Source organism: Rhodoferax sp. U11-2br, from assembly GCF_018619435.1.
GTDB lineage: Bacteria > Pseudomonadota > Gammaproteobacteria > Burkholderiales > Burkholderiaceae_C > Rhodoferax.
Map to the genome: position 1 here is coordinate 1 of NZ_JAHFZF010000004.1, position 54,296 is coordinate 54,296.

The following is a 54,296-nucleotide window of genomic DNA, read 5'->3' on the forward strand; positions in this document are numbered from 1 at the left end:
GGACAAACTTCTGATTCGTGGTGGCCGCCCCCTGTTGGGTGAGGTCACCATCTCCGGCGCCAAAAACGCCGCCTTGCCCGAACTGTGCGCCGCGCTGCTCACCAGCGAGCCGGTCATCCTGCACAACGTGCCGCGCCTCAAAGACGTGGCCACCATGCGCACCCTGCTGGAGCACATGGGTGTCAAGACCGAGACCTTCGGTGAGCGCGGTGGCATGGGTTTCCATGCGGCTGACCCGATCCGCCCCGAAGCCCCTTACGAGTTGGTGAAAACCATGCGCGCCTCGGTGCTGGCCCTGGGGCCGCTGCTGGCGCGGTTTGGCCACGCCAAGGTGTCCTTGCCCGGTGGCTGCGCGATTGGTTCGCGTCCGGTGGACCAGCACATCAAGGGCCTGACCGCCATGGGTGCCGAGATTGTGGTCGAGCACGGCTACATGGTCGCCAAGCTGCCCGAGGGCCGCACCCGCCTCAAAGGCGCGCGCATCACCACCGACATGGTGACGGTGACCGGCACCGAAAACTTCCTGATGGCCGCCTGCCTAGCCGAAGGTGAAACCATCCTGGAAAACGCCGCGCAAGAGCCCGAGATCCCTGATCTGGCCGAGATGCTGATCAAGATGGGCGCCAAGATCGAAGGCCACGGCACCAGCCGCATCCGCATCCAGGGCGTGGACAAGTTGCACGGCTGCACCCACCAGGTGGTGTCAGACCGCATCGAGGCCGGCACCTTTTTGTGCGCGGTGGCTGCTGCCGGTGGCGATGTGCTGGCGCGCCACGCCCGCATCGACCACCTGGAGGCCGTGGTCGAAAAACTGCGCGAAGCGGGTGTGACGATCACCGCTGTGGAAGACGGCATCCGTGTCCAGTCCAGCGGCGCGGCCCAGCTCAAGGCGCAGAGTTTCCGCACCACCGAGTACCCGGGTTTCCCGACCGACATGCAGGCGCAATTCATGGCGCTCAACAGCGTGGCGCAAGGCACGGCCAAGGTCACCGAGACGATTTTTGAGAACCGCTACATGCACGTCAACGAACTCGTGCGCCTGGGCGCCAAGATCCAGATCGACGGCAAGATTGCCCTGGTCGAAGGTGTGCCCCAGCTGTCGGGCGCCACCGTGATGGCGACCGACCTGCGTGCCTCGGCCAGTCTGGTGATTGCCGGCCTGGTGGCCAAGGGCGAAACCTGCGTGGACCGCATCTACCATCTGGACCGGGGTTACGACCAGATGGAAAACAAGCTGCGTGCGCTGGGTGCCGACATCGAGCGTGTCAAATAAGCGTTTGAGTATTCCTGTTTTTATAGCTACCCACCCTTGTTGAATAAGGGCTAGAGGCCAAAATGATCACTATTGCACTGTCCAAGGGACGCATCTTTGAAGAAACCATCCCTCTCCTCAAAGCTGCTGGCATTGAGGTGCTGGAAGACCCGGACACCTCGCGCAAACTCATCTTGACCACCAACCAGCCCGACGTGCGGGTGCTGGTGGTGCGCGCCACCGACGTGCCCACCTACGTGCAGTACGGCGGTGCCGACATGGGCATCACCGGCAAAGACACGCTGCTGGAGCACGGCAGCCAGGGCCTGTACCAGCCGCTCGATTTGCAAATTGCCAAATGCCGCATCAGCGTGGCGGTGCGCTCCGACTTTGACTACAAAAGCGCCGTCAAAAAAGGCTCACGCCTTACGGTGGCCACCAAATACGTGGCGATTGCGCGCGACTTCTTCGCCAGCAAGGGTGTGCACGTCGACCTGATCAAGCTCTACGGCAGCATGGAACTCGCCCCGCTGGTGGGCATGGCCGACGCGATTGTGGACCTGGTGTCCACCGGCAACACGCTCAAGGCCAACCACCTGGTTGAGGTCGAACACATCATGGACATCAGCTCGCGCCTGGTGGTCAACCAGGCTGCACTCAAGCTCAAACAGGCGCCCATGCGCCACATCATCGACGCGTTTGAGTCGGCTATCGCTTGATCGGTTGTTGAGCGTCTTGGGCGCGGGTTGATCGTGCCATCGGCAGCAGGCGCGGTGGGTGCGTGATGGATGCATTCTCTATGCAAAAGACCTGAAGCCCTTATGTCATAAGGGCTTGTAGCTATTGTTTTCTGCGTTATGCCTGTGGATGCATTCATCTCGCGTCGCGTGGCCAAACACGATGGCAATACTTCGCGCTGGGCTTGCCATGTTGCGGGGATGCGTCAAGCCATGACCTCGGCTGAAGTTGTTGACCCAGCACAAACCAGCCTCTGGATCCCCGGGGCTATAGTGCCTTTGCGAATCTGCTCACGTCACTGATCCAGCAGCCGGTTTGATCGGCAGACCGCTGTGCTGGTTTTTCTGGGGGTGTTATGACGGTTCCTACCTGCGGCGTGTTGGCTACAGGCCTGATTTCAAGCGGCTTTGCGTGGAAGTCGCTCGGCGATGTTAAGGTGACGATCACCATATTCGGGAGACAGGTTTCTGTCTCCCTGTTGAGTCAGGCCCCGCAATGACACAGCTGCCGTCCCCCTCTCTTGAGGTACGCAGAGCCTTGCTTTCGGTCTACGAGGAAGTCATGTGGCTTGCAGGTCGCCCAAACGTCACTCCCGGTCGCGCACGAGCCTGGTACACACACGTTATGGCTGAGAGCGTCAAACGTCAGGTTCGCCACTTCACTGGTCAAGTTTCACAGAAAGCGGTAGCTGCTGGCGGGACCGGACTCCGACTGGAACACTACAAGAGAATCCAGACCACGCTCACAAAGCTTGTTGATCGTCACCAAAGGGAGAATCGGGTAGACCCTGAAGAGTTCGTCCGAACACTACTGGAATACGAGCAGGTTCATATTGTGACTGTTGAAGAGAACTACGATGCCATGCGCGCAAAAGGCGACTACGAGCAAGCAAGAATAGTGCTTGTACCTTGGAATGCGATACCTGCAGCACGGCAAGAAGAGTTGTGGAGAAAGATGCTTCGCGGCAAAGTTTCAAACGCCAAAGAGTACGCGCCCATGGCGCCTCGCGGGGCCTAACCCTTCGTATATGGACTCCCCCACAAAAGCAAGAAACTGACCGATAGCTTGGCAGTTTGGGGATGCGCCTGCAGTCGTACATCCGGCATCTGTGGTGGTCCGTGCCGCCTTGGAATCCGCGTCACCGATGCGCCAAATGTAAAGAAAGTGGCAGGTGTGCTGACACAAGAGTTCTCGACGCCTTTGAATGTGGGGTGATCCAACTTGGTTACCTGTCTTAGCGCGGCCAGACTTGATCTGCTAGCATTGCTGTCAATGATGGCATTTTGCATCTGAGGAGCCTACCCATGAGTACCCTGACGGTGAGAAACATTGAGCCCGCGATCAAAGACAAGTTGCGTTTGATGGCGGCTGCGCATGGTCGCTCCATGGAGGAAGAGGTGCGGTCGATTTTGCGTCAGGCCATGACGCAGGACGCCAAGCCCAGTGGGCTGGGTAGCCGCATTCATGCGCGCTTTGCTGCTATGGGTGGCGTAGCGTTGCCGCTGCCTGATCGATCTGACTTGCCGCGTTTCGCCAGCTTTGAGGAAGGCCACAGCGCGTGATTGTTCTGGACACCAATGTGCTGTCAGAGATCATGCGCGCCAAGCCTGATCCGACGGTGTTGACCTGGCTGGATGCACAAGCCCCCGAAGACCTGTGGCTGAACTCGGTGGTGGCGGCTGAGTTGCTGTTTGGTGTGGCCAGACTGCCAGAAGGTGCGCGCAAGCAGCGGCTGGCACAAGCGGTGTCGGCCATGTTGGAGCAGGACTTTGCCGGGCAGATCCTGAGCTTTGATCTGGGTGCAGCCTCCGTTTATGCGGTGATGCTGGCCGAGCGAGGGCGCATCGGCCAAAGTATGGCGATGGCCGACGCACAAATTGCAGCCATCTGTCTGAGTCGTGATGCCATCTTGGCGACGCGAAACACCAAGCACTTTGAGGGTTTGGGCCTGGCCCTGATCAACCCGTGGGACAGCCGATAGCCCCCGCAATACGCGCCGACTTAACCCCACCCCACCCTACCATGCGCCTAGCCCTTCTCTCCGATATCCACGGCAACCTGGCCGCTCTGGAAGCCGTCACCGCTGACCTGCGCCGCCGGGGTGTGGACCAGGTGGTGAACCTGGGCGACAGCCTGTCCGGCCCGCTGTTGCCGCGCGAAACCGCCCAGTTTCTGATGGCCCAGGGTTGGCTGCACCTGGCGGGCAACCACGAGCGCCAGTTGCTCACACAAAGCGCCGAGCAGATGGGTCTTTCGGACGCCTATGCCCATGCACAACTCACCACCCCGGAGTTCGACTGGATCCGGTCCTTGCCGTCCAGCGTTCGTCTCAACGCCGATGTGTTTTTGTGCCACGGCTCACCGCGCAGTGATGTCGAGTACTTTCTGGAAACCCTGGATGCGGGTGTGGTCCGCCAAGCCACCGCGGCTGAGGTCGAAACCCGCCTGAGCGGTGAACTTGCGCCCCTGGTGGCCTGCGGCCACACCCATGTGGCGCGGGTGGTGCACACCCGGCGCGGGCAGCGCGTGGTGAATCCGGGCAGCGTCGGTCAGCCAGCGTATGACGACACCCACCCGGTGCCCCATGTGGTGGAGACCGGCTCGCCTGACGCGCGTTACGCCATCGCTGAGCAGCACAAGGACGGCTGGTGTGTGTCCCTGTTGTCGGTGCCCTATGACCACCAGTCCATGGCCCAACTGGCCAGGTTACGTGGCCGCCCCGAGTGGGAACACGCTTTGCTGACTGGCTACATGCCCTGAGGACGTTGTGGATCACCCAAGTTATGCGCTGGCCCGCAGCCAGCATTTTTTAACGGGCCAGTTGGATGGCCGCTGACTTCTGACTTCAAACATGCCGATGAACATTGACACAGCCACGATGGCAGATGCCGCTGCGCTCGTGGCCATGGCGCTCACCTTCCGTAACCACCTCGAAAGAACCACCCCCACACAGGCCCAGTTTGAGCAAAGCATCGCGGTGCTGCTCAACTCGCCCGATGCGCGGTTTTTGATCGCGTCCGACGGCGACGGCCCCATCGGTTATGTGCTGCTTCGCTTCAGGTATTCCATGTGGGTGGGCGGTGCCGAGGCCACCATCGAAGACCTGTTTGTGGATCCCAGCCGTCGCAAAAACGGTGTGGGCCGTGCGCTGATAGAGGCTGCTCTGCAGGCCGCCACAGCGCAGGGGTGTTTGTCGATGTGCCTGGATACCAACGAGTTCAACGTCGCCTCCAACGCCATCTACACCCAGTTGGGCTTCAACGCGGTGTCCAAACGCTGGAACGGGCGCCAAATCTTCTATCGCAAACCCCTCACCACCACCGCTGTGGCCAGTTGACCCGCTGTGGTGGCATCACCGGCCAGGTGGCAGGTTCGGAGATTTTGGTGTTTTGAGGCGCTAGCCCTGGTTGAATAAGGGAAATATGCTCTATTTTTGGTAGCGTTTTGATGGCTGTTGCCCCGTGGATGACTCTGGCCGCTGCTGACCGGAGCGAGCACCCCGCTAAACTTGGGCCAACCCAAAGCCTGCCACCATGAACTCAACAGCCACCCCCGCCCGTTTATCCACCGCTGACAGCTCTTTTGAGGCTGATTTCAAGGCCCGCCTGCATTGGTCCGCCGAAACCGACGCGGGCATCGAGCAGCGTGTGGCCGACATCCTGGCCGACGTTCACACACGTGGTGATGCCGCTGTGCTGGATTACACGACCCGTTTTGACAGTCTGCAAGCCGCCACCATGGCCGAACTGGAACTGACCCAGGCTGAACTCAAGGCCGCCTTTGAGTCCTTGCCAGTGGTTCAGCGCACTGCGCTGGAAGCCGCCGCCAAACGTGTGCGCAGCTACCACGAGGCGCAGAAAAAGGCCAGTGGCCAGAGCTGGAGCTACCGCGACGAAGACGGCACCCTGCTCGGTCAAAAGGTCACCCCGGTGGACCGTGTGGGCATCTATGTGCCCGGCGGCAAGGCAGCCTACCCGAGCAGTGTGCTGATGAACGCCATCCCCGCGCATGTGGCTGGTGTTGGCGAAATCATCATGGTGGTGCCCACCCCGCGCGGCGAAAAGAACCAGCTGGTACTGGCTGCCGCTTATGTGGCCGGTGTCACACGCGCCTTCACCATCGGCGGCGCACAAGCCGTGGCCGCGCTGGCGTATGGCACGGCCACTGTCCCGAAGGTGGACAAGATCACCGGCCCGGGCAACGCCTATGTGGCCAGCGCCAAAAAACGCGTGTTTGGGGTGGTCGGCATCGACATGATCGCCGGTCCGAGTGAAATCCTGGTGCTGGCCGATGGCACAACGCCGCCGGACTGGGTGGCGATGGACCTGTTCAGCCAGGCCGAACACGACGAACTGGCGCAAAGCATTTTGTTGTGCCCCGACGCGGCTTACATCGCGCAGGTGCAGGCCAGCATCACCAAGCTGCTGCCCGAGATGCCCCGCCGCGAGATCATTGCCAAGTCGCTCAACGACCGTGGCGCGTTGATCCTCACGCGCAGCATGGAAGAAGCCTGCGCCATCAGCAACCGCATCGCGCCCGAACACCTGGAAGTCTCCAGCCGCGACCCGCACCGCTGGGAGCCGTTACTCAAACACGCGGGCGCCATCTTTTTGGGCGCATTCACGTCTGAGAGCCTGGGTGACTACTGCGCCGGTCCCAACCACGTGTTGCCAACCAGCGGCACCGCACGTTTCTCGTCACCGCTGGGGGTCTACGACTTCCAGAAACGCAGCAGCCTGATTGAGGTGAGCGAAGCTGGTGCCCAGATGCTCGGCCCGATTGCCGCCACCCTGGCCTACGGCGAAGGCCTGCAAGCCCATGCAAGGGCGGCGGAGATGCGCCTGAACAGGCCAGCCTGACGCCCGCGACGCTTTGGCGAGACCGCTCGCAGGCGTAGTTTGCTATTTAAATAGTAGGAAGATGCCCTTATTGAATAAGGGCTGGAGGCCGATTTGGCTTCAAAGATTCAGAAAACGCCTTGCCCACGGCGAACACAGCAGCAAGAAACCCAACACGTTGAGCCAGACGGTGGCCCAGAACACCGCGCGGAACTCCCGCTTGCTGGACTTGTGCCGCAGCCACTGCTGCGCCAGCAGCGCACCCGGCCAGCCACCTGCCAGCGCCAGCAGGTGCAGGGTGGACTCCGCCGTGCGCCAGCCTTGCGCCTGCGCCGCCGACTTGTCCACGGCGTAGACAACAAAGGTCAGCAGGCTCAAACCCAGGTAGGCGCCCGCTACCCACAGCGGTGGGTGCCACAGCACCGCAACGGCGGCGTACAGCACCAGAAACAAAGGAATCGCCAACAGCGTTGCCGTGCCCCATGGGGCTGCTGCGGGGCGCTGCCGGCTTGGGCTAGTGGCCTGTGTCACCCGTGCCGCACGCACCGGCGCCACATTTCTGGCCCGCTTGCCCTTGGCGCCGGTTTCCACCTCAAACGTATAGGCCTGGTTCAGCTGTGGCCGTCCGCTGCCCGGCAAAAACGCCTTGATGTGCACAAACACCGGTTCACCACCCTGGTCGGCTTGCAAAAAGCCAAAGCCCCGGTCGTCTTGCCAGGTGGTGAGGGTGCCGGTGAAACGGTTGGTGGCCATGGGGCAGAAGCTTATTGACTCGCGTCCAAACAAGTCCGGTAAACCTTCTCAGGCTTTGGCTATGGGCGCGTGATGAAGCATGACGACGCTGTTGGATTTCAGTCGTGAGTGGACGGTTGGAACGTCTGAATTCACCAGCTGCCGAAGGCAGCCCGGTGGAATGATTGATTAGCACTTTGGTGTTATGTATTGCCAGCAATCCATGCCCCTGACAATATGGCTCCGGTTACTTTGTAGAGTCAGCAACAGCGCCAAATTCACATTTCCGAGTGTCGGTGAATATCGGAATCGGCCCCTTCTCATAAGCAAACCCACCGACCAAGGAATAGCTCTTTCCTTGCTCTAGGTTAACTGTGATATGCAGTTGGCATGACCGTCCCCCAGACGCTGATTCATAGTACATAAGGTTCAGTGGGGTATTAGCAGGCACCTGCACGTAACCTGTTGGTTTGCTAACCGACCGACTGACGGAGAACAACTGACGTTTACCGGGAGGCGTTCCATTATTGTCGAATAGATAAATGTAAATCGACTCATTTCGGTTGTATGCGCCGTTGATCGCACTCTTAATGTTGGCCGACGGGACATCGGATGGGAGCGCGTATGGCGGGATAGGCGTAGCACATCCATAAAGAATGCCTGTAATAGCGGCAAGTGATGCGAGTTTTTTTATCATGGGAGATTCTGAGTGGTAGGGGAAAGAGATTGATAGAGCGCTAAAGCGATGTAGTCTGCGGAATTCTGCGGGATATTCTGGCGCGTTGACATAGAAAATCACTCTCTAAGCCATTTTAAATATGTGTTGTCTGCTCTTATAAAAAGAGCAAACAACCCGGCAAAACAAGTTGCGCAGTGCGGTTTCCAGGGCCTTCATGTGTTATTTCTCCCGTCGTTGATCTGACTATAGCCGCCGGTATTTGCATCTGGCCAGCCGGCTTGCGCGGTGGGTGAAGAAAACAACAACTAAGCCGGCCGTCGCCAGATACCTGCCGCGTCCCCAGCACCGCGACCACGAAGGCAAACACGAACTTCGTGCAACACGAATTTCGTGTAAACTGATTCCACGATGAAAAACGTCACCATCACCGTCGAAGACAGCACCCTGGAGTGGGTGCGGATCGAGGCGGCGCGGCGCAACACCAGTGTGTCGCGGCTGGTGGGTGAGATGCTCACCGAGAAGATGCAGTTTGACGATGCCTACACCCGTGCGCAGCGCGACTGGGAGGCTGACACCTCCAGCTTCAACGCAGGCGGCAAGGCCTACCCGGTGCGTGGGGGGCAGCATGGCTAGCCCGTTGGACGCCACCGGCGCCATCGTTTTTGTGGACACCAACGTGTTGTTGATGGCCGACGATGCGTTTGACACCACCCGCCAGGCCCGTGTGCGTGACTGGTTGCAGGCGCTGTGGCAGCGTCGCGCCGGGCGTGTCAGCACGCAGGTGCTGAGCGCGTATTACGTCAGCGCCACGCAGCACTTTGGCATGCCGCAGGGTGACGCCCGCGCCAAGCTGCGTCGTTACCAGCTCTGGCAGCCCTGGCAGATTGACCACCAGACGGTGGAAACCGCCTGGGGGGTGGAGGCCCGTTTTGGCCTGCCTTATTGGGACGCGCTGATCGTCGCCGCCGCCGCGCAAAGTGGCGCCAGCCATGTGTTGTCGCTTGACTTGACGCACGGCCAGCAGATCGATGGTGTGACCATTCTGAGCCCGCTGCAAGCCACGCCGCTAGAGCTGGGTCTGACACTGGCGCTGGCCGACTGATTTTTTGAAAAGTGATTACCTGATGCCTGCGAACGACCCCATCACACCCCCCGCGCTGGACGCGCTGATCCAGCGCCGCATCCGCCCCGACGTGTTGGCCATGCACGCCTACACCGTGCAAAACGCCACCGGCCTGGTCAAGCTGGACGCCATGGAGAACCCGCACCGGCTCTCGCCCGAGTTGCAGGCTGAGTTGGGTCAGCGCCTGGGCGCGGTGGCGCTTAACCGTTACCCCGGCCCACGCATCACTGATCTGATGGTTGCGCTGCAGCAGCACGCCGCGCTGCCCGAGGGTTATGAACTGATGCTGGGCAATGGTTCGGACGAACTCATCAGCCTGCTGGCACTGGCCTGCGCGGTGCCACCGTCGGACGCCAACGGCCACAAAAAGGCCGTGGTGCTGGCGCCCGAGCCGGGGTTTGTCATGTACGCCATGAGTGCGCAGTTGCAGGGGCTGGACTACGTGGGTGTGCCGCTGACGGCCGATTTCGAGCTGGATCTGCCCGCGATGCTGGCCGCCATTGATCAACACCAGCCCGCCATCACCTTCCTGGCTTACCCCAACAACCCCACGGCCAATTTGTGGGACGACGAGGCCATGGAGGCAGTCATCAGCGCCGCCGGAGAGCAGGGCGGTCTGGTGGTGATTGACGAGGCTTACCAACCCTTTGCGACCAAGAGTTACGCCGACCGCCTGACCCGCCACCCGCACGTGCTGCTGCTGCGCACGCTCAGCAAGTTTGGCCTGGCCGGTGTGCGCCTGGGTTACCTGGTGGGACAGCAGGCGCTGATTGGTCAGCTCGACAAGGTGCGCCCGCCCTACAACGTGAGTGTGCTCAACTGCGAGGCCGCGTTATTTGCGCTGGAACACCAGGCCGTGTTTGAGCAGCAGGCGCAGGACATCTGCCGCCAGCGTGAGCAGTTGTTGACCGTGCTGGCCGAGTTTCCCGGTGTGACCGTGTTCCCGAGCCAGGCCAACATGATCCTGATCCGGGTGCCGGATGCCCCAAAAACCTTTGAGGGCATGAAAGCCCGGGGTGTGCTGGTCAAGAACGTTTCTAAAATGCATGCACTGTTGAACAACTGCCTGCGCCTGACGGTAGGCACCTCGCCCGAAAACCACCAGATGCTGGCCGCCCTGGAAGCCTCACTATGACCAACTACCCGCTGACTGAACTTCCTGAAACCCCGGCCACCAGCGTGCCGCGCATCGCCGAGCTGGCGCGCAACACGGCAGAGACCCAGGTGTCGGTGCGTGTCAACCTGGACGGCACCGGTGTCTCGCGCCTGCACACCGGCATCGGTTTTTTTGACCACATGCTCGACCAGATTGCCCGCCATGGCCTGATTGACCTGGACATCGACGCCGAGGGTGACTTGCACATCGACGGCCACCACACGGTGGAAGACGTGGGCATCACGCTGGGCCAGGCGGTGCACAAGGCGATTGGTGACAAAAAAGGCATCCGCCGTTACGGCCACGCCTATGTGCCGCTGGACGAGGCGCTGTCACGGGTGGTGATCGACTTCTCAGGTCGTCCCGGCTTGGTGATGGATGTGAAGTTCTCCAGCGGCATGATCGGCACGTTTGATTCACAACTGGTGCACGAGTTTTTTCAGGGTTTTGTGAACCACGCCTTTGTCACGCTGCACATCGACAACCTCAAGGGTGTCAATGCGCACCACCAGGTTGAGACCATCTTCAAAGCTTTTGGCCGCGCGTTGCGCGCAGCCGTCGAGCTCGATGCCCGCGCCCTGGGCAGCATCCCGTCGACCAAGGGTTCTTTGTAAATACTATGCACAATCGACCTCTGGCCCTTGTAGATCTTGCCTAGGTAGCTATGGATGTAATAGTGAAGAACAGTCTCAGAAAAACCGTGGCCGTGGTCGACTACGGCATGGGTAATTTGCGATCCGTCACCAACGCGGTGCTGGCCGCCGCCCGTGGTGCGCAGGTTGATGTGATCTGGACGCAGCGCCCCGAAGAAGTCATGGCCGCCGAGCGTGTGGTCTTGCCCGGCCAGGGCGCGATCCGTGATTGCATGCGTGAGTTGCACGACTCCGGCATGTACGCCGCCGTGAAACACGCGCTGGCCAACAAGCCGGTGATGGGGGTCTGTGTCGGCATGCAGATGCTGCTGGACCACAGCCAGGAAGGTGATGACGGAGAGGGCGGGCAGGGCACGCCTTGCTTGGGCCAGATCCATGGCGAGGTGATCAAATTTGACCTGGCTGGGCAGCAGCAGCCCGACGGCAGCCGTTACAAGGTGCCGCAGATGGGCTGGAACCAGGTCTACCAGACGCGCCATGACGGCGCCGCGCCGCATCCGATCTGGGACGGTGTGCCCGACGGCAGCTATTTCTACTTTGTGCACAGTTTTTACGCCAAACCGTCAGATACACGCCACAGCGTGGGCGAGACAGACTATGGCCAGCGCTTCAGTTCGGCCATTGCACGTGATAATATTTTTGCGACACAGTTCCATCCTGAAAAAAGTGCTGACCACGGCTTGGCCCTGTACCGCAACTTTCTCCACTGGCATCCCTGAACGAGCTTCATCTGACGTCTGTCATGTCTGCGAACCACTGTTTGGCAATCGCCCTGCGCCGGGCATGAATCTGCGCACCTCCCGTTCAGCTTATCGGTTTCTTCTCGTTTTTCCCCCACTCTCACCTACGAAGCATCATGCTTTTAATTCCTGCGATTGATCTCAAAGACGGCCATTGTGTGCGCCTGCAACAGGGCGATATGGCACTTGCCACCACGTTTAGCGAGGAGCCATCGGTGATGGCCCGCAGCTGGGTGGACAAGGGTGCACGGCGCCTGCATCTGGTCGATCTGAACGGGGCGTTTGCCGGGCACCCAAAAAACGAGGCTGCCATCCGCAAGATCCTCAAAGCGGTGGGCAGCGAGGTGGATGTGCAGCTGGGCGGCGGCATCCGCGACCTGGACACCATCGAGCGTTATCTGGACGCGGGCCTGCGCTACGTGATCATCGGCACCGCAGCGGTGCGCAACCCCGGTTTCCTGCAGGACGCCTGCACCGCCTTTGGTGGCCACATCATCGTCGGTCTGGACGCCAAGGACGGTAAGGTCGCCACCGACGGCTGGAGCAAACTCACCCGCCACGATGTGATCGACATGGGCAAGAAGTTTGAAGACTTTGGTGTCGAATCCATCATTTACACCGACATCGGCCGCGACGGCATGCTCAGCGGCATCAACATCGAAGCCACCGTGCGCCTGGCGCAGGCACTCACCATTCCGGTGATCGCCTCTGGTGGTCTGTCCAACCTGACCGACATCGAAGCCCTGTGCGCGGTGGAAGAGGAGGGTGTCGAAGGTGTCATCTGCGGCCGCGCCATCTACAGCGGCGACCTCGACTTTGAAGCTGCTCAGACGCGTGCTGACGAGTTGAACGGCTGATGCTGGCCAAACGCATCATCCCCTGCCTGGACGTCACGGGTGGCCGGGTTGTCAAAGGTGTCAACTTTGTCGAGCTGCGTGATGCCGGTGACCCGGTCGAAATCGCCGCGCGTTACAACGACCAGGGCGCCGACGAACTCACTTTTCTGGACATCACCGCCACCAGCGACGGGCGCGACCTGATCCTGCACATCATCGAAGCGGTGGCCAGCCAGGTGTTCATTCCGCTCACCGTGGGTGGGGGTGTGCGCACGGTGGAAGACGTGCGCCGCCTGCTCAACGCGGGTGCCGACAAGACCAGTTTCAACTCGGCAGCAATTGCCAACCCGCAGGTCATTCGTGATGCCTCGCGCAAATACGGAGCCCAGTGCATTGTGGTCGCCATCGATGCCAAACGCCGCACGGCGGAAGACGCTTTGCGGCTTGACGCCAACGGGCAACCTCTCGGCGAGGGCTGGGACGTCTACAGCCACGGCGGGCGCAAAAACACAGGGCTGGACGCGGTGGCCTGGGCGACCCAGATGGCCGAGTTTGGCGCGGGTGAAATTCTGCTCACCAGCATGGACCGTGATGGCACCAAGGCCGGGTTCGATCTGGCGCTGACCCGCGCGGTGAGCGACGCGGTGAATGTGCCGGTGATCGCCTCGGGTGGTGTCGGCACGCTGGACCATCTGGCCGACGGCATCCAGCTCGGAGGCGCCGACGCGGTGTTGGCCGCCAGCATCTTCCACTACGGCGAGTTCACCGTGGCGCAGGCCAAGGCGCACATGGCCGGGCGTGGCATTCCCGTCAGGATATAAGCCAAATGTGCCTCTGGCCCTTATGTAATAAGGGCTGATAGCTATATTTTTTATAAGTCATCCTGATCATGGACAATTCTTCCATGAACTATCTCGACACCATCCAATGGGACGCACAAGGCCTGGTGCCGGTCATCGCACAGGAGCAGGGCACGGGCGACGTGCTGATGTTTGCCTGGATGAACCGCGAGGCCCTGCAAAAAACCGCCGAACTGGGCAGGGCTGTCTATTTCAGCCGCTCACGCAACAAGCTGTGGTTCAAGGGCGAAGAGTCCGGCCATGTGCAGACCGTGCATGAAATCCGCATCGACTGTGACGCCGACGTGGTGTTGCTCAAGGTCACCCAGACCGGTCACACGCCCGGTATTGCCTGTCACACCGGTCGGCACAGCTGTTTTTTCAGCGTGTATGAGAACGGGGCCTGGAAAGTGACCGACCCGGTCTTGAAAGATCCCGAAACCATCTACAAATGAGTGCCATGTTGTCCACCCCCTCTTGCGCTGATACCCTGGCCGCGCTGGCCGCCGTGATCGAGTCCCGCCTGCCCGCACACGGCGGTGACCCGGAGGCCAGTTATGTGGCGCGCCTGCTGCACAAGGGGCCGGACGCCTTTTTGAAAAAAATTGGTGAAGAAGCCACCGAGGTGGTGATGGCCGCCAAGGATGCTGACCACGGTGGCGACCCGGCCAAGATCGTCTACGAGGTGGCCGACCTGTGGTTTCACAGCATGGTGGCGCTGGCGCATTACGGACTGAGTCCGGCCGATGTGCTGGCTGAGCTGGAGCGCCGTGTGGGCACCAGTGGCATCACGGAAAAGGCGCAACGCCAGGCCAAGACGCCTGACCAGTCGCCACAAGGAGCAAGCGCATGACCCAGGATTTTTCAAACGGCCCAAGCGGCGAGTCGCGTGAACTCGACGTGCAAACCCTCAATGGCCTGAACGCCTGGGGAACCGTCAGCTACATCCTGCACCTGGTGGTGGCGGTGGCTGCGCTGATCCCTGGTGCGCAAATGGGGCCGCTGCTGCTGGTGATCGCGCTGGTGATTGACTTGGTCAAACGTGGCGACGCGGTGGGTACCTGGCACGCATCGCACTTTCGCTGGCGCATCCGCACGGTGATCATCGCCGGGCTGCTGTACGCGGTGACCGCGCCCCTGTGGCTGCTGTTCATCCTGCCGGGTTGGCTGGCCTGGCTGGCGGTGTCGATCTGGTTCCTGTATCGCATCGTCAGCGGTTGGATGGCTTTGAACAAAGGTTTGCCAATGGAGATCCCTGCATGAGTGAGACGATGCTTGACCACGACCCGAACTGCCTGTTTTGCAAAATTGTGGCAGGCCAGATTCCGTCCAAGCCGGTGTACCAGGACGAGGAGTTTTACGCCTTTCACGACATCCATCCGTCGGCACCGGTGCATTTTTTGATCATCCCCAAGCGACACATCCCGTCCATGGCCCACCTTACCGACGAACACGCGGCCTTGATGGGGCGTTTGATGGTGCTGGCGCCCAAGCTGGCGCGGCAAGAGGGTTGTAATCCTTACCCGGCCGGTGGCTTTCGTCTGCTCTGCAACACTGGGGCGGAAGGCGGGCAGGAGGTACACCACCTGCATATTCATGTCATGGGCGGTCCGCGCCCGTGGTTACGGGGATAATCCCCGGTTTTGGCCGCAGACGTCGCACTTGCCCGTCTAAAATTTCGGCATTCGTTAGGAGCATCAAGATGGGTTCGTTTTCAATTTGGCACTGGTTGATTGTTTTGCTGATTGTGGTCATGGTGTTTGGCACCAAGAAACTCAAGAACCTCGGCAGCGATCTGGGCGGTGCCGTCAAAGGCTTCAAGGACGGTATGAAAGACGGCGGCACCACCGAAGAGGAAAAAGCCGCAGCCCAAGTTGCCAACAGCGCAGCAGCCGACAAAACCACGATTGACGTGGAAGCCAAACAAAAGTCCTGATGGTCTGGTTCGGTTTAGGGCAAGGTTCGCATGATTGACCTGGGTATTGACAAGCTGGCGCTGATTGGTGCCGTGGCTTTGGTGGTGATCGGGCCAGAAAAACTGCCCCGTGTCGCCCGCACCGTGGGCACCTTGCTGGGCAAGGCGCAGCGTTACGTCAGCGACGTCAAGGCCGAGGTCAACCGCTCGATGGAGCTTGACGAGCTCAAGCGCATGAAAGAAACGATGGAGGATGCGGCCAAGGATGTCAACCAGACCCTCCGTGACAACGCCACCGAGTTTGAAAAATCTTGGGCCGAGTCGACCGGTGAGACCCCCGCCATCACCCACGACGGCATCGATTATTCGCCGGTACCCGAGTACCGCCACCCCAAGAAAAACTGGCGCCTCAAACAAGGCGCTGTGCCCAACTGGTACAAAGCCCGCAATGGTGTGCGCACCAAGGCCTTGTCGGGCGCTGCCCGCGTGGCGCGTTACCGACCGACCTCTTTCAAGTAATGGCAGATTCCCCCAAAAAAGACGATGAACTGGCCGGTAGTGAACAACCGTTTGTCCAGCATCTGATTGAGTTGCGTGACCGCTTGGTCAAGGCTGTGATTGCCATTGTGGTGGTTGCTGCGGCGCTGGCCATCTACCCCGGCCCCAGTGCTCTGTATGACCTGCTGGCGGCGCCCTTGGTGGCCCATATGCCAGAGGGCTCGAGACTGATTGCCACCTCGGTCATTTCACCCTTCATGGTGCCGCTCAAGGTGATGATGATGGCGGCGCTGCTGATTGCTTTGCCGGTGGTGCTCTACCAGATCTGGGCATTTGTCGCGCCTGGCCTGTATTCCCACGAGAAAAAGCTGGTGTTGCCACTGGTGGTGTCGAGCACCGTGCTGTTTTTCCTGGGTGTGGCGTTTTGCTACTTTTTTGTCTTTGGCCGGGTGTTTGCCTTCATCCAGAGTTTTTCCCCCAAGAGCATCACCGCGTCACCTGACATTGAAGCTTATTTGAGTTTTGTGCTGTCGATGTTTCTGGCTTTCGGCATGGCTTTTGAGGTGCCGGTGGTGGTGGTGGTGCTGGCACGCATGGGCATCTTCAGCATCGAGAAACTCAAGGAGTTTCGCGGCTATTTTGTGGTGTTGGCGTTCATCATTGCCGCCATCGTGACACCGCCCGACGTGGTGTCACAACTGGCTTTGGCGATCCCGATGGTGGCACTCTACGAGATCGGCATCATCGCGGCGCAGGTGTTCATCAAACACACCAAGGCGCCCGACGACGAGGCCAAGACCAGCACGTCGTCATCCTGAGTCTTGCTTCTGCCTGCAGATCTCACTGCACACGCTGGCGCGGTTTGGGGCGAACACCCGGTGCGATGTTGAGGGTGACCCGGCCGTCGGCCCGCTGAACCTCAAAAGACTCTGCCTGACCGGGTTTCAAGGCCGCCACGAGGGACAACATCTCTGCCACGTTGTGCACGTCCTGGTTGGCCACGCGGGTCACCACGTCGCCGGGTTTCATGCCACCCTGGGCTGCAGGGCCGTTTTGCAGCACGCCGGTGATGATCACCCCATGATCGGCCTTGACGCCAAAGGTCTGCGCCAGTTCGGCGTTGAGTTCGTTGGGTTCCACACCAATCCAGCCTCGCGTGACCTGACCGTCTTTCACGATGCCTTCCAGCACCATCTTGGCGGTGGACACCGGAATGGCAAACCCGATACCCATGCTGCCGCCAGAGCGCGAATAAATGGCGGTGTTGATGCCCAGCAGGTTGCCGTTGGTGTCCACCAGCGCGCCGCCCGAGTTGCCGGGGTTGATGGCAGCATCGGTCTGGATGAAGTTCTCGAAGGTGTTGATGCCCAGCTGGTTGCGTCCCAGCGCGCTGACAATGCCGCTGGTCACGGTTTGCCCGACGCCAAACGGGTTGCCGATGGCCAACACCTGGTCACCCACCTGCAGGGTGCTGGCATTGCCCAGCACAATCACCGGCAGCCGATCCAGGTCGATCTTCAGCACCGCCAGGTCGGAGTCCGGGTCGGTGCCAATCACCTTGGCGCGCGCCTTGCGGCTGTCGTTGAGGAACACCTCGATCTCATCGGCACCCTCGACCACATGGTTGTTGGTCAGGATGTACCCGTCGGCGCTGACAATGACACCGCTGCCCAGGCCCATCTGCGCCTGGTCCTGCTGTTCACCAAAGAAGAATCTGAACCAGGGGTCGTTATTCTGAGGGTTGGGCCGGGCATTTTTGCTGATGTTGATGCTCACCACCGCCGAGGAGGCTTTCTGCGCTGCCAGCCGGAAGCTGCCCGCAGGCACCACCCCGGCGCTGGGTTCGGGTGCCTCCAGCACCGCCACCGCCGAACTCACACCGCGCGATGGCAGCCACCCTGGTTTGAGGGTGCCCACCACAAAATAAGCGGCCAACAAGACGGTGACCGTTTGTGAAAACAACAACCAAAGACGTTTCATAGAATTTTCTGGGGCGCAGCCCGCTTTTGTGATGGAATCAAATTGTAGGTTTTGCCTTCCAATTCAATGCCCGCCCCGACACAACACGTCCTTATTTTTGCCGATGCCCCTGCCAAGCCCGCGCTGGGTGCGCCTTGTAACGGCTGTGGGGTGTGTTGCCTGCTGGCGCCCTGTCCACTCGGGGTGTTGCTGTCGGGTCAGCGCCAGGGACCGTGTCGTGCCCTGCGCTGGCAGGCCGAGACCAGTCTGTACCGGTGTGATGCCATCACCGCGCCGCAAGAGGTGCTGGCAGCGCGCTTGCCACCCTGGCTGCAGCCGAGCACGTCTCTGCTGGCGGTCGGTTTGGGCCGCGTGGCCAAGCGTTGGGTGGCTGCAGGGGTCGGTTGTGACTGTGATGCAGAGCTGGAGCCCGAATCACCTTCTGAGCAACTGCCTTAGCGCAGGCGCACGGGCTTATCATTGTGCGCATCATCTCCCCTGGTTTTTGTCATGATTCACCGTACCGACCTTCTGGGCACATTGGATGCCTTGCTCCAACCTGAGCGGTTTCGCGACTACGGCCCCAATGGTTTGCAGGTTGAAGGCTGTGCCCAGGTCCGCAAAATTGTGTCGGGCGTGACCGCCAGTCGGGCGCTGATCGAGGCCGCCATTGCCGCCCAGGCCGACACCATCCTGGTGCACCACGGTTTGTTCTGGCGTGGCCAGAACGGCTGTGTCACCGGCTGGATGAAACAACGTCTGGCCTTGCTGCTGGCGCACGACATCAACCTGCTGGCCTACCACCTGCCGCTGGACGCGCACCCCGAGCTGGGTAACAACGCCCAGCTGGGCCTCAAACTCGGGCTGGTGGGCACGGCCCGTTTTGGTGAGCAGGACTTGGGTTGGCTCGGCGCGCCGGTAGATGGGCAGAGTTTTGCCTCGGCACAGGCGCTGGCAGACCACGTCTCTTCTGTATTAAATCGGCCTGTAGCCCTTGTTGATCAAGGGTCAAAAGCTATTCAAAAAATAGCGTGGTGTTCTGGCGGGGCACAGAGTTATTTTGAGGCGGCCATTGCTGCGGGGGCGGATGCCTTCATCACCGGTGAGTTGTCCGAGCCTCAGGCACATCTGGCCCGCGAATGTCGCGCGGCCTATCTGGCCTGTGGTCACCACGCCACCGAGCGTTTTGGCGCACCTGCCGTGGCCAGCCATGTGGCGGAGCTGCATGGGCTGGAACATCTGTTCATCGACATCGACAACCCTGCCTGAGAATCTCCCATGAGCGAACCCCGCATGCACTTGCCCCTGGCCATCACCCAGGGTGACCCGGCTGGCATCGGCCCGGAAATCATCGTCAAGGCCTTTCGTGATGCGCCGCAGGAGACCCGTGGCTGTTTTGTCGTGGGTGATGTGGCCACCCTGCGCCGTGCGGCCCACTGTGTGGCCGGTGAGGGTGTGGTGCTGCCGGTGCTGGTGTTGTCGCATGCCGAGGAGGCGCTGTCCTGCCCGCCCCGGTGTGTGCCGGTGTTGCCGGTAGAGGCCAGCAGCTTGCCACCCGAACCTTTTGGGCAGCTCAGTGCCCGCGCTGGTCGGATGGCGGGCGACGCGGTGGTCTGGGCCGCCAATGCGGCCCTGCGTGGTGAGGTGGCGGGCCTGGTGACGGCCCCACTCAACAAGGCCGCGCTGGCGCTGGCAGGGGCGCCGTATGCGGCCTATCCCGGCCACACCGAGTTGCTGCAGGCCCTGGCCGCCAAACACCAAGGTCTGTCGGTTGACCAGTGCCCGGTACGCATGATGTTGGCCAATGACGAGTTGCGCGTGGTGCTGGTCAGCATCCATGTGTCCTTGCGTGACGCCCTGGCGGCGGTGACGTTAAACAACGTGTTGCAAAGTCTGCTGATCACCCACCATGCGCTGCTGCCGATTTTGGGGCGTGCCCCTCGGATTGGTGTGGCAGCTCTGAATCCGCATGCGGGTGAGGGCGGGCTGTTTGGCACCGAAGAGCAGACCATCATCGCCCCGGCCGTGGCTGCGGCGCGTCTGCAGGGCGTCAACGCTAGCGACCCGCAGGCCCCGGACACGATCTTCATGCGTGCACGCGCCCAGGCCGGGCGGGACGGTGAATTCGACGTGGTGTTGGCGATGTACCACGATCAGGGCCTGATTCCTGTGAAATATCTGGGCGTGGACAAAGGCGTCAATGTGACCCTGGGTTTGCCACTGGTGCGCACCAGCCCGGACCACGGCACTGCTTTTGACCTGGCAGGCACTGGGCTCGCCGATGCATCGAGCCTGATCGAGGCGGTGCGTATGGCGCAGTTGCTGGGGTGTTTGCGGCTTGAAAGCGGCGGATAAGGCTGAATGCCGCCTGCTGGCGGCGCCTGAGCAAAGGGTGGCTCAGCTACAATCCTACCCTTTGATTTGGTGTGGTTTTTATCATTGAGGATGCCCATGAGTGAATCTGTTGTTAAAAACGGTTTGGTCGACGCCGAAAAACGAACGTGGCTGATTGCTTCCAGCGCAGTGGGCGCGCTTGGCACAGCTGCCGTTGTGGCGCCTTTTGTGGCGTCGTTTCAACCCTCGGAGCGAGCCAAGGCCGCTGGCGCAGCGGTAGAGGCTGATATTTCAGCCTTGAAACCGGGCGAAAAAATGACGGTGGAATGGCGTGGCAAGCCGGTCTGGATTGTGCGTCGCACACCCGAGATGCTGGCTGCGTTGCCCAAACTGGACGATCAACTGGTTGATCCTGCATCCACCCGCAAGCCCGATGAGCAGGCGCCTGCGTATGCACGTAACGCCACCCGTTCGATCAAACCCGAATACCTGGTGACCATTGGTATCTGCACCCATCTGGGCTGCTCTCCGTCGGACAAGTTTCAGGCAGGTCCACAAGCTTCTTTGCCGGATGACTGGCAGGGTGGGTTTTTGTGCCCATGCCATGGCTCAACCTTTGACTTGGCGGGTCGGGTGTTCAAGAACAAACCGGCACCCGACAATCTTGAAATTCCTCCCCACATGTACCTGTCAGACAGCAAGTTGCTGATCGGTGACGACAAGAAAGCCTGAGGATCATTGACATGGCAGATTTCCACGAAATTTCCCCGAACGCGCCTTTGTCCGCCAAGGCGCTGAACTGGGTGGACAACCGGTTTCCCTTGTCCAAGCTCTTCAAAGAGCACATGAGTGAGTACTACGCGCCGAAGAACTTCAACGTCTGGTACATCTTTGGTTCCCTGTCGCTGCTGGTGTTGGTGATTCAGATCGTCACCGGCATTTTCCTGGTGATGCACTACAAGCCGGACGCTGCGCTGGCGTTTGCTTCGGTGGAATACATCATGCGTGATGTGCCCTGGGGCTGGCTGATCCGTTACATGCACTCTACCGGTGCTTCGGCCTTCTTCCTGATGGTCTATTTGCACATGTTCCGTGGTTTGCTGTACGGCAGTTACCGCAAACCGCGTGAATTGGTCTGGCTGTTCGGCTGCGGTATTTTCCTGGCGCTGATGGCCGAAGCTTTCATGGGCTACCTGTTGCCCTGGGGCCAGATGAGCTACTGGGGTGCGCAGGTGATCGTGAACCTGTTCTCTGCCATTCCTTTCGTCGGACCGGATCTGGCGCTGCTGATCCGTGGTGATTTTGTGGTGGGTGATGCCACGCTGAACCGCTTCTTCAGTTTCCACGTGATTGCAGTGCCCCTGGTGTTGCTGGGCCTGGTTGTGGCGCACATCATCGCGCTGCATGAAGTCGGCTCGAACAACCCCGATGGTGTGGAAATCAAGGCCAACAAAGACGAAAACGGTATCCCGCGCGATGGCATCCCGTTTCATCCGTACTACACGGTGCATGACATCTTTGGTGTCAGTGTGTTCCTGTTTGTGTTCTCGGCCATCATTTTCTTTGCGCCTGAAATGGGTGGGTACTTCCTGGAGTACAACAATTTCATCCCGGCCAATCCTTATGTGACACCGGCTCACATTGCGCCAGTCTGGTACTTCACACCGTTTTACTCGATGCTGCGTGCCGTGACATCCGAGTTGATGTACGTGCTGATGGCGGTGACCGTGCTGGCCGCCGTGTTGGCTGTGGTCAAGGTCAAGATGCCGACCCTGTTCAAGGGCGTGATTGCGGTGGGTGCCGTGGTGATCGTGGCCTTGATGCTGTTGATCGAAGCCAAGTTCTGGGGTGTGGTCGCCATGGGTGGTGGTGTGGTGATCCTGTTCTTCCTGCCCTGGCTGGACAACAGCCAAGTCAAGTCCATCCGTTATCGTCCCACTTGGCACAAGTACCTGTATGCCGTGTTTGTGATCGACTTCCTGGTGCTGGGCTACCTGGGTATCCAGCCGCCGTCTGACATCGCTAACCGTGTGTCACAAGCCGGTACGCTGTTTTATTTTGGTTTCTTCTTGTTGATGCCTTGGTGGAGCCGCATGGGAGCCTTTAAGCCGGTGCCGAGTCGCGTTGTTTACAAGCCTCACTGACCCGGAGAATTTTCACAATGAAAACGAGTTTCATCAAAAAAGTCGCCCTGGGTTTGTCTCTGGTGTCGGGTCTGTCTATGTCGGTGTTTGCCAATACGGCGGGACCGGCCTGGGACAAAGCGCCAGGCAATATATCCGATAAGACCTCTTTGCAGAACGGTGCCAAGACCTTTGTGGCGTATTGCCTGAACTGCCACGGCGCTGAATACGTGCGCTACAACCGCTTGCAGGACCTCGGCTTTACCCTGGATCAGATCAAGAGTGAACTGGTGCTGACCGATGCCAAGGTGGGTGACACCATGAAGTCGGTGATCTCCATGAAAGAAGGCAAGGCCTGGTTTGGCAACAACCCGCCTGACCTGAGTGTGATCGCCCGTTCACGCGCTGGTGCCAACGGCACAGGTGCTGACTACCTCTACACCTACCTACGTGGTTTTTACCGTGATGGCGCCAGCCAGACCGGGTGGAACAACTTGGTGTTCCCCAATGTAGGCATGCCTCATGTCCTGTGGGAGCTGCAGGGTGACCGCAAGGCCGTATTCGAGGAAGTTGAAGAGCATGGGCAGAAAACCCATGTATTCAAGGGCTTCGAACAGGTCACGCCAGGCACATTGACCACGGAGCAGTACGATCAGACGGTGGGTGACCTCGTCAACTACCTGCAGTGGATGGGTGAACCTGTGCAATCCACCCGCAAGACGCTGGGCATCTGGGTCTTGATCTTCCTGGCTGGGTTGACGGTGGTCACCTGGCGTTTGAACAAGTCTTTCTGGAAAGACATCAAGTAGCCCGTCCACATTTGCCAGGTCGCTTATCCAGGCGACCTTGACGGTTCAGAGTGGGGCTGCTTTTTGCACCCCGCTCTTTTTATTTTTTAGGAGCCTTCACCATGATGGTGCTTTATTCAGGAACAACCTGCCCTTACTCTCACCGTTGCCGTTTTGTCCTGTTTGAAAAAGGCATGGATTTTGAGATCCGTGACGTTGATCTCTACAACAAGCCCGAAGACATCAGTGTCATGAACCCCTACGGGCAAGTGCCGATTCTGGTCGAACGTGACCTGATCCTGTACGAGTCCAACATCATCAATGAATACATTGACGAGCGTTTTCCACATCCACAGCTGATGCCGGGCGATCCGGTTGACCGTGCCCGGGTTCGGCTGTTCCTGCTGAACTTCGAAAAAGAGTTGTTCACCCATGTGTCAACGCTGGAGTCGCGCACTGCCAAGGCCAACGAAAAGGCCCTGGAAAAGGCGCGCGCCCACATCCGTGATCGACTGACCCAACTGGCCCCGGTGTTCCTGAAGAACAAGTTCATGCTGGGTGATGGTTTCTCCATGCTCGACGTGGCCATTGCGCCCCTGTTGTGGCGCCTGGACTACTACGGCATTGAGCTGAGCAAGAACGCGGCACCTTTGCTGAAATATGCGGAGCGCATTTTTTCGCGTCCCGCCTACATCGAGGCATTGACACCATCTGAAAAAGTGATGCGCAAATAGGTAGCCGATGAGCGAGAAGAACGAAACCGAGTCCACCTCGACCCGTCCCTATCTGATCCGTGCCATCCACGAATGGTGTTGTGACAACGGCTACACGCCACACATCACCGTTTCTGTGGATCACTCGGTGCAGGTGCCACTGGAGTACGTCAAGGACGGTGAAATTGTGCTCAACGTGGGTTTGACAGCCACCACGGGTTTGCAGCTTGGCAACGACTACATCGTGTTCAAGGCCCGCTTTTCTGGCGTGGCCAGGGACATCATGGTGCCGGTGGATCAGGTGATCGCCATTTTTGCGCGCGAAAACGGCCAAGGCATGGCCTTCCCGCAAATCAGCCGTCCTGAGCCAAGCCCAGAGCCTGAGGCGCCCAAGCCGACCAGCAGCCCACGCCCCACGCTCAAACGTATCAAATAGCCAGCGGAGCGGGTCGCCTGCTCGTGTAAACTATGCCCCGTGCCGATTTAGCTCAGTTGGTAGAGCAACCGCCTTGTAAGCGGTAGGTCATCAGTTCGAATCCGATAATCGGCACCACCAAACACCTCTAAAAACCTCCAAGTAGCGATACCTGGGGGTTTTTTTTGATGCGTGCATCAGCTGTTTGCCGCTCAAACCGGGCCGGTAGTCTCAAAGCCGGTGCCCGAATGTATGGCGCAGGCCCACAAGATTACTCGTTGGAACTGGGTGACGTGTTGAAAAAATGTTCGGTCTGCGGCACCACCGTCAGACGCAGAGACTGCCACAAGAACCGTTATGGTGAATACATCTGCAGGCCGTGCCAGGCCAATGGGATGCGCTTCACACCGCGACGCCAGCTGATCCACGGTGGCAAAAAGTGGCTGATCCGCTTTGTGGCGCTGGTGCTGATGACTGGGTTTTTTGTGGTGTTGTTCTGGTGGCTGGGCCAGCTGCTCGCGCCATCCTCGTCTTTGGATGTCTTGGATCAGTTGCGCTGATCTGCCAGCGTGCCAAAATCGCCACCTTTGGCTGCCGGGAACGGGTTAAGGTTGGCGGCTCACCTTGAGCCGGATCGACGTCACTTCCAAACCGGTGGCTCGCAGCTTTTCTTCGAACGTGGGCAACAGTTGGCGCAATTTGGCAGCGGTTGTGTTGTTGGACAACATCAGGCACCAGGCACCGTCCTCGAACGGCCCACTTTTGACAAATGGGCGCAGAGGTGCCGGGATCAGCATCTCGATGGCCCGCAGGCGAGACAGCGATGCCTTCTGTTGGGCCATCAATTTGGCCAAACCCGGGTTGTTTTCGCTGGCCTGAAGCAGGGTAAATTGATGTTGGCTGCGAACGTTCATGCGCTTGGATGGAGTAACAGATGCAATTGATCATCACGGATGCCCGACTGGCCAAGTCACGGGTTGTCAACTTGACGGGAGGGCGACTGGTCGCGGTGGTGGCAGCCATCGTGATCGGCTTGATGTTAACCACCCTGGGGGTTTACCACTGGGTGATCATCAAGGGCGCGCGTGAGGGCTGGCCGGTGGTGAGCTCCCTGGTCAAGCTCGTGACCAAAGATGATTTTGCCCAGCGAGACCGCTTCCTGCGTGAAAACCTGGACCTCATGGCGCGTCAACTCGGTGAAATGCAGGCCAAACTGCAGCAGCTGGAGTCGCTGGGTGAACGTGTCTCGGGCCTGGCCGGTTTGCCGGTGCCCGCTACCAAAGCGGTCACAGGTTCGGGTGGGCCCCTGGTGGCGCCACGCGCGTTGAGTATGGAAGAGGTGCAATCCGCCATGGTCGGTTTTGAGGAATTGGCCACCCAGCGCAGCAGCGCCTTGACGGCGCTGGAGTCGCAGCTGTTTGACCTCAAGATGAAACGCATGATGACCCCCACCCAGAAGCCGGTGACGGTGAGTGACATGGGTTCCGGTTTTGGCTGGCGGCTTGACCCTTTCAGTGGGCGCTCTGCCCTACACACCGGGCAGGACTATTCGGCGCCGGTGGGTACACCGATTCTTGCCGCAGCAGGCGGGGTGGTGGTGACACAGGAGTACCACCCGGAGTACGGCAACATGGTGGAAATTGACCATGGCGGTGGTTTGATCACGCGTTATGCCCATGCTTCCAGGACATGGGTCAAAAAAGGGGACCTGATCAAACGCGGGCAGAAAATTGCGGAGGTGGGCACCAGTGGTCGCTCCACCGGCGCCCATCTGCACTTTGAGGTGTGGGTGCAAGGGGTGGTGCAAGACCCACAAAAGTTCCTGGCTGTCCACCCGCAAGCACCCGCAACCACGGTGGCTGCCGCGGGCCAGGCAGCGGCCCGACCAGCCGCTGTGGCGGCAAGCGCCTCCCCCAAATGAGGGTTTAGGGTGGGCCCTTGTCAGGCAGCTAAAATTGCCCACCTTGTTGTCAAAATTTGCCGTTCATCGAGCTTGTGACAGCGTTGCTTAGCCCCATTTCAGTTAGATCGTAATAAAGGACTGCGTGTCTGTTTGCCGTGATTGGTGGACAAGTTGCGCACCGCATTCATGGCCACCAATTTCCTCACCAAAATTTTCGGCAGTCGCAATGACCGCCTGCTCAAGAAATACCGCCACACGGTCAGCAAGATCAATGCGCTGGAAGCCGGCTACGAGCAACTCACCGATGAGGCTTTGCGCGCCAAGACCGAGGAATTCAAACAACGCATCAGCCAGGGCGAGTCACTCGACAGCCTGTTGCCCGAAGCCTTTGCCGTGGTGCGTGAGGGCTCCAAACGTGTCATGAAGATGCGCCACTTTGATGTGCAGTTACTCGGCGGCATGTCCTTGCACGAAGGCAAGATTTCCGAAATGGGCACCGGCGAGGGCAAGACCCTGACCGCCACGCTGCCGGTGTACCTCAATGCCTTGACTGGCAACGGTGTCCACGTGGTCACCGTCAATGACTACCTGGCCAACCGTGACGCCCAATGGATGGGGCGGCTCTACAACTTCCTGGGCCTGAGTGTGGGCATCAACCTGCCCAACATGCAGCGCCCGGACAAACAGGCCGCTTACCGCGCCGACATCACCTACGGCACCAACAACGAATACGGTTTTGACTACCTGCGCGACAACATGGTGTACGAAGCGGCCGACCGCGTGCAGCGCGGGCTGAACTACGCCATCGTCGACGAAGTGGACTCGATCCTGATCGACGAAGCGCGTACCCCACTGATCATCAGCGGCCAGTCTGAAGACCAGACCAACCTGTACCAGGCCATCAAACGCATCGTGCCGCAGCTCGAGAAGCAGGAAGGTGAAGCCGACCCGCGCACCGGCGAGGGCATCACCAAACCAGGTGACTTCACCCTCGACGAAAAAAGCCGCCAGGTGTTCCTGACCGAGCGTGGCCACGAAAACGCCGAACGCATCCTGTTCGAGCTGGGCATGTTGCCCGAAGGCGCCAGCCTCTACGACCCGGCCAACATCACCCTGATGCATCACCTGTACGCCGCACTGCGCGCGCAGCACCTGTACTTCCGCGACCAGCACTACGTGGTGCAGGGTGGTGAGGTGGTCATCGTGGACGAGTTCACCGGCCGCCTGATGACCGGCCGGCGCTGGAGCGAAGGCCTGCACCAGGCCGTCGAAGCCAAGGAAGGTGTGGCGATCCAGCCGGAAAACCAGACCATGGCCTCGATCACCTTCCAGAACTACTTCCGTCTCTACAGCAAGCTGGCGGGTATGACCGGCACGGCCGACACCGAAGCCTACGAGTTCCAGGAAATCTACGGCCTGGAAACCGTGGTGATGCCCCCCAATAAACCCAGCCGCCGCGATGACCAGCTGGATCGCGTCTACAAAACCACCGAGGAAAAATACAACGCCGCCATCAAGGACATCCGCGAGTGTTACGAGCGTGGCCAGCCTGTGCTGGTGGGCACCACCTCGATCGAGAACTCCGAGCTGATCTCCAACCTGCTGGACAAGGAAAAACTGCCGCACCAGGTGCTCAACGCCAAACAGCATGCGCGCGAGGCCGACATCGTGGCGCAGGCCGGTCGGCCCAAGATGATCACCATCGCCACCAACATGGCCGGTCGCGGGACCGACATCGTGCTGGGGGGCAATGTCAGCAAAACCATCGAAGCGATTGAGGCCGACGAGACCCTGGATGCCGCTCAAAAGCAGCAACAGATCCAGGCCATCCGCGACCAGTGGACCAAAGACCACGAGCTGGTCACCCAACTCGGTGGCCTGCGCATCATCGCCACCGAACGCCACGAGTCACGCCGCATCGACAACCAGCTGCGTGGTCGTTCTGGCCGCCAGGGTGACCCGGGCTCCTCACGCTTTTACCTGAGCCTGGACGACGCGTTGATGCGCATCTTTGCCGGTGACCGCGTCAAGGCCATCATGGACCGCCTCAAGATGCCCGAGGGTGAGGCGATTGAAGCCAGTATGGTTACCCGCAGCATCGAAAGCGCCCAGCGCAAGGTTGAAGCCCGCAACTTCGACATGCGCAAACAGTTGCTCGAGTACGACGACGTCGCCAACGACCAGCGTAAGGTGATCTACCAGCAGCGCAATGAAATTCTCGATGCTTCTGACCTGTCGGCCCAGATCCAGGGCCTGCGTGAAGGCTGTTTTGAAGACATCGTGCGCCAGTTTGTGCCCGCCGAGTCAGTGGAAGAACAATGGGACTTGGCGGCACTCGAAAAAGCTTTGCAAGACGAATGGCAAATCAGCCTGCCGCTGCGAGATCAGGTCAACGCCGCCAGCGCCATCACCGACCACGACTTGGTCGACACCGTCAAGGCCCACGTCAACCAGCTGTTCGCTGCCAAGGTTGAATTGGTGGGTAACGAGAACTTCACCCAGTTCGAACGCATGGTGCTGTTGCAAACCATCGACAGCAACTGGCGCGACCACCTGAGTTCACTCGACTACCTGCGCCAGGGCATCCACCTGCGTGGTTACGCCCAGAAGCAGCCTAAGCAGGAGTACAAGCGCGAAGCCTTTGAGCTGTTTGGCCAGATGCTCGACTCGGTCAAGAACGAAGTCACCAAAATGTTGATGACGGTGCGTGTGCAGTCGCAAGAAGAAGCCGCACAAGCCGCCGCCGCCATGGAAGACCGGGCCGAGCGTGTCAGCAACGTCACCTACAGCGCCCCTTCTGAGACCGGCGAGGTCGAAACCACGGTCGACGCTGCCACCGTGGCGCAAGAGGTGCCACGTGTCGGTCGTAACGACCCCTGCCCCTGCGGCAGTGGCAAAAAATACAAGCAGTGCCACGGCAAGCTGAGCTGATCGCTACTCACTGCATGAAAATCGGGCCCAGCGCCCGATTTTGTTTATCTGGCCCCCCGAAAGTGTTTTTGACGTTTTGAAAGACCACCATGCCCGTCAACCTGCCCGCCCCGAATCCCGCTGAACTTTTCCCCATCGCCGGTGTGACCATCGGCATCACCGAGGCCGGTATCCGCAAAGCCAACCGCAAGGACTTGACGGTTGTGCAAATCGACGCGGGTGCCTCGGTCTCGGGCGTGTTCACCCAAAACCGCTTCTGCGCCGCACCGGTGCAGATCTGCCGCGAACACCTGGCCGGTAGCCAGGGCATCCGCGCCATGGTCATCAACACCGGCAACGCCAATGCGGGCACCGGTGCCGACGGCCTGGCCCGCGCCCAACAAAGCTGCGCCGCACTGGCAAGCCGTCTGGGCATCAGCGCGCAGCAGGTGCTACCGTTTTCCACCGGGGTGATCATGGAAACCCTGCCGGTGGATCGCATCGAAGCCGGTCTGGACGCCGCCATCGCAGACGCTAAGGCTGACAACTGGCTCAACGCCGCGCAAGCCATCATGACCACCGACACCGCCCCCAAGGCCTTTGGCGCGCAGGTGAGCATTGACGGCGTGACGGTCAGCATCACCGGCATCAGCAAGGGTGCGGGCATGATCCGCCCGAACATGGCCACCATGCTGGGTTTTATGGCCACCGACGCCAATGTCGCCCCTGCCGTGATGAAACAACTGGCGCTGGAGCTGGCCGAAGGCTCGTTCAACCGCGTCACCGTCGACGGCGACACCTCCACCAACGACTCCTTTGTGGTGATCGCCACCAACAAGGCAGCGCATACACAGATCGACTCACTGACCAGCCCGGCCGGCCAGGCGCTGAAAGCTGTCATGCTCGGTGTGGCACAAAAACTGGCGCAAGCCATTGTGCGAGATGGGGAGGGTGCTACTAAATTTATATCAATCAAGGTTGAAGGTGGTTTGACCCAGGCCGAGTGCCGCCAGGTGGCCTACGCCATTGCGCACTCGCCACTGGTCAAAACCGCGTTTTTTGCCAGCGACCCGAACCTGGGCCGTATCCTGGCCGCCGTGGGTTACTCCGGCATCACCGACCTGGACCAGACCGGCATCGACCTGTACCTCGACGACGTGCATGTGGCCGTCAAAGGCGGGCGCAACCCGGCCTACCGCGAAGAAGACGGCCAGCGTGTCATGAAACAAAGCGAGATCACCGTGCGTGTGCTGCTGGGCCGCGGCAGCGCGGTCGACACCGTCTGGACCTGTGACCTGAGCCACGAGTACGTCACCATCAACGCCGACTACCGCTCATGAGTGACCGTTTTGACCAGCTGCTGGCCCGTGCCGAGCAGCTGATGGCCCGCATCGAGGCGGTGCTGCCCCAACCCCTGGCGCAGCCGGACTGGGCCGCCTCCAGCGCCTTTCGTTACCGTAAACGCAGCGCCGGGCGCAGCAGCCTGGAGCCGGTGCGCCACATTGGCGCCATGAAACTGGCCGACCTCAAAGCCATCGAGCCGCAAAAGGAAAAAATCCAGCGCAACACCTGGCAGTTTGTGCGGGGTGACCTGGCCAACAACGTGTTACTCACCGGCGCCCGTGGCACTGGCAAGTCCAGCCTGATCCGCGCCTGCCTCAACGAATACGCCCACCTGGGCCTGCGCCTCATTGAGGTTGACAAGGCTGACCTGGTGGACCTGCCCGACATCGTTGAGCTGGTGTCAGACCGGCCCGAAAAATTCATCGTGTTTTGTGACGACCTGAGTTTTGAAGACGGTGAACCCGGCTACAAGGCGCTCAAGTCAATTCTGGACGGCTCGGTGGCCGCCACCACGCCCAATGTGCTGATCTACGCCACCAGCAACCGCCGCCACCTGCTGCCCGAACACATGAAGGACAACCTCACCTACACCCACGCCCCAGACGGCGAGGTGCATCCGGGTGAGGTGGTCGAAGAAAAAATCTCACTCTCCGAGCGTTTTGGCCTGTGGGTCAGCTTCTACTCCTTCAATCAGGATGAGTACCTGGCCATCGTGGCGCAGTGGCTCACCTCCTTTGGCGTGGCCACCAGCGTGATCGAAGCCGCCCGGCCCGAGGCCCTGGTCTGGGCGCTGGAGCGCGGCGCCCGCAGCGGCCGTGTCGCTTACCAGTTTGCCCGCGACCTGGCTGGTCGCCAGTCGGCTGCGCCCGGTGCCGCCCAGCCATGAGCCAGCCACACAAGCCATTGGTGGCCGATGGACACGAGGCGCGAGAAGGTGGCCCGGATCGCAAGGTGGTTGATGTGGCCGTGGGGGTGCTGATCCAGCCCAACGGCGACTTTTTGCTGACCTCCCGCCCAGAGGGCAAGGTCTACGCCGGTTACTGGGAATTCCCCGGTGGCAAGCTCGAAGCCGGTGAAACCGTGGAGCAAGCCCTGGCACGTGAGTTACACGAAGAACTGGGCATCACCACCGGCCAGATCGTGCGCTGGCGCGAGGAGCTGGTGGACTACCCGCACGCCCTGGTGCGCCTGCATTTTTGCAAGGTGCTGGACTGGTCGGGTGAGTTACAAATGCGCGAGGCGCAAAGTTTTGCCTGGCAGCAGATTCCGGTGAAAGTGGGCCCGGTCTTGCCCGGCACGATTCCCGTATTGCAATGGCTGGCCGCCGACATTGGTTGGACGGGTGCTCTGCATTAAAGAGCTACCAGCCCTTGATGTATAAGGGCTAGAGGCTGATTTGGCTTAAGAAAGGCTGGTAAAACCGTTTTGCCGCCAAGCCTCAAACACCGTCACCGCCACCGCGTTCGATAAATTCAGGCTGCGCTGGCCTGGCACCATCGGCAGCTTGATCGATGTGCTGGGGGTAAAGGCCAAGCGCACGGCTTCGCTCAAACCTTTGGTTTCCGAGCCAAACACCAGATAGTCCCCGGGCTGGAAGGCCACCTCAAACACATTGCGGCTGGCGCGGGTGGTCAGCGCAAATAGGCGCTCAGGCGGCGGGTTTTGGGTGGCCAGAAACGCGGCCCAGTCGGCGTGGCGCTTGAGCGTGGCGTACTCGTGGTAATCCAGCCCGGCGCGGCGCATGTGTTTGTCGTCCATCGAAAACCCCAGCGGCTCCACCAGGTGCAGCGTGCATCCAGTGTTGGCCGCCAGGCGGATGACGTTGCCGGTGTTCGGCGGGATTTCGGGTTCGACCAGGACAATGTGAAACATGGGGTGGATTGTCGCTGGGGATTGGCCTTGCTTGGCCTCATGTCGCCTATGTTCTGGGTGGCAGCGGGTGGGCCATTGGGGCGCACCTCAGACGCGCTTCGCTTTGCGACATCGGTGCACCCCAATGGCCCACCCGCTGCGGGGAGCTTCAGTTTGTCGGCGAACATTTGACATGCGAGGACTGGTGATCGGTGTGTCAAAGGTACTGTTCAATCTCTGACTTCTTTCGAATGTTCAGAGAAGCGCCACCGTTTACACCGGCGCTTTGAACTAAGTCCCGTTCTATGAGAGATTTCAGTGATGATTCAAAGGTCAGAACACCTTTGCAAAAGTGATTTTTCAGCGTTTCTACTGAAATGATCTTCTTTCCCCAGAACCTTCGTCTCTGAAGCGTCGAGAGAATTTGTCTCGCGCCTACGTCGATATCTATCTTCCTGCTGAATCCGACGATTGATGTGTCAAGGCTTTCAAGGATGTTCTGATAGCTCTCAATGCCAAAGTAGTGACTGTGGGTTTGTCGAACAGTTGCCACTTCTGAAGATCCCACCAATACGACTTCGTAACCAGATTCAACAGGGAACATCCTTTCGTACTCGATATAGCTTTCAACTGCGTCATTTGGGTTGCGGCTAACGATGTCCCAGCTAACAAAGGCGCCAGCATTCCAGTCGAAGACAAGAATCCAGTTGTTCAGGCCAGCCGGATTGCGGCCTTCCTTTTCTGTGAGTGTACGGATGATGTCTTCGTTAACAAAGCTGTCAAATACCTTGTGGCGATCAGATCGCTGAATGATCTGCTCACAAGGAACGCGTAACTCATCAACTCGGAGGCGCATGTCAATCGAAGGTTCTCTACCGGCTTCGATTTCGAAAAAAACATCGGAAAGATTTTTGAAGTAGCGGATGACTTGCGGATCACCTTCACTTTCTTTGAGGTGGTATCCGTAGATGACAGAGGTTCGTTCGATGCTCTCGGACCAATAGTGTTGAATGCGACTACGAATTTGAAGTTCTAAATTAACGCCGCCTCGTTTCAAAAGAATGTGCAAGGCTCTGTAGCCGGTGTCATCTCTGCCGAGTTCTCGGTAGTCTGTGAATCGATCAATCGTGAAGACGTTTTGCGCTCCGACCTTTTCTTTAAGGTACTTGTGAAGGCGATCTACGTCCGCATTCTTCTGGACGATAACTCGACATCCTCCAATGTCTTGTAGCTGGGTTAGCCTAACGCTGAGGCGGTTCAGCTTTCGCACGATTTGGGGCTTTCTTTTCAGCCTTTGAGCGATGTAGTACGGTGCTCCATAGTGCGTAAGCAGGCTCTGAAGTTCTAGAGTTGTCTCGGACAAAGGCTGCAGATGAGCCTTTCTGTACTCATCGAACACTTCCTCAAGCTCGATGAACTCGCCTTCATCTCTGTACTTGGCCTTGGCAAGCGCCAACCCCGCCTTGTCGATTTTTGTTTTGGATGGAAGTGGCATGGTGGTGTGACTGATGGTTAACGCGAGTTCCAGAGTAAGACTCGCTCTATAAATTGGCCTCTGCGCCACAAATTGGACACAAAAGCTTCCTGAAAATGATCGGCAGCCTTGTTTGATGCTGATTCATGGTGTTTCGATACATCATTAAAAGAACGACAAGTACCGCAGACTAAGTCGGATGGATCTAGCCCTCTAGCTTTCCCAGCTCGCTACGAGAGCCAGCCATCGACCATTGGATAGCAAGGTGGGTAAGACGAAGTTGCGCCATATCAAACGATGTAATCCACCCTGTGGCGCTACGGATACACCCGCCCATCCTTGTGAGAGAAGACCCAAGCACCATTTTCCGAACGGGCCACAAGATCGTCGTCGGGATAGCTCACTTCGTCACCGGGTGTCCGGTCGCCAACCTCCAGGTAGACCGCATCCGCCGTGGATTCGTTGCGCAGTTGGTGGGCGTTGCCTGTGCCCGCTTTGAATCCGGCGCACATGCCTGCGCTGAGTTCTGTGCGTCCTTCATCGGTGAGCAGCACCAGGCAACCTGACACCACATACACAAACTCATCCTGCTTGGTGTGGGCATGCCGTAGCGCCGAGATGGTGCCGGGTGGCAGCGTGGTGATGTTCACGCCAAAGTTGCTCAGGCCAAACAGGTCACCCAGCGGGCGTTTCACGCGGCCAGTGACCATGGAGCGAAACGGTTCCGGGTAGTTGGAGGGTTTGGTGCGTGGTGCGGTCTCGAGTGCCACAAGAGCAAGTGGGTGGTTTTGCATGGTGGGCCTGTGGGAGGGTTGGTGTGAGGGGTTTGTGAGGTGTTGTTTGGCTCAGGCGTGTGCGACCCAGCCGCGAAATGCCAGGCTTTGGTAAAAGGTGCTGATGTCAGAAAAACCGGCCTGTTTCATGAGCGCCTCGTCCTGGTCCGGTGTCAGGATTGGTAACTGCTGGCTGATCGCCGCCGCTGCCGTCTTGGCCTGCTCAGGATCAACACCAGAAGAGACGGCAAACGCCGCACATCTGGACAACCACAGGTCACGCTCGCCCGGTCTGTCAGGAATGCTGTAGTGCATGGCAACAAACACCGCGCCTGGTTTCAACCGAGCATGGATTTCACACAGTGTGCGGTAACGCTCCGCTTCGGTGGTGAAGTGCAGTGTCAAGAGGCAAGACGCGGCATCAAACGGCCCTTTGGGTGCGACTTCAACATAACCCTGGTGCAACTGAACGCGCGAAGCCAGTGGCCCGAGCGCCGTCTTGGCCAGGCCCAACATGTCGGCGGAGGGGTCCACACCATCCAACGCCCAACCCGGAAACGACTCGGCAAAGGCGGTGAGTTCCAAACCACCACCCGCTCCCACGACCAACACGCGTCCATCGGCGGGTGTGCTCTCGGCCATCAGCAGGCCGGCCATGCGATGGACGTCACGCAGGCCGGGAACACGCCGCAGTGCGTTTTGTGCGTAGTCGGAAATGGCCTTGGGGTCTGAAAAAGAGGACATGCAGTGTTGCCTTCACTTTGAGATGGAGAGGCAACCACTTGCCCCCCTGACAGAGCCATTGTCGCCCTGGCATCACAACAGCGACAGCGCTGAAAACAGCCGGACACAAGTGACATGTGGACCTCTCACTCGGTGCGCGCCAACACCAAGCCCGTCACCTTGTCAGCCCCAGCCGCCTTGAGTACCCGCGCGGCGGTGAACAGCGAGGCGCCGGTGGTCATCACATCGTCCACCAGCACCACACGTTGGCCACGCAGGCTGTGGGCCAGCAGCGGCTCCACGGCAAAGGCGTGGTTCAGCACGGTCAGGCGTTCGCTGCGTTTGAGGGTGTGTTGTGCCGGGGTGTCCTGAATGCGCAGCAGGATGTCGGCGCGGGTTTTGGTGGGCTCCAGCGCACGGGCCAGCAGCAGGGCCTGGTTGTAACCACGCTCCTTGAGCCGGGTGGTGGATAGCGGCATCGGCAGCAGCACATCCGCCTCGTCCAGCGCGGGTTCGACCCAGGGCGCGGCGCGTAGCAGGGAGGCAAAGCTGCGCACCAGGCCCGGTTGAGCGTGGAACTTGAAATCCTGCACCAGTGTCGACCACGGGTAGGCATAAGCCACGGCGGCCAGGCAGTTGTCCAGCGGTGGCGGGTGTTTCAGGCAGGCGCCGCAGTGGCGCATACCCGCAGGCAGGGGCAGGGCGCAGCTGGTACAACGGGTGTGTGGCTGGGCAAACTGGCTCACGCAGGCCTCACACACCGGCTGCGACGGCCAGGCGTGGCAGACCCGGCACTGGCTGGGCAGCGCAGGCGGTTTGAGGCGCCGGGGCAGTGCCCCCGTGAGCAGCTTGCTGAACATTCAATCAATATACTCCCCCGACTTTCCCGTTTTGCCATGCTCAACCAACAGCCCCCCACCATTGACCCCCGCGCCGCACAACGCTGGCAAAACCTGCCTGTGGCCGAGTCGCCCTGGTTGCATGAAGAGGTGGCGCGGCGTATGCAGGAGCGGCTCGATTGGATCACGGTGCAGCCGAGCAGCTGGGTGCACTGGCAGCCGCTCAAAGGGGGGCTGCAGGCGCACAGCTTGATCACGCAGCGTTACCCCAAAGCCACCTGCACCGTGCTGGAGGGCTCCAGCGCAGCCGCTCAGCAGGCGGGCAAGGCGCTGTTGCCATCGCGCTGGAAACCCCAAGCCTGGTTACAACCCAAAACGCAGGTGGTCACGCAGGTGGATCAGCCCGCGCAGATGTTGTGGTCCAACATGGCTTTGCACATGGCGGCTGACCCGCAGGGGCTGATGGCACAGTGGCACGCCGCGTTGCAGGTCGATGGTTTTTTGATGTTTTCCTGTCTGGGGCCGGACACCCTCAAAGAGTTGCAAACCCTCTACAAAACGCTGGGCTGGCCGGCGCCCGCGCACGAGTTCACCGACATGCACGACTGGGGCGACATGCTGGTGGGCGCCGGGTTTGCCGAACCGGTGATGGACATCGAACGCATCACGCTCACCTTTGAGACGCCCGAGCGCCTGCTGCAAGAGTTGCGCGGCCTGGGCCGCAACCTGCATGTGGCCCGGTTTGCAGGGCTGCGTGGGCGCGGCTGGCACCAGCAACTGCTCAAGGCGCTGGCGCAGCAGCCCTTACAACTCACGTTTGAGGTGATCTACGGCCACGCGTTTAAACCCAAGCCACGCCTGTCGGTGGCGGCGCACAGCGAAATTTCACTCAGTGACATGCGGGCAGCGCTGGCGCGTGGCAGGCCTGCGCCGGGTATTTAAGCCGGGTGAGGTTTTCCTCCCTCTCCTTGCGGGAGAGGGCAGGGGTGAGGGGGCTTGCAGATGGTGCAAAAAACCAAACACCGCCCTCACCCTAACCCTCTCCCTGGGGGAGAGGGGACACATCCGCAGCTGATCCGCTGACGCTCTGCTGGCTATGATGGAGCCCATGAACAAACGACATGCTCTGCAAAGAATAGCTGCTGGCGCTTTAGGTATCTGGGCTGTAGCCCATTTGACCGCATGTGGCCAAAGTGGCCCGGCGTTCACCGCGATCAACATCACCGGCGCCGACTACGCCAAAGACTTTGCCCTGACCGACCACAACGGCCAGCTGCGCAGTTTGAAAGACTTTCGCGGCAAGATCGTGATGGTGTTTTTTGGTTACACCCAGTGCCCGGACGTGTGCCCGACCTCGATGGTGGAGATGGTGCGTATCAAGCAGCTGCTGGGGCCGGATGGCGACAAGCTGCAGGGCCTGTTTGTCACCGTGGACCCCGAGCGTGACCAGCCCGAGATGCTCAAAGCCTACATGGAGAACTTTGATCCGACGTTTCTGGCGCTCTACACCACACCCGAAAAAACCGCTGCCTTGGCCAAGGACTACAAGGTGTATTACAAAAAGGTGCCCGGCCCCACACCCACCAGTTACACCATCGACCACACGGCGGGCAGCTATGTGTACGACACCCAGGGCAACTTGCGCCTGTTCACACGTTACGGCACCCAGCCCGAGCTGACCGCCGCCGACATCCGCCTGCTGCTGCATCCGGCGGCTTGAGCGCTCTTGGGTTGATAGCTACCAGCCCTTGATGGATAAGGGCTAGAGGGTCAAAAGGCTTGTAATCAGCGAAACTGCCGCTGGCCGCCACTTAGTCGCTGCTTACCCCCAGCGTCTTGATCACACCACCAAACAGGGCGGTGTCCGCCTGGATGCGGTTGGCCAGACCCTCGGGGGACGAGCCCACCACCTGCCAGCCCTGCTGGAACAGTTTTTGCCGCACTTCGGGGCTGCGGCTGATCTCGCTGACCAGTTTGGACAGTTTGGCCACAACGGGTGCGGGCAGGTTTTTGGGCGCGGCCACAGCGTTCCAAATCTCCAGGTTGAAGTTGGGTACACCGGCCTCGCTCATGCTGGGGTAATCGGGCGCCAGGCTGCTGCGCCCGCTCGATGTGACACCAATCGCGCGCAACTTGCCGCCCTTGACCTGGGCGATGGCCTGGGCAGGTGGCAGCATCGAGAGCTGCAGCAGCCCGCCCACCAACCCACTGGCCACCTGCGCGTAACCCGGGAAGGGCACATGCACGACTTTCATGCCGGTGCGTGACTTGAGCAGCTCCATGCCGATGTGGCCGATGGTGCCCACACCGGGCGAGCCGTAACTCCAGCTGTCACCGGCCTGTTTGGCGGCATTGAAGAACTCGGCCGCGGTGGCGCCCGGTGCGTTCAAGGGCGCGGTCAACACCAGCGGTGACACGCCCACCAGCGACACCGGCTGCAGGTCTTTCAAGGGGTCATAAGCCAGCTTGGGGTTGAGCAGCTTGGCGGTGGTCATGTTGCCGTTGATCATCAGGCCCAGTGTGTGGTTGTCGGTGGCTTTGGCGACATAGTCGGCACCGATGTTGCCACCCGCACCGACCTTGTTTTCCACAATCACCGGCTGGCCCAGCGCCTTGGACAGCGGCTCGGCCAGCGTGCGTGCGGTCAGGTCAGGGGACGAGCCGCCCGGAAAACCAACAATGATGCGCACAGTTTTGGTCGGCCAGGCCGGGGTTGGTGCGGCATTTTGCCCACTGGCCCAGGTAGATAAAGCGCTGATAGCTACAAAAAGCAGAGTGTTGCGACGTTGGAAAGATGTCATCTGAAAGCCCCGTACAGACATGAAAAAACCCCACGTGCCAGCGTATTTGCGGCAGGTGGGGTGATTATCGGCGCGCCTCTAAAGGCGCTGGCGGCTTGGTTCAGGCAAATTCAACCAGCGCCTTTTTCATCTTTTTCATGGCCGCCACTTCAATCTGGCGGATGCGTTCGGCGCTGACGCCGTAGACGGCGGCCAGGTCGTGCAGCGTCATGCCGCCCGAGTTGTCGTCGTTGACCTTGAGCCAGCGCTCTTCGACGATGTGGCGGCTGCGGTCGTCCAGGGTGTCGAGCGCCAGGGCGATGCCGTCGCTGGCCAACACGTCGCGGTGGTGGGCTTCGATCATCGCGGTGGGTTCGTGGGCGGCGTCGGTCAGGTAAGAGATCGGGCCAAAGGCGTCTTCACCGTCGTCGGACGGGCTCGGGTCGAGCAACACGTCGCCGCCGGACAGGCGCGCTTCCATCTCGATCACTTCTTCACGCTTGACGTTGAGCTCGGTGGCCATGGCGTCAATCTGGCTGTCGTTGAGGGTGTCGCGGTGCGAGTCGAGGTCGGCCATCGCGTCTTCGCTGCGAAAGCGTTGTTTCATCGAACGCAGGTTGAAAAACAGCTTGCGCTGCGCCTTGGTGGTGGCCACCTTGACCATGCGCCAGTTTTTCAGGATGTATTCGTGGATTTCAGCCTTGATCCAGTGCAGCGCGTAACTCACCAGACGCACGCCTTGGTCGGGGTCAAAACGCTTGACGGCCTTCATCAGGCCCACATTGCCTTCCTGGATCAGATCGCCATGCGGCAGGCCGTAGCCCAGGTATTGGCGCGCGGTGGAGACCACCAGGCGCAGGTGCGAGAGCACCAGTTTTCCGGCGGCTTCCAGGTCGTTGTTGATGCGGTATTGGCGCGCAAAAGCCTGCTCTTCCTCCAGGGTGAGCATGGGCATGCGGTTGACCGCAGAGATATAGGCATCCAGATTGCCTAGCGCAGGCACCAGCGCCCAGGGGTTAGCCAGGGTCAGCGCGGTGCTTGGGTTGCCAGTGTGCGTTGTCATGCCAGTACTCCTATGGGTGAACATGCAAATATTAGCACTCCCTTGGAGAGAGTGCTAATAATAAAGTTCAATTGCGCAAAACGGTTGGGGGTATGGGCGCTTGGTGCGGGTGGCGGCTTGGCCCGCCAGGTGTTGCGCCAAGGCAAGGATATTTGCAGCTGTGGCCGCCTGAACGTGCCGAGGCGCTTGGGCTTGAGGTCTAATACTGCCTTCAACAGTTGAATTCATTCCCATGCCTACGCCGTTAAGCAAAGAAGAGGCCTACGCCAGACTGGGTGCCATTACCAGGGAAATGCACGAGGCACTGACCTTATTGGGCAGTAACCATTTGCATGACATTGTGGAAGAGATCCCGCATGCCCGGGATCGTCTGGCGTATGTGGGCCAGATGACCGAGGCTGCTGCCGACAAGGTGCTCACGCTGGTTGAAACCGCCAAACCTGCCTGTGACGATCTGTCTGGCCGCGCCGTGGAGCTGAGTGCGTCCCTGGCCCGCTTTGCCCGCTCAGAGGAGTTGACCCTGCAAAAGGCGCGTGGTCTGCTGGTGGTCTGCAGCAAGTTTGTCGACCGAACCGGCGGCTTTTCCAAGGGGCAGGCCGAGGTGCTCAGTGACATCATGATGGCGCAGGATTTCCAGGATCTGTCCGGCCAAGTGATCAAGAAGGTGATCGACATCATCAACCGCACCGAGATGCAGTTGGTGCACCTGTTGGTGGACAGTTCACCCCAAGCTGCAGCCGAGGAAATTTCCCACGTGGTGCCTGCCACGGTGGACACCCACAAGCTGGACGGCCCACAAACCGCAGAAAACGCCCTCAAACAAACCGATGTGGATGACTTGTTGGCCTCACTGGGGTTCTGAGCCAAGCCAGTCGGCACAATTTGTACTTTGCGTTACCGAGGATTTGCCATGTTGCGTTTTTCCGCCCTCAGTCTGATCTGTGTGTCCCTTCTGAGCGCCTGCAGTGGCTACGCACCGCCAGCCAATCTCAAAGATCTGACCCAGGCGCAGCTGGTGGCCCAGATGGGGCCGCCTGACAAGCAGCGACAGTTGGCCAGCGGCACCCGGCTGGAGTTTCCGCGGGGTCCGATGGGGCACCACACCTGGTTTGTGGACCTGGGCCCCGATGGCCGGGTGATCAAGACCGAGCAGGTGCTGACCGAAGAAAATTTTGCCCGCATCACCCCAGGCTTGTCACAGCAAGAGGTGCGTGACATGCTGGGCCGTGCCAGCCATATCCAGGGGCTGGGGCGCTCGCGCGGTGAGGTCTGGAGCTACCGCTACGAAAACCACTTCTGCCAGTGGTTCCAGGTGGAGATCTCACAAGAGTTGCAGGTGCGCTCCACTGGTTATGGCGAGCCACCGGAATGTGCACGCGACCGCGACATCATCATTCCCTGAGCGACAGGCCCGCCAGCCGGTCACAAAAGGCGGTGGGCACCGACGCCACCTGGCGGCGGCTGTAGTCAAAAAACACAATCCCGGTTTTGCCACGCGCCACCTCGCGTTGGCTGCTGTGTTCCCGCATGCACCACACCAGGTCACAACCCTTGGAGCCTAGGTCGGTCGCGGTCATCTGCACCACCATGACCTCGCCATAAAACGCTTCGGAGCGGTACTGCACCGCCGCATCGGCCACCAGGATGCCGACACCTTCCACATCCAGCTCGGTGTAACCCAGGGCTTTGAAAAACCGCACACGCGTCTCTGACACCAGGGTGAGCAGCAGGGCGTTGTCCAGATGGCCGCCGTAGTTCATGTGGCTCTGGTAGAGCGTGATCTCCGTGGCAAACGCGAACTGTTCAGGAAGCTGGATGTGGATACGTGCCATGGTGCGACCTCAAAGTTGGTTGAGTTGTTGATTTGACCACTGACACCACGTTGTCAGCAGCCCCCTCGCATCATCAGGGCTTCTTCAACTTCAAAAGAGTACGCCATGAAAAACGCCATCAGCTGGTTCGAAATCCCCACGGTTCAACTTGATCAGGCCCAGACTTTTTACGAGGCTGTCCTGGGTCGCCCGATGCGCCGTGAGGCCATGGGGCCGTCACAGGGCGCCGTTTTTGAATACGACAACGCGGGTGGTGGTGTCGGTGGGGCCTTGATGATGGGGCCCAGTGCGCCAGCGTTGGCCAATGGTGGCACCCTGGTGTATCTGGATGCTTCACCTGCGCTGGATGCCGCTTTGGCGCGTGTGGTGGCAGCGGGTGGCCAGGTGGTGCTGCCGCGCCAGGCCTTGCCGCCTGGCATGGGCTTTTTTGCGCACATCACGGATCTGGATGGCAACCGGGTGGGATTGCATGCCCTGGCCTGACAAACACACTGCGGCCTGATGTTGCTGCATTTTTAAGAGCTATCTGACCATGTATCATGAGGGCCAGAGCACAAAAAGTATCTCAAACGTTCAACCGCTATGCGCCGTGCCGACCGCCTGTTTCAGATCGTTCAACTCATTCGTGGGCGGCGGCTCAGCACGGCGGCCTATCTGGCGCAACGGCTGGAGGTGTCGGTCCGCACCGTGTACCGCGACGTGGCCGACCTGCAGCACCAGGGTGTGCCCATCGAAGGTGAGGCCGGTGTGGGTTACCGGCTGGGTCAGGGCTTTGATCTGCCACCGCTGATGTTCACGCTGGACGAAGCGCGTGCCCTGGTGGCCTCGGTGCGCATGGCCCAGGTCTGGCAAGACCCGGCGCTTGCGCAGGCTTCTCAAGTGGCTTTGGGGAAAATTCTGTCGGTGCTACCCGCAGCGGCCCGGGCGGCTGCGCAAAGTATGGCCGTTTATGCGCCACCTGTTGGGCTGGAGCCGTCAGTGCAGATCACCCTGCAAACACTGCGAGAAGCGACACAAACACGCCACAAGGTGCAGGTTGACTACCGCGACGCCACCGATCAGATCACACAGCGCATCTTGCGCCCGCTGGGCTGTTTTTACTGGGGCAAGGTCTGGACACTGGCGGCGTGGTGCGAGCACCGCCACGGGTTTCGCAGCTTTCGCCTGGACCGCATGAGCCATCTGCAGGTGCTCGACGGCAAGGCCGGGCAGTTCCAGGACGAAGCGGGCAAAAGGCTGGCCGATTACCTGCGGGCCGCTGCACCCGCCGGTACACAAGACAAGCTGGATGGCACAGCCTGACGCTGACGGTATTGCGTACGGCGCACCATGCCTGAAAATGCCCGCTTTACCTCTCTGAGATACCCGACATGAACGCCGCCCCCCGTATAAGCTTTCCCGTGCTCTGCCAGAAGATCACCAACGCCCTCACAGCTGCCGGTGTACCCAACGATCTGGCCGAGCTTGAGGCAAAGATTTTGGTTGAGTCCGACCTGCTGGGGGTGCCGTCGCACGGGGTGCGGATGTTGCCGGGACTGCTGGCCGCTTTGAGGGATGGCCGAGTCAAGGCACAACCCAATATCCAATTCACGCGGCAATTTGCTGCCACCAGCATGCTTGATGCCGACAACGGCCCGGGTCGCAGTGCCGCCTGCCGCGCCATGGACGATGCGGTCAACCGCGCACGCCAGTTTGGCATCGGCGCCTGTCTGGCGGTGCGCACCACCCACTGGGGTCGGGCCCATGCCTACTCCAGCCGCGCAGCGTGCCAGGGTTTTGTGGGCCTGTGTACCACCAACGCGATGCCGACCATGGCGGGCTGGGGTGCCACCAGCCGGGTGCTGGGCAACAACCCGTTGGCGGTGGCCATCCCGAGGGCCGATGCTGATGCGCCGCTGGTGCTGGACATGGCCATGAGCCAGGCGGCGGTGGGCAAGGTGGGCACCAGCCTGCGTGAGGGCCAGGCCATCCCCCCAGGCTGGGGCCTGGATGCGCAAGGGCAACCCAGCACCGACGCCAAGGCGATTCTGGCGGGGGCGGTGTTGCCCTTTGGTGGTCACAAAGGTGCCGGGCTGGCGCTGGTGATGGAGCTGCTGACCGCTGCCCTTGGCGGTGGCGCCTTTGGCAACGAAATTTCTGCCGGTGACCGCAGCGGCATCGACCCGGATGCCAGCAAGCTGTTCATCGCCCTCAACCCTGAGGCTTTTGGTGGCCTGGAGGTTCTGACCCGGCGTGTGGCCGACTATTTGGGTCATCTGGGTGAGGTCGCTGCACCGTTCACCTGGCCAGGTGAACGTGGCTGGGCCAGTCGTGACACCAACCTGGTCCAGGGTGTGCCACTGCATACGGACATCGTGGCCCAACTCGCCGAGGTGGGTGTGGTTATCTAGAGGCACGGGCATAATTTGCCGATGCTTTTTTCTGCTGTGTTGTGGATGAGTTGGCGACGGTTTGGCACCTCGGGTGCCGGAGTCTCCTGTTGAGCGGAGCATGGCCAACCAACCGCTGACCCACCACGAGATCCTGGGGCTGATCGAGCCGTTCACCCGCAGCGGTCGTCGGCTGGATATGGCGGGCAGTGACCGCGTCAAGCGTTGCCTGGTGTTCAAGCCCGAGACCTGCCCAAACCTCGCTGCCACCGCCCCGGCGCTGACGGACCGGCTGGAGTTGGACTGCCCAAGTGAGACCCGCTTTGTGCTGCGGCGCATCGTGGTCCATCCTGCGGGTTTACAGGCCACCCTGCAGACCGAAGGGGCCGATGTGGATAGCCTGCTCGCTGGGCTGCAGGCGGTGGACCCCGAGCCCTTGTTTCGCTCGGGCGATGGCTGGTGCATGGCCTGTAACCATCGGCTGATGTTGCCGACCAACACCCTGCAGCTCAGCAGTGCCGAAGTACAGGTACAGGGCCTGAGCCTGCGGCTCAAGATGCCCGCAGTGAAGGGTTACCCGGCCGAGCTGGAACTCACCGCCAACGCAGCCATTGACTTGCCCGACGACCTGCTGCAGGTGCTGGGCCGCCACTGGGCGCCCCTGACGCCCCACCCCAAGAACTGGCGCAGCAGCTTGCGTTTGCCTGGCCCCGATTCTGAGCGTAGCCATCTGGCTGTGAACCAGCTGGAGTTGGCGGCCCGGCATGTGGCGCAGACCCTGGCCCAGCCGCCGTCCTTGTTCCACCAGCAACAGGCTGGCGCACGCTGGCGGGTGGCTGCCCGACGTGCTGTGCCGCTGTTGATTCTGCTGGCCCTGGTGCTGGGTTCACTGGCCGTGCCTTACCTCGGTATTGCGCAGAACTCGGTCTACTGGATGCTGATCTTCAACGCGCCGCCGCTGTTGCTGTTATGGGGATTTTGCCTGCGCGAGATGCCCAGTTTTGAGTTGCCCCGCCCACCGCGTCGCCTGACTGCGGCCAGCTGGTGGGCCACACCACCTGTTGACACGCTGGTCAACAGCACGCACCCAACCACGTCCGCGACCACCGTGCCCGGTGGTGCGCCCTGAGAATCCTCGAACAAGAACAAGGTCAACCCATGCTTGGCAACCCCATGAACATCCCACCAGTCTCCATCGCTGCGGCCAAGGCCGCGCTGATCGAGCAGTACGCGGACGCGACCCTGCGCCGCCGCGCCACCATGTTGTGGGGCACACGGGGTGTCGGCAAGTCGTCCATCGTGCGTCAGGTGGCCGAGCATTTCAAGGTGCCGCTGGTGGACTTGCGCCTGACCACCATCGAGCCGGTGGACATCCGTGGTGCGATTTATGCTGACGATGCACTGGCCAAAACCGTGTGGTTTCCGCCCGAGTTTCTGCCGTCCCCGTCCGACCCGGCGGGCATTTTGTTTCTGGACGAACTCACCGCTGCCGATAAACGGCTGCAGGTGTCGGCCTACTCGCTGATCCTGGACCGGCGTGTGGGCAACTATGTGCTGCCCGATGGCTGGCAGGTGATTGCGGCGGGCAACGCCAGCTTTCACGATGCGGTCAGCAACGACATGGGCACCGCGCTGGCCGACCGCATGTTCCACTTCAATGTGCAAACGGTGATCGACGCTTTCCTGGCTCACGCCTTGTCACAGGACTTTGCGCCCGAGGTGATAGCATATTTGCGGGTGCGGCCCGACAAGCTTGACGACACCCAGGCGCAACTGGCCAACGACCACCTGATTGGTGCCAGCCCACGCGGCTGGGAAGACATCTCGAATGTGCTCAAGTCAGGTTTGTCGGAAGCCACCAAGCGGATCTTGGTGCAGGGTCGTATTGGCGCCGCCAACGCCGCCGAGTTTTTTGGGGTGCTGCGTGAAATCCAGGCTGCGGTGGATGTGGTGCGCCTGCTGGCGGCCAAACGCGGCGCCGAGACGGTGGCTCTGTTGCCCAAAACGCTGGACGGGCTGTACGGCACCATCTATGGCCTGCTGGCGGCCTGTCGCGAAGAAAGTACCGTGAGCCGCGCGCTGGAGATCATCGAGCAGTTTGCCGACATCCGCAGCAGCACGGCCTTGCCTATCGTGGAAGGCCAGACGCTGGCGATGGAGCTGCTGATGCAACGCGCCTTGGAGAGTGGGCTGGAGGCGGCCATCCTCGACAGCCCGGTGTATGCCCGCTACACCGAGCGGCGTGCCAAAGAGGCAGCGCGTGGCTGACGACTTGCCCGAACCGGAGGCGCTCTACCGCCACCGTGGCACGCGTGCGGTAGCGCGCATGGTGGAGTTTGCGCCGTCCACCGGTGGGCTGGCGCTCTGGGTCAAACACCAGAATGTCTCGGAGTCACAAGCCTTTTGGGCATCTGGCCCTTTATTGTTAACGGATGGTTGCACCATTTTTTATAGCGAACGCTTTGAGGCGCTACCCCTGCCCGAGCAGGTCGGCCACGTCGCGCACGAGGTGCTGCACATCGCGCTACGGCATCCGCAGCGTTACCTGGCGCTCCAACAGCTACTGGGTGATGTGGACCTGGCGCTGTTTAACCTCTGCGCCGATGCCATTGTCAACAGCGCCCTGAGCCACCTGAGCTGGCTGCAGCTGCCACAGGACGCGGTGTATCTGGACAAGCTGCTCAAAACCGCGCTGCAGCTGGACCTGCCGGTTGACCAAGCCTTGCTGCAATGGGATGTGGAAACCCTCTACCGCGCGGTGGATGACCGTGGCGCTCCGCCAGACAAAGGCAAGGTTCAGAGCCGCAGCAGCGCTGCCGCCCACCAGCCAAGCAAGCAGGGCCAGGCGAACCATCAGCCCAGCGCCGCAGGTCAGACGGCGGCGGCCAGTGGATCATCCCAAACCGCAGATGGCCAGCGCGCGGTCCGTGCCCGAGCCCTGGGCCACCCCACACAGCGTGATCTGGTGCCCAGTGAACAGACCCAGGGTTCGCCCGAATCCCAGGCCGAGCTGGCGCGCGAGTGGTGCGAGCGTCTCACCCGCGCCCATGCGGGTGACGGTGCCCACTCGATGTTGCGCAGCCTGATGGCAGACCTGCCCAAATCCCGCACACCGTGGGAGCAGGTCTTGCGCACCCAGCTGGCGCGCAGCCTCTCGCATGAGCCGGAGTTGTCCTGGTCGCGCCCCTCGCGCTCTTACCTGGCCAACCAGGGGCGCAGTGGTCCGCATCACCGTATGCCGTTCGAGCCGGGCACCAGCCCAGGCCGGGCGGTGCCGCGTCTGGTGCTGGTGGTGGATGTGTCGGGCTCGATAAACGACGACTTGCTGCAGCGTTTTGGCCGCGAGATCGGCGCCATCACCCGGCGCCTGGCCACAGGTGTGACGCTGGTGGTGGGGGATGACCGTGTGCGCCAGGTGCTGCGTTTTGCACCCGGCCGCTTCACGCTGGATCAGCGCGAATTCAAGGGTGGTGGCGGCACCGATTTCACCCCGCTGCTCGAAGAAGCCGAGCGCCATGTGCCCGACATCATTGTGGTGTTGACCGACCTGGACGGCCCGGCGCGCCATCGTCCACGTTGCCCGGTGCTCTGGGCGGTGCCGCAAATGGCAGCGTTGATGGCGCCCCCCTTTGGTCGCAAATTGGTGCTGAGCTGAGGTCCGAGCCATGACCGCCACCCCCCTGACCCACCATGACATCCTGGCGCTGGTGGCGCCGTTCAGCCGCAGTGGCCGACAGGTGGATTTGCCCGCCTGCGACCGCATCCAGCGTCGGGTGGTGTTCAAGCCAAGGGACCACGCCGCCGACGCCCCTGGGTTGCCCGGTCTACGTGAGTTGCTGGCGCTTGAAAAAGTTGGCCAGAGCAGCTACCGCCTGACCCGCACCCTGGTGCTGGCCAGTGGCCTGCAGGCCCGCCTGACGGCCAGCGTCGCCGATCCCGCACAGCTGTTGCAGCGGGTGGATGCGGTGCCTGTTGGGCAACACTTTGCGCTGGGGGAGGGTTTTGCCATCGCGCGGCACTATGCCTTGCAGTCAGAGGCACAAGCGCCGGTGCTCAGCAGCGCTGTGGTGCAGGTGGGTGACCTGAGCCTGATGATGACGGTGTCACCGGTGCGAAGTGTCTCTGCCGATGTGCTGCTGAGCGCACCGCCGGGCCAGGTGCTGGACATCCCGCAGGACCTGCTGGCGGTGCTGGGCTGGGCCTGGTCGCCGCTGAGCGCCACGCGCGAGGGTTGGAGCGGCAAGTTCCGCCTGCGCGGCACACCCGACCAGCGCACCCGCCGCGCCGAGGCCGCGCTGGATCGTGTGGCCACCCATCTGGCGCAGACGCTGGCGGCGCCACCTGCGGAGTTTCATGACGTGCATTGGCTGGCGCGCTGGCGGGTGGTGTGGCGCCGTGCCATCCCGCTGCTGACACCCATCTGCATCCTGATCACCGTGCTGGCCATGCCGCGGCTGGCGATTGACGACATTCCGGGGCTTTGGACGGTGGTCTACCAGCTGCCCACGGTGTTGATTGCCATCAGTTTCATGACGCAGGATCTGCCGCGCTTCGAGATCCCGCCCTGGCCGCGCCAAAGCAATGCCAGCAGCTGGTGGCGCCAGCGTGAACCGGACGGTGGGCCCAAACCGGACTGATCCGGCCCGCGTTGCCCTGTGTTCTGGTCTTTGCAGACCGTTCAGGTCGGGCTGGGTGGCTGGTCCGTCAGCGAGGCTGCTTCCAGGATCGGGTGGTCGATCTTGTTCAAGAACAGGCGGGCGACGCGTGGGGTGGTGTTGAGCAATCTGGCAATGTCGTCGATGTCATCGGGTATCGCGGCGTTGTCCCAGCCCAGGGCGGTGTGGCGCGCCAGGCGCACCGCCAACACCACACATTGCACGTTGCTGCGTTCGGCATGGCGGTCGTCGCTGATGCTGATCAGCAACTCGGGCAGGCGCCACAGTTTCATCAAGGCTTGGCGCAAATCGGTGAGTTCGACGCCCAGCACCTCGCGCTGTATGGCGCGCGAGCGTAGTGTGGCGTCGGCAGCCTGGGCGTCGCGGATTTTGATCGCCAGCTCGGGGGCGTGTAGCCAGATCAGCATCTCGGCAAAGTCATGCAGGAACGCCGCCTGGTGGATGATGGTCGCGTCGGTGTCACCCCGATGCACTGCAAAGCCAAGTGCGAACTGGCCCGCACGCTCTGCTCTTCGTAGCAGTTTCTGCAAGCCTTCTTTGGCCTCGGGTTGATCGGTCAGCCAGTCTTCGACCGTGCGCTGCGGGCCAAACTGGCGAAAGAAAGGGGAGATGCCCATCAGCACCAGCGAGGTGGTGATCGACTCGGTTTCGGTGGCCTGGCTGGGTTTGCGCAGGCTGGCTGCATACGACAGCACCTTGAGTGTCATGAGCGGGTCGACCTGAATCACCGGGGTGAGCATGTTGGCGTCCACCTCGTCCTCGATGGCGCGCAACTCTTCGAGTGCCAGCGCAGTGGCGGCCAGCACCGGGATGTCCGCGTGCAGGAAATAGTGGGTCCAGGCGCCAATGTGGGGCCAAGGCACCTTGAGAAAGTTCACGGGTTGTGGCGTTGGTACAACCGGTACAGCCTCCAACGCGCCAGGCTGCTCTTTCTGATCTGTCATCGGAGTTTCCGTGTAATGGGTGGGCGGGAGTATCTGCTTAGGCACCAAGCCAGTCAAGCATTGGGGTCATTGCTATATTTTTTATCGGCAGCTGGTGTCGGAATATGAGTCTTTGGATGTCCAGGCCGGGATCGCTATGACAGCTCTTGCGCCTTGAGCTCCACCGCCATCCGTCGAGCCGCGCCTGACCAGGCTGTCACACGGTGGTGGTTGTGGCTGCAGGATTGCGCTGGCGGGCAAGCTCACCGGGGGCCCTTTTGCATCTGCAAAACAAAGCTTTGGCGTCCAGGTGTTGCCACCCACAGCGGGCCGGACTTGCCTGCACCAGCGCGCTGCGTTACGCTTCGTGCGCCGACCCAAGCACTGGACACGATAGTGGCCAAGCACATCGTGATCCCATAGATGCCATGCGGCGAGCCCTCGGTGCGCCATGTCCTACCTTGCCAGACCAGGGCCTGTGTTGCCACCAGTCACCAGTTGACCAAAGATAAAGACATATCAGGGGAGTGCGATGAAGACTCGGGGACAGTTTTTGGCGATCATTCCGACGCTCATCCTGGTCATGGGCGGTTTGCTTGCCGTTTTTGAGAGCCGTCGCATTGCGCAGGAGCAGAGCACGGAGAAAACCGCCCGATTTGATGAACTGACACAGCAGGTTGCTGCGGACCTGTATAAGCGGCTGCAGAACTACCAATACGGACTGCGTGGGGCGCGGGGGGCTGTGATTGTGGGTGGCCCGCAGGGCATCACACGGCAGAAGTTTCGCCTTTACATGCAGTCGCGTGAACTGGCGCGAGAGTTCCCCGGCTCGCTCGGCTTTGGGTTTATACGGCGGGTGGCGCCGCCACATGAGGCGGCGTTTGTGAAATCAGCGCGTGCCGACGACAGCTCTGACTTCCGGATTCACCAGCTCACGCCGCACGACGGCGAGAAACTGGTCATCCAGTACATCGAACCTCAGGCCAGCAACCAGGCGGCGATCGGGCTGGATATCGCTTCCGAGCGCAAGCGTCTGCAGGCCGCTCAGGCCGCCATGGAGACGGGCCAGCCCACGTTGACCCATCCCATCACCCTGGTACAAATCAGCGGCTTGACGCACAGAGGTTTTTTGCTGCTGTTGCCCGCCTATCTGCCTGGCGCACCCCTGGGCACACCTCAAGAGCGGATCAAAGCGACCTGGGGGCTGGCCTACACGCCGCTGGTGATTGACGATGTCATGGCAGATCCCAGCTTCCAGAATGAGGCGTTCTCCCTGTCGTTGAGCGCGGTCATTTCACCCGGCGAGAACCAGAGCTTTTTCACCAGCGAGCACTGGCCAGAAGCGGCGGCAGAGGGGCTGACCCAACAAGTCAGGATCCACCTGTTTGGACAGGACTGGGTGTTGACGGTCAAGGCGCGTCAGAAATTCCTCGCCAACCTCAACCATCTGAACCCCGACCGGGTGGCCTTTGGGATCGTGGGCGCTGCTGCGTTGCTGGCTGCGCTGGCGTATTTGGCACTGGGTGCGTCACAGCGCCGTCGTCAGGAGGCGATAGAACACTCCAAGTTGGCCGCGATTGTGGACAGTTCTTCCGATGCCATCATCGCCAACGACCTGACGGGGGTGGTGACCAGTTGGAACAAAACTGCGGAGAACATTTTTGGTTACACCGCCAGTGAAGCGATGGGTCACAAGCTGGCCGACCTGATCGTGCCACCTGGACTGCTGTCGGAAGAAAAGCAGTTTCTGGACACGGTTGCCCGGGGCGGGGCGATCTCTCCGCGTGACACTTTCCGGCGCCGCAAGGACGGTGAACTGATCAACGCGGCTGTCTCCATCTCCCCCATCTTTGACGCCAACCAGCATGTGATCGGCGCGGCCAAGACCTTGCGCGATGTGACCAAAGAACTGCGTATGGAGGAGCGGTTTCAGCTGGCGATTGCATCCGCTGGCATTGGTGTCTGGGTGTGGCACCTGTCAAGCAACCTGCTGCACTGGAACCAGCGCATGCGCGAGTTGTATGCCGTCCCGACGGCCGAGGGTGAATCTGATCACCTTTATGAGATTTGGCGTGGGCGAGTTCATCCAGAGGACATCGGCATGGCTGAACACAAGTTGCAGCAGCTGATCGCGGGCGAGGGGCCCTATGACCCGGTATTTCGTATTGTTCTGGAAGACGCTCGGATACGTTGGATCCAAGCGTCGGCGCTGGTTGAACGCGATTTCAACGGCAAGGTGATGCAGATGGTCGGAACCAACATCGACATCACAGAGCAGGTCGAAAGCAAAACGCAACTGGTGGCGCTCAATGCCTCGCTCGAAGACCAGGTGCGCCAGCGCACAGCACACCTGGAGGCCGCAAACCAGAAACTCCAGGAACAATCACGCTTCATCAACACCATCACCAATGCAATGCCCAGCATGATTGGTTACTGGGATGCACAACTGCGCTGCCGTTATGCCAACCATGCGTATCTGCAATGGTTCGGGCGCGAGCCGGCTGCCATGCTGGGGATTCGCATGCAGGAGTTGCTGGGTGAGAACGTGTTCGCGTTGAACGAGCCCTACATCCGTGCAGCCTTGCGCGGGGAGTTGCAGAACTTCGAGCGGACCCTGATCAAGGCCGATGGGTTCACGGGTTATGCGCTGGCCAGCTACATCCCGGATGTGTTTGAAGGCAAGGTGAATGGCTTTCATGTGCTGGTGACCGACGTGACCGAGGTCAAGCTGGCCGAGCTGCGCATGGCGGATCTGAACCGGGAGCTGGAGTTGAAGCGCCAGGAGGCAGAACGTGCGGTCCAGGCGAAAAGTGAGTTTCTCTCCAACATGAGCCACGAGATCCGCACCCCCATGAATGGGGTGCTTGGATTGGCGTATCTGCTGTCCAAGGCGGAACTGCCCAGCGAGGCGGCCCAGATGGTGCACAAGCTCCAGAGCTCGGGGCGTACCTTGCAGCGTATTCTTGATGACATCCTGGACTTCTCCAAGCTGGAGGCCTCGGGCATGGCGCTGGAAATGGCCGAGTTTGATCTTCAGGACATGATCAACAACGTCTCTGTCATGATGGAGGCATCGGCTGCTGCCAAGAATCTGGAGCTGGCGATTTCACCTCCGCCGTTTGGCCAGAACCATCTGATCGGTGACCAGGTCCGCTTGGGCCAGGTTGTCATGAATCTGGTGGTGAATGCCATCAAGTTCACAAAAAGCGGGTTTGTGGCCTTGCGTATCTCCTGCCCCAGACAGGACGAGGCTGAAGTCACCCTCCATTTCGAAGTGGAGGACTCCGGCATCGGCATGAACCAGGAGCAGCTGGGTCGGCTTTTTGTGCCGTTTCAGCAGGCTGACCTCTCTACCACGCGCCAATTTGGAGGGACCGGCTTGGGCTTGTCGATCAGCAAGCGACTGCTGGAGATGATGGGCAGCAGCTTGCAGGTGCAAAGTGAACTTGGGCGAGGGAGCCGGTTTTACTTTGACGTGGTGTTCCAGCGGGGCACAACAAGCGCCGTTTTTGCCAACGAGCTTAAAGGGCTGCGTGTTGTGATTGCTGACGACAGCGAAATCTCCCGAGATGCGTTGCGGGCCACGGCAGAGAGCCTGGGCTGGCCATCCGAAGTGGTCGGGGATGGTGCAGCGGCAGTGGCGTTGGTGACTGGACAGGCAGAGCGTTGGACAGAGCAGCAAGTCATTCTTCTGGACTGGCAGATGCCTGAAATGGATGGACTGACAGCGGCGCGCATGATCCATGAACACACGGGTGGTTCGCTCGGCCCGATCATTCTGGTGGCTACGGCCTTTTCGCGCGATGAGCTGATCACACAACCCGATATCCGTTATGCCGATGGGGTGTTGACCAAGCCTGTGACCGCCTCTGCGTTGTTTGATGCCGTTGGCACGATTTATAGGCACAGGACAGGAATGGTGGCAGCCTTGGCACCCGCAGCTGCCCAGCGTCTGACCGGTTTGCGCTTGTTGGTGGTGGACGACAGCGAGGTCAACCGTGAAGTTGCCTCGCGGATTTTTGAAGGTGAAGGCGCCCGGGTGGCCCTGGCTGAAGATGGTCAACAAGCCTTCAACTGGCTGATGAAACACGCCAAAGACGTCGATGTGGTGTTGATGGATATTCAGATGCCGGTGCTGGACGGTTATGGTGCCATGGCGCTGATACGCAAGCAGCCCGCCTTGAGCCACATCCCGGTGGTGGCCCTCACGGCGGGCGTCCTGGACTCTTCGCGCAATGCGGTGTATGCCTGCGGGATGGTGGGGCACATCTCCAAACCCATGGATGTGCAGGCGGCGGTGCAGGTGATTCTGAACGCCACCGGGCAGCCAGATGTCGAAACTGTTCGACAACCCGGCAAGAAACCCGTTGTTTCGGGTGATTTGCCCGGACTCGCCGTTGCGCAAAGTCTGGATATCTGGCGCAATGAGGCGCGCTACCGACAGTATCTGGGGCTGTTTGCGGAAAAGTATGCGCAGTTTGAAACGAGCCTGCGAACACTGCCGC

60 protein-coding genes and 1 tRNA gene (1 of these 61 running past the window's edge) are annotated in these 54,296 nt (G+C 60.5%); 49 read left to right on the forward strand and 12 right to left on the reverse strand.

Annotation, left to right across the window (positions count from 1 at the left end; translation table 11 throughout):
* The 8 genes from murA to hisD all read left to right on the forward strand — a co-directional run.
* Positions 1 to 1,273: UDP-N-acetylglucosamine 1-carboxyvinyltransferase (murA, locus tag KKO72_RS03560; protein WP_214935545.1), on the forward strand; the 1,273-nt coding region annotated here is incomplete at its 5' end.
* 62 nt (positions 1,274 to 1,335) lie between these two features.
* Positions 1,336 to 1,971, forward strand: a complete 636-nt coding sequence (hisG, locus tag KKO72_RS03565; protein WP_180125773.1) for an ATP phosphoribosyltransferase — start codon at positions 1,336 to 1,338, stop codon at positions 1,969 to 1,971.
* A 643-nt stretch (positions 1,972 to 2,614) separates the two neighbouring features.
* Positions 2,615 to 3,007: a hypothetical protein gene (locus KKO72_RS03570; protein ID WP_214935547.1), complete on the forward strand. Its 393-nt coding sequence runs from the start codon at positions 2,615 to 2,617 to the stop codon at positions 3,005 to 3,007.
* A 287-nt stretch (positions 3,008 to 3,294) separates the two neighbouring features.
* A complete protein-coding gene (locus KKO72_RS03575; RefSeq protein WP_214935549.1) occupies positions 3,295 to 3,552 on the forward strand; it encodes an Arc family DNA-binding protein in 258 nt (85 codons plus the stop codon).
* Positions 3,549 to 3,971 (forward strand): type II toxin-antitoxin system VapC family toxin, encoded by a 423-nt coding sequence (locus KKO72_RS03580; RefSeq protein WP_214935551.1) that lies wholly within the window; start codon positions 3,549 to 3,551, stop codon positions 3,969 to 3,971. Before KKO72_RS03575 ends, KKO72_RS03580 begins: the two co-directional genes overlap by 4 nt.
* Before the next feature lie 41 nt (positions 3,972 to 4,012).
* On the forward strand, positions 4,013 to 4,750 hold the full coding sequence (locus KKO72_RS03585; RefSeq protein WP_214935553.1) for a metallophosphoesterase: 738 nt from the start codon (positions 4,013 to 4,015) through the stop codon (positions 4,748 to 4,750).
* Positions 4,751 to 4,847: 97 nt separating this feature from the next.
* Positions 4,848 to 5,327: a GNAT family N-acetyltransferase gene (locus KKO72_RS03590; protein ID WP_214935555.1), complete on the forward strand. Its 480-nt coding sequence runs from the start codon at positions 4,848 to 4,850 to the stop codon at positions 5,325 to 5,327.
* Between the two features lie 196 nt (positions 5,328 to 5,523).
* On the forward strand, positions 5,524 to 6,849 hold the full coding sequence (gene hisD / locus KKO72_RS03595; RefSeq protein ID WP_214935557.1) for a histidinol dehydrogenase: 1,326 nt from the start codon (positions 5,524 to 5,526) through the stop codon (positions 6,847 to 6,849).
* A gap of 99 nt (positions 6,850 to 6,948) precedes the next feature.
* Here the strand turns inward: hisD and KKO72_RS03600 are convergent, their stop codons facing one another.
* On the reverse strand, positions 6,949 to 7,581 hold the full coding sequence (locus KKO72_RS03600) for a cold shock and DUF1294 domain-containing protein (RefSeq protein ID WP_214935559.1): 633 nt from the start codon (positions 7,579 to 7,581) through the stop codon (positions 6,949 to 6,951).
* Between the two features lie 1,066 nt (positions 7,582 to 8,647).
* Here KKO72_RS03600 and KKO72_RS20860 point away from each other — a divergent pair.
* From KKO72_RS20860 to tatC, 14 genes are all read left to right on the forward strand, one after another.
* Complete coding sequence (locus KKO72_RS20860) at positions 8,648 to 8,872, forward strand: CopG family transcriptional regulator (RefSeq protein WP_227330555.1); 225 nt, start codon at positions 8,648 to 8,650, stop codon at positions 8,870 to 8,872.
* The gene (locus tag KKO72_RS03605; protein ID WP_251140431.1) at positions 8,865 to 9,341 is read left to right on the forward strand and encodes a PIN domain-containing protein; all 477 of its coding nucleotides are present in this window, start codon (positions 8,865 to 8,867) and stop codon (positions 9,339 to 9,341) included. Before KKO72_RS20860 ends, KKO72_RS03605 begins: the two co-directional genes overlap by 8 nt.
* Positions 9,342 to 9,363: 22 nt before the next feature.
* Complete coding sequence (hisC, locus tag KKO72_RS03610) at positions 9,364 to 10,497, forward strand: histidinol-phosphate transaminase (protein ID WP_214935561.1); 1,134 nt, start codon at positions 9,364 to 9,366, stop codon at positions 10,495 to 10,497.
* Entirely contained in the window at positions 10,494 to 11,132 is a 639-nt protein-coding gene (gene hisB / locus KKO72_RS03615; RefSeq protein WP_214935563.1) for an imidazoleglycerol-phosphate dehydratase HisB, read from the forward strand. Before hisC ends, hisB begins: the two co-directional genes overlap by 4 nt.
* Positions 11,133 to 11,194: 62 nt before the next feature.
* Entirely contained in the window at positions 11,195 to 11,890 is a 696-nt protein-coding gene (hisH, locus tag KKO72_RS03620; RefSeq protein ID WP_371736810.1) for an imidazole glycerol phosphate synthase subunit HisH, read from the forward strand.
* Between the two features lie 137 nt (positions 11,891 to 12,027).
* Entirely contained in the window at positions 12,028 to 12,768 is a 741-nt protein-coding gene (gene hisA, locus KKO72_RS03625; protein ID WP_214935567.1) for a 1-(5-phosphoribosyl)-5-[(5-phosphoribosylamino)methylideneamino]imidazole-4-carboxamide isomerase, read from the forward strand.
* Positions 12,768 to 13,568, forward strand: a complete 801-nt coding sequence (gene hisF, locus KKO72_RS03630; protein ID WP_214935569.1) for an imidazole glycerol phosphate synthase subunit HisF — start codon at positions 12,768 to 12,770, stop codon at positions 13,566 to 13,568. The genes hisA and hisF overlap by 1 nt, the downstream gene beginning before the upstream one ends.
* Before the next feature lie 83 nt (positions 13,569 to 13,651).
* Positions 13,652 to 14,041: a phosphoribosyl-AMP cyclohydrolase gene (gene hisI, locus KKO72_RS03635; protein WP_078364167.1), complete on the forward strand. Its 390-nt coding sequence runs from the start codon at positions 13,652 to 13,654 to the stop codon at positions 14,039 to 14,041.
* Positions 14,042 to 14,046: 5 nt separating this feature from the next.
* Positions 14,047 to 14,439 carry a phosphoribosyl-ATP diphosphatase gene (locus KKO72_RS03640; protein WP_214935571.1) on the forward strand — a complete coding sequence of 131 codons (393 nt, stop codon included), beginning with the start codon at positions 14,047 to 14,049 and terminating at the stop codon, positions 14,437 to 14,439.
* Positions 14,436 to 14,849 carry a hypothetical protein gene (locus KKO72_RS03645; RefSeq protein WP_078364166.1) on the forward strand — a complete coding sequence of 138 codons (414 nt, stop codon included), beginning with the start codon at positions 14,436 to 14,438 and terminating at the stop codon, positions 14,847 to 14,849. Before KKO72_RS03640 ends, KKO72_RS03645 begins: the two co-directional genes overlap by 4 nt.
* An 8-nt stretch (positions 14,850 to 14,857) precedes the next feature.
* Positions 14,858 to 15,220 (forward strand): histidine triad nucleotide-binding protein, encoded by a 363-nt coding sequence (locus tag KKO72_RS03650; protein ID WP_214935874.1) that lies wholly within the window; start codon positions 14,858 to 14,860, stop codon positions 15,218 to 15,220.
* Positions 15,221 to 15,288: 68 nt separating this feature from the next.
* Positions 15,289 to 15,522: a Sec-independent protein translocase subunit TatA gene (gene tatA / locus KKO72_RS03655; RefSeq protein WP_214935573.1), complete on the forward strand. Its 234-nt coding sequence runs from the start codon at positions 15,289 to 15,291 to the stop codon at positions 15,520 to 15,522.
* Between the two features lie 30 nt (positions 15,523 to 15,552).
* The gene (tatB, locus tag KKO72_RS03660) at positions 15,553 to 16,020 is read left to right on the forward strand and encodes a Sec-independent protein translocase protein TatB (protein WP_214935575.1); all 468 of its coding nucleotides are present in this window, start codon (positions 15,553 to 15,555) and stop codon (positions 16,018 to 16,020) included.
* Positions 16,020 to 16,817, forward strand: a complete 798-nt coding sequence (tatC, locus tag KKO72_RS03665; RefSeq protein WP_214935577.1) for a twin-arginine translocase subunit TatC — start codon at positions 16,020 to 16,022, stop codon at positions 16,815 to 16,817. The genes tatB and tatC overlap by 1 nt, the downstream gene beginning before the upstream one ends.
* Before the next feature lie 22 nt (positions 16,818 to 16,839).
* Here tatC and KKO72_RS03670 read toward each other — a convergent pair whose 3' ends face one another.
* Positions 16,840 to 17,979, reverse strand: coding sequence for a S1C family serine protease (locus KKO72_RS03670; protein ID WP_214935579.1), 1,140 nt, complete (start codon positions 17,977 to 17,979; stop codon positions 16,840 to 16,842).
* Positions 17,980 to 18,045: 66 nt separating this feature from the next.
* Here KKO72_RS03670 and KKO72_RS03675 point away from each other — a divergent pair, with 66 nt between their 5' ends.
* The 10 genes from KKO72_RS03675 (at position 18,046) to KKO72_RS03720 (ending at position 24,891) form a co-directional block, all read left to right on the forward strand.
* Positions 18,046 to 18,417, forward strand: a complete 372-nt coding sequence (locus tag KKO72_RS03675) for a hypothetical protein (RefSeq protein WP_214935581.1) — start codon at positions 18,046 to 18,048, stop codon at positions 18,415 to 18,417.
* Positions 18,418 to 18,468: 51 nt separating this feature from the next.
* Positions 18,469 to 19,227 carry a Nif3-like dinuclear metal center hexameric protein gene (locus KKO72_RS03680; protein ID WP_214935583.1) on the forward strand — a complete coding sequence of 253 codons (759 nt, stop codon included), beginning with the start codon at positions 18,469 to 18,471 and terminating at the stop codon, positions 19,225 to 19,227.
* Positions 19,228 to 19,236: 9 nt separating this feature from the next.
* Positions 19,237 to 20,313 (forward strand): 4-hydroxythreonine-4-phosphate dehydrogenase PdxA, encoded by a 1,077-nt coding sequence (pdxA, locus tag KKO72_RS03685; RefSeq protein ID WP_251140432.1) that lies wholly within the window; start codon positions 19,237 to 19,239, stop codon positions 20,311 to 20,313.
* 96 nt (positions 20,314 to 20,409) lie between these two features.
* Entirely contained in the window at positions 20,410 to 21,024 is a 615-nt protein-coding gene (petA, locus tag KKO72_RS03690) for a ubiquinol-cytochrome c reductase iron-sulfur subunit (protein WP_214935585.1), read from the forward strand.
* A gap of 11 nt (positions 21,025 to 21,035) precedes the next feature.
* Positions 21,036 to 22,436: a cytochrome bc complex cytochrome b subunit gene (locus tag KKO72_RS03695; RefSeq protein ID WP_214935587.1), complete on the forward strand. Its 1,401-nt coding sequence runs from the start codon at positions 21,036 to 21,038 to the stop codon at positions 22,434 to 22,436.
* A gap of 32 nt (positions 22,437 to 22,468) precedes the next feature.
* Positions 22,469 to 23,224 (forward strand): cytochrome c1, encoded by a 756-nt coding sequence (locus KKO72_RS03700; protein WP_371736817.1) that lies wholly within the window; start codon positions 22,469 to 22,471, stop codon positions 23,222 to 23,224.
* Positions 23,225 to 23,325: 101 nt separating this feature from the next.
* Positions 23,326 to 23,937, forward strand: a complete 612-nt coding sequence (locus KKO72_RS03705) for a glutathione S-transferase N-terminal domain-containing protein (protein WP_078364154.1) — start codon at positions 23,326 to 23,328, stop codon at positions 23,935 to 23,937.
* A gap of 7 nt (positions 23,938 to 23,944) precedes the next feature.
* Positions 23,945 to 24,352, forward strand: a complete 408-nt coding sequence (locus KKO72_RS03710; RefSeq protein WP_214935591.1) for a ClpXP protease specificity-enhancing factor — start codon at positions 23,945 to 23,947, stop codon at positions 24,350 to 24,352.
* 41 nt (positions 24,353 to 24,393) lie between these two features.
* Positions 24,394 to 24,469 (forward strand) — tRNA-Thr (locus KKO72_RS03715).
* A 155-nt stretch (positions 24,470 to 24,624) separates the two neighbouring features.
* On the forward strand, positions 24,625 to 24,891 hold the full coding sequence (locus KKO72_RS03720; protein WP_143541616.1) for a hypothetical protein: 267 nt from the start codon (positions 24,625 to 24,627) through the stop codon (positions 24,889 to 24,891).
* A gap of 45 nt (positions 24,892 to 24,936) precedes the next feature.
* Here the strand turns inward: KKO72_RS03720 and KKO72_RS03725 are convergent, their stop codons facing one another.
* Complete coding sequence (locus KKO72_RS03725; RefSeq protein ID WP_078364150.1) at positions 24,937 to 25,245, reverse strand: hypothetical protein; 309 nt, start codon at positions 25,243 to 25,245, stop codon at positions 24,937 to 24,939.
* A 20-nt stretch (positions 25,246 to 25,265) separates the two neighbouring features.
* Between KKO72_RS03725 and KKO72_RS03730 the strand changes: the two genes are divergently transcribed.
* From KKO72_RS03730 to KKO72_RS03750, 5 genes are all read left to right on the forward strand, one after another.
* Entirely contained in the window at positions 25,266 to 26,252 is a 987-nt protein-coding gene (locus tag KKO72_RS03730) for a M23 family metallopeptidase (protein ID WP_214935593.1), read from the forward strand.
* 168 nt (positions 26,253 to 26,420) lie between these two features.
* Positions 26,421 to 29,165, forward strand: a complete 2,745-nt coding sequence (secA, locus tag KKO72_RS03735; RefSeq protein WP_214935595.1) for a preprotein translocase subunit SecA — start codon at positions 26,421 to 26,423, stop codon at positions 29,163 to 29,165.
* Positions 29,166 to 29,254: 89 nt separating this feature from the next.
* Positions 29,255 to 30,484 (forward strand): bifunctional glutamate N-acetyltransferase/amino-acid acetyltransferase ArgJ, encoded by a 1,230-nt coding sequence (gene argJ, locus KKO72_RS03740; RefSeq protein ID WP_214935597.1) that lies wholly within the window; start codon positions 29,255 to 29,257, stop codon positions 30,482 to 30,484.
* Entirely contained in the window at positions 30,481 to 31,374 is an 894-nt protein-coding gene (locus KKO72_RS03745) for an ATP-binding protein (protein ID WP_214935599.1), read from the forward strand. Before argJ ends, KKO72_RS03745 begins: the two co-directional genes overlap by 4 nt.
* Complete coding sequence (locus tag KKO72_RS03750) at positions 31,371 to 31,844, forward strand: NUDIX domain-containing protein (protein ID WP_214935601.1); 474 nt, start codon at positions 31,371 to 31,373, stop codon at positions 31,842 to 31,844. The genes KKO72_RS03745 and KKO72_RS03750 overlap by 4 nt, the downstream gene beginning before the upstream one ends.
* Before the next feature lie 45 nt (positions 31,845 to 31,889).
* Here the strand turns inward: KKO72_RS03750 and KKO72_RS03755 are convergent, their stop codons facing one another.
* The 5 genes from KKO72_RS03755 to KKO72_RS03775 all read right to left on the reverse strand — a co-directional run bounded on the left by KKO72_RS03755 (position 31,890) and on the right by KKO72_RS03775 (position 36,169).
* The gene (locus KKO72_RS03755; protein ID WP_214935603.1) at positions 31,890 to 32,360 is read right to left on the reverse strand and encodes a tRNA (cytidine(34)-2'-O)-methyltransferase; all 471 of its coding nucleotides are present in this window, start codon (positions 32,358 to 32,360) and stop codon (positions 31,890 to 31,892) included.
* 196 nt (positions 32,361 to 32,556) lie between these two features.
* On the reverse strand, positions 32,557 to 33,834 hold the full coding sequence (locus KKO72_RS03760; RefSeq protein ID WP_214935605.1) for a RelA/SpoT domain-containing protein: 1,278 nt from the start codon (positions 33,832 to 33,834) through the stop codon (positions 32,557 to 32,559).
* 296 nt (positions 33,835 to 34,130) lie between these two features.
* A complete protein-coding gene (locus KKO72_RS03765; protein ID WP_214935607.1) occupies positions 34,131 to 34,607 on the reverse strand; it encodes a cupin domain-containing protein in 477 nt (158 codons plus the stop codon).
* A 51-nt stretch (positions 34,608 to 34,658) separates the two neighbouring features.
* Positions 34,659 to 35,330, reverse strand: a complete 672-nt coding sequence (locus KKO72_RS03770; protein WP_214935609.1) for a class I SAM-dependent methyltransferase — start codon at positions 35,328 to 35,330, stop codon at positions 34,659 to 34,661.
* Between the two features lie 125 nt (positions 35,331 to 35,455).
* Positions 35,456 to 36,169: a ComF family protein gene (locus KKO72_RS03775; protein ID WP_214935611.1), complete on the reverse strand. Its 714-nt coding sequence runs from the start codon at positions 36,167 to 36,169 to the stop codon at positions 35,456 to 35,458.
* A gap of 36 nt (positions 36,170 to 36,205) precedes the next feature.
* Here KKO72_RS03775 and KKO72_RS03780 point away from each other — a divergent pair, with 36 nt between their 5' ends.
* Together KKO72_RS03780 and KKO72_RS03785 are read left to right on the forward strand one after the other, a co-directional pair.
* Positions 36,206 to 37,090, forward strand: coding sequence for a biotin synthase (locus KKO72_RS03780; RefSeq protein WP_214935613.1), 885 nt, complete (start codon positions 36,206 to 36,208; stop codon positions 37,088 to 37,090).
* A 166-nt stretch (positions 37,091 to 37,256) separates the two neighbouring features.
* Positions 37,257 to 37,868, forward strand: a complete 612-nt coding sequence (locus tag KKO72_RS03785) for an SCO family protein (RefSeq protein ID WP_214935615.1) — start codon at positions 37,257 to 37,259, stop codon at positions 37,866 to 37,868.
* 91 nt (positions 37,869 to 37,959) lie between these two features.
* On the opposite strand, the gene KKO72_RS03790 is transcribed toward KKO72_RS03785, so the two are convergent.
* Complete coding sequence (locus tag KKO72_RS03790) at positions 37,960 to 38,949, reverse strand: tripartite tricarboxylate transporter substrate binding protein (protein ID WP_214935617.1); 990 nt, start codon at positions 38,947 to 38,949, stop codon at positions 37,960 to 37,962.
* Between the two features lie 100 nt (positions 38,950 to 39,049).
* Complete coding sequence (rpoH, locus tag KKO72_RS03795; RefSeq protein WP_214935619.1) at positions 39,050 to 39,991, reverse strand: RNA polymerase sigma factor RpoH; 942 nt, start codon at positions 39,989 to 39,991, stop codon at positions 39,050 to 39,052.
* Between the two features lie 232 nt (positions 39,992 to 40,223).
* Here rpoH and KKO72_RS03800 point away from each other — a divergent pair, with 232 nt between their 5' ends.
* Both KKO72_RS03800 and KKO72_RS03805 read left to right on the forward strand, forming a co-directional pair.
* Positions 40,224 to 40,853, forward strand: coding sequence for a protein phosphatase CheZ (locus KKO72_RS03800; RefSeq protein WP_214935621.1), 630 nt, complete (start codon positions 40,224 to 40,226; stop codon positions 40,851 to 40,853).
* Between the two features lie 48 nt (positions 40,854 to 40,901).
* Positions 40,902 to 41,393 carry a hypothetical protein gene (locus tag KKO72_RS03805; RefSeq protein ID WP_214935623.1) on the forward strand — a complete coding sequence of 164 codons (492 nt, stop codon included), beginning with the start codon at positions 40,902 to 40,904 and terminating at the stop codon, positions 41,391 to 41,393.
* On the opposite strand, the gene KKO72_RS03810 is transcribed toward KKO72_RS03805, so the two are convergent.
* Positions 41,383 to 41,823: a thioesterase family protein gene (locus KKO72_RS03810; RefSeq protein WP_214935625.1), complete on the reverse strand. Its 441-nt coding sequence runs from the start codon at positions 41,821 to 41,823 to the stop codon at positions 41,383 to 41,385. The two genes, KKO72_RS03805 and KKO72_RS03810, sit on opposite strands and share 11 nt — an antisense overlap.
* Positions 41,824 to 41,928: 105 nt before the next feature.
* Between KKO72_RS03810 and KKO72_RS03815 the strand changes: the two genes are divergently transcribed.
* The 7 genes from KKO72_RS03815 to KKO72_RS03845 all read left to right on the forward strand — a co-directional run bounded on the left by KKO72_RS03815 (position 41,929) and on the right by KKO72_RS03845 (position 48,829).
* On the forward strand, positions 41,929 to 42,306 hold the full coding sequence (locus KKO72_RS03815; protein ID WP_214935627.1) for a VOC family protein: 378 nt from the start codon (positions 41,929 to 41,931) through the stop codon (positions 42,304 to 42,306).
* Between the two features lie 99 nt (positions 42,307 to 42,405).
* Positions 42,406 to 43,125 (forward strand): YafY family protein, encoded by a 720-nt coding sequence (locus KKO72_RS03820; RefSeq protein WP_214935629.1) that lies wholly within the window; start codon positions 42,406 to 42,408, stop codon positions 43,123 to 43,125.
* 68 nt (positions 43,126 to 43,193) lie between these two features.
* Complete coding sequence (locus tag KKO72_RS03825; protein WP_214935631.1) at positions 43,194 to 44,213, forward strand: Ldh family oxidoreductase; 1,020 nt, start codon at positions 43,194 to 43,196, stop codon at positions 44,211 to 44,213.
* Between the two features lie 100 nt (positions 44,214 to 44,313).
* Positions 44,314 to 45,321, forward strand: a complete 1,008-nt coding sequence (locus KKO72_RS03830) for a hypothetical protein (protein WP_214935633.1) — start codon at positions 44,314 to 44,316, stop codon at positions 45,319 to 45,321.
* 44 nt (positions 45,322 to 45,365) lie between these two features.
* A complete protein-coding gene (locus tag KKO72_RS03835) occupies positions 45,366 to 46,460 on the forward strand; it encodes an AAA family ATPase (RefSeq protein WP_251140433.1) in 1,095 nt (364 codons plus the stop codon).
* Complete coding sequence (locus KKO72_RS03840) at positions 46,453 to 47,847, forward strand: VWA-like domain-containing protein (RefSeq protein WP_371736811.1); 1,395 nt, start codon at positions 46,453 to 46,455, stop codon at positions 47,845 to 47,847. Before KKO72_RS03835 ends, KKO72_RS03840 begins: the two co-directional genes overlap by 8 nt.
* Before the next feature lie 10 nt (positions 47,848 to 47,857).
* Positions 47,858 to 48,829 (forward strand): hypothetical protein, encoded by a 972-nt coding sequence (locus KKO72_RS03845; protein WP_214935637.1) that lies wholly within the window; start codon positions 47,858 to 47,860, stop codon positions 48,827 to 48,829.
* Positions 48,830 to 48,870: 41 nt separating this feature from the next.
* Here KKO72_RS03845 and KKO72_RS03850 read toward each other — a convergent pair whose 3' ends face one another.
* The gene (locus KKO72_RS03850) at positions 48,871 to 49,812 is read right to left on the reverse strand and encodes an HDOD domain-containing protein (protein WP_214935639.1); all 942 of its coding nucleotides are present in this window, start codon (positions 49,810 to 49,812) and stop codon (positions 48,871 to 48,873) included.
* Positions 49,813 to 50,323: 511 nt separating this feature from the next.
* Between KKO72_RS03850 and KKO72_RS03855 the strand changes: the two genes are divergently transcribed.
* Positions 50,324 to 54,296, forward strand: the 5' portion of a protein-coding gene (locus tag KKO72_RS03855) for a CHASE domain-containing protein (RefSeq protein ID WP_214935641.1). It continues 464 nt past the right edge of the window; only the first 3,973 of its 4,437 coding nucleotides appear in the window; its start codon is at positions 50,324 to 50,326; its stop codon lies off the right edge, out of view.

What these genes read in the sequence shown, in the direction of transcription:
- secA (WP_214935595.1), top strand. Translation starts at nt 26,421, where the DNA reads ATGGCCACCAATTTCCTCACCAAAATTTTCGGCAGTCGCAATGACCGC.
- KKO72_RS03730 (WP_214935593.1), top strand. Translation starts at nt 25,266, where the DNA reads ATGCAATTGATCATCACGGATGCCCGACTGGCCAAGTCACGGGTTGTC.
- KKO72_RS03575 (WP_214935549.1), top strand. Translation starts at nt 3,295, where the DNA reads ATGAGTACCCTGACGGTGAGAAACATTGAGCCCGCGATCAAAGACAAG.
- tatC (WP_214935577.1), top strand. Translation starts at nt 16,020, where the DNA reads ATGGCAGATTCCCCCAAAAAAGACGATGAACTGGCCGGTAGTGAACAA.
- KKO72_RS03835 (WP_251140433.1), top strand. Translation starts at nt 45,366, where the DNA reads ATGAACATCCCACCAGTCTCCATCGCTGCGGCCAAGGCCGCGCTGATC.
- KKO72_RS03710 (WP_214935591.1), top strand. Translation starts at nt 23,945, where the DNA reads ATGAGCGAGAAGAACGAAACCGAGTCCACCTCGACCCGTCCCTATCTG.
- KKO72_RS03825 (WP_214935631.1), top strand. Translation starts at nt 43,194, where the DNA reads ATGAACGCCGCCCCCCGTATAAGCTTTCCCGTGCTCTGCCAGAAGATC.
- hisB (WP_214935563.1), top strand. Translation starts at nt 10,494, where the DNA reads ATGACCAACTACCCGCTGACTGAACTTCCTGAAACCCCGGCCACCAGC.
- KKO72_RS03605 (WP_251140431.1), top strand. Translation starts at nt 8,865, where the DNA reads ATGGCTAGCCCGTTGGACGCCACCGGCGCCATCGTTTTTGTGGACACC.
- KKO72_RS03760 (WP_214935605.1), bottom strand. Translation starts at nt 33,834, where the DNA reads ATGCCACTTCCATCCAAAACAAAAATCGACAAGGCGGGGTTGGCGCTT.
- KKO72_RS03705 (WP_078364154.1), top strand. Translation starts at nt 23,326, where the DNA reads ATGATGGTGCTTTATTCAGGAACAACCTGCCCTTACTCTCACCGTTGC.
- KKO72_RS03750 (WP_214935601.1), top strand. Translation starts at nt 31,371, where the DNA reads ATGAGCCAGCCACACAAGCCATTGGTGGCCGATGGACACGAGGCGCGA.
- KKO72_RS03790 (WP_214935617.1), bottom strand. Translation starts at nt 38,949, where the DNA reads ATGACATCTTTCCAACGTCGCAACACTCTGCTTTTTGTAGCTATCAGC.
- KKO72_RS03640 (WP_214935571.1), top strand. Translation starts at nt 14,047, where the DNA reads ATGTTGTCCACCCCCTCTTGCGCTGATACCCTGGCCGCGCTGGCCGCC.
- KKO72_RS03585 (WP_214935553.1), top strand. Translation starts at nt 4,013, where the DNA reads ATGCGCCTAGCCCTTCTCTCCGATATCCACGGCAACCTGGCCGCTCTG.
- KKO72_RS03805 (WP_214935623.1), top strand. Translation starts at nt 40,902, where the DNA reads ATGTTGCGTTTTTCCGCCCTCAGTCTGATCTGTGTGTCCCTTCTGAGC.
- hisC (WP_214935561.1), top strand. Translation starts at nt 9,364, where the DNA reads ATGCCTGCGAACGACCCCATCACACCCCCCGCGCTGGACGCGCTGATC.
- tatA (WP_214935573.1), top strand. Translation starts at nt 15,289, where the DNA reads ATGGGTTCGTTTTCAATTTGGCACTGGTTGATTGTTTTGCTGATTGTG.
- KKO72_RS03650 (WP_214935874.1), top strand. Translation starts at nt 14,858, where the DNA reads ATGCTTGACCACGACCCGAACTGCCTGTTTTGCAAAATTGTGGCAGGC.
- KKO72_RS03670 (WP_214935579.1), bottom strand. Translation starts at nt 17,979, where the DNA reads ATGAAACGTCTTTGGTTGTTGTTTTCACAAACGGTCACCGTCTTGTTG.
- KKO72_RS03645 (WP_078364166.1), top strand. Translation starts at nt 14,436, where the DNA reads ATGACCCAGGATTTTTCAAACGGCCCAAGCGGCGAGTCGCGTGAACTC.
- KKO72_RS03745 (WP_214935599.1), top strand. Translation starts at nt 30,481, where the DNA reads ATGAGTGACCGTTTTGACCAGCTGCTGGCCCGTGCCGAGCAGCTGATG.
- hisI (WP_078364167.1), top strand. Translation starts at nt 13,652, where the DNA reads ATGAACTATCTCGACACCATCCAATGGGACGCACAAGGCCTGGTGCCG.
- KKO72_RS03820 (WP_214935629.1), top strand. Translation starts at nt 42,406, where the DNA reads ATGCGCCGTGCCGACCGCCTGTTTCAGATCGTTCAACTCATTCGTGGG.
- petA (WP_214935585.1), top strand. Translation starts at nt 20,410, where the DNA reads ATGAGTGAATCTGTTGTTAAAAACGGTTTGGTCGACGCCGAAAAACGA.
- KKO72_RS03810 (WP_214935625.1), bottom strand. Translation starts at nt 41,823, where the DNA reads ATGGCACGTATCCACATCCAGCTTCCTGAACAGTTCGCGTTTGCCACG.
- KKO72_RS03770 (WP_214935609.1), bottom strand. Translation starts at nt 35,330, where the DNA reads ATGTCCTCTTTTTCAGACCCCAAGGCCATTTCCGACTACGCACAAAAC.
- KKO72_RS03755 (WP_214935603.1), bottom strand. Translation starts at nt 32,360, where the DNA reads ATGTTTCACATTGTCCTGGTCGAACCCGAAATCCCGCCGAACACCGGC.
- KKO72_RS03590 (WP_214935555.1), top strand. Translation starts at nt 4,848, where the DNA reads ATGAACATTGACACAGCCACGATGGCAGATGCCGCTGCGCTCGTGGCC.
- hisD (WP_214935557.1), top strand. Translation starts at nt 5,524, where the DNA reads ATGAACTCAACAGCCACCCCCGCCCGTTTATCCACCGCTGACAGCTCT.
- KKO72_RS03780 (WP_214935613.1), top strand. Translation starts at nt 36,206, where the DNA reads ATGCTCAACCAACAGCCCCCCACCATTGACCCCCGCGCCGCACAACGC.
- KKO72_RS03675 (WP_214935581.1), top strand. Translation starts at nt 18,046, where the DNA reads ATGCCCGCCCCGACACAACACGTCCTTATTTTTGCCGATGCCCCTGCC.
- KKO72_RS03800 (WP_214935621.1), top strand. Translation starts at nt 40,224, where the DNA reads ATGCCTACGCCGTTAAGCAAAGAAGAGGCCTACGCCAGACTGGGTGCC.
- hisG (WP_180125773.1), top strand. Translation starts at nt 1,336, where the DNA reads ATGATCACTATTGCACTGTCCAAGGGACGCATCTTTGAAGAAACCATC.
- KKO72_RS03830 (WP_214935633.1), top strand. Translation starts at nt 44,314, where the DNA reads ATGGCCAACCAACCGCTGACCCACCACGAGATCCTGGGGCTGATCGAG.
- KKO72_RS03765 (WP_214935607.1), bottom strand. Translation starts at nt 34,607, where the DNA reads ATGCAAAACCACCCACTTGCTCTTGTGGCACTCGAGACCGCACCACGC.
- hisA (WP_214935567.1), top strand. Translation starts at nt 12,028, where the DNA reads ATGCTTTTAATTCCTGCGATTGATCTCAAAGACGGCCATTGTGTGCGC.
- KKO72_RS03815 (WP_214935627.1), top strand. Translation starts at nt 41,929, where the DNA reads ATGAAAAACGCCATCAGCTGGTTCGAAATCCCCACGGTTCAACTTGAT.
- KKO72_RS03850 (WP_214935639.1), bottom strand. Translation starts at nt 49,812, where the DNA reads ATGACAGATCAGAAAGAGCAGCCTGGCGCGTTGGAGGCTGTACCGGTT.
- KKO72_RS03570 (WP_214935547.1), top strand. Translation starts at nt 2,615, where the DNA reads ATGGCTGAGAGCGTCAAACGTCAGGTTCGCCACTTCACTGGTCAAGTT.
- KKO72_RS20860 (WP_227330555.1), top strand. Translation starts at nt 8,648, where the DNA reads ATGAAAAACGTCACCATCACCGTCGAAGACAGCACCCTGGAGTGGGTG.
- KKO72_RS03775 (WP_214935611.1), bottom strand. Translation starts at nt 36,169, where the DNA reads ATGTTCAGCAAGCTGCTCACGGGGGCACTGCCCCGGCGCCTCAAACCG.
- KKO72_RS03725 (WP_078364150.1), bottom strand. Translation starts at nt 25,245, where the DNA reads ATGAACGTTCGCAGCCAACATCAATTTACCCTGCTTCAGGCCAGCGAA.
- KKO72_RS03785 (WP_214935615.1), top strand. Translation starts at nt 37,257, where the DNA reads ATGAACAAACGACATGCTCTGCAAAGAATAGCTGCTGGCGCTTTAGGT.
- KKO72_RS03695 (WP_214935587.1), top strand. Translation starts at nt 21,036, where the DNA reads ATGGCAGATTTCCACGAAATTTCCCCGAACGCGCCTTTGTCCGCCAAG.
- KKO72_RS03680 (WP_214935583.1), top strand. Translation starts at nt 18,469, where the DNA reads ATGATTCACCGTACCGACCTTCTGGGCACATTGGATGCCTTGCTCCAA.
- hisF (WP_214935569.1), top strand. Translation starts at nt 12,768, where the DNA reads ATGCTGGCCAAACGCATCATCCCCTGCCTGGACGTCACGGGTGGCCGG.
- argJ (WP_214935597.1), top strand. Translation starts at nt 29,255, where the DNA reads ATGCCCGTCAACCTGCCCGCCCCGAATCCCGCTGAACTTTTCCCCATC.
- KKO72_RS03845 (WP_214935637.1), top strand. Translation starts at nt 47,858, where the DNA reads ATGACCGCCACCCCCCTGACCCACCATGACATCCTGGCGCTGGTGGCG.
- pdxA (WP_251140432.1), top strand. Translation starts at nt 19,237, where the DNA reads ATGAGCGAACCCCGCATGCACTTGCCCCTGGCCATCACCCAGGGTGAC.
- tatB (WP_214935575.1), top strand. Translation starts at nt 15,553, where the DNA reads ATGATTGACCTGGGTATTGACAAGCTGGCGCTGATTGGTGCCGTGGCT.
- KKO72_RS03600 (WP_214935559.1), bottom strand. Translation starts at nt 7,581, where the DNA reads ATGGCCACCAACCGTTTCACCGGCACCCTCACCACCTGGCAAGACGAC.
- rpoH (WP_214935619.1), bottom strand. Translation starts at nt 39,991, where the DNA reads ATGACAACGCACACTGGCAACCCAAGCACCGCGCTGACCCTGGCTAAC.